This window comes from Neisseria sp. HMSC15G01, from assembly GCF_001808255.1.
GTDB lineage: Bacteria > Pseudomonadota > Gammaproteobacteria > Burkholderiales > Neisseriaceae > Neisseria > Neisseria subflava_A.
Map to the genome: position 1 here is coordinate 35,791 of NZ_KV792697.1, position 57,671 is coordinate 93,461.

Sequence of the window (57,671 nt, forward strand, 5' to 3'; positions counted from 1 at the left end):
AATCTTCATGACATCTGTCCCAATCCATATGAAGGTAAACTTCCGTATCAAAATTAATATAGAACAACGGTAATCTTGAAGAAATCTGATTGATTTTTAAGAAATCACTTTGTTGGCCAGAATCCGAAATAGGATCATCATACGACAACTTGTTCTCGACAACGGAATATAATCTTGCTGCCTCATTTAAATTAAAGCCCTGTAACATCAGCGCCTTCAATTCGTCTTTTTCCAGTACGACGACCGAATCTGATTGAAGATAGTTTTCAAAATTGTCCTTAGTTAACTGCCAGATGCCGTTTCGGTAATAATAACTATTCATTTCATCCTGATACTGTTCTAACGTAATATTACCGTTTTTAAAATCCAAATCTAAGTCTAATTTCATGTTTAATATGAAATTAGCCTTATAATCAATCAAATAATATATCTTTTTCTTATAGACAAAAATGGATATACACTGAATGTACTCAAAGATGTTATCCAATAATTCAGATTTAAATTTCTCAATCTTTTCCATATTTGACAAATTCCTTAATAACTTTATCACCAGCAAGCATTAGTCCGCATGAAAGCTGCAGGTAGGGTGTGCGCGGTACGCACGTACGCGTGCTTTAAGTGTAAATACAGAAGCAGTATAAAAAGGTCGTCTGAAAAATTTTCAGACGACCTTTTAGGTTAATTTTCCGAATAGCCTTTCTAAGGCAGTACAACCACATTTCAATCTTTTCCTGCACAGAAAAAAAAATACAGCAGCTGTATCATCTCGTTAACTCGGGGGTCGGCAATATAATATTGCCGCTCTCGGTGGTTTACTTCAAACGATACCAAACCGGCTTCACGCAGTAGCGCTAATTGGCTGGACATTGCCGCTTGCGGCAGTCCGGATGATTCAGCCAACTCGGTTACATTGTACGGCCTTTCATGTAGTTTGCACAATACGGCGAGACGGTTGGGATTAGCCAGAAGTTTGAGAAAAGCGGAGGCTTCTTCGTAGGGAGGTTGATTGTCGGCAGTGGTCATTTTTCACGCTTGTCGGCAAATGAGGAGGTCGAATTATCAGTCATAATGTCCTTGACAGTAACTTTCAGACGGCCTTTGTTTAAGGGTTCCATGGCATTTTGGCCAGTAGGCGTGCCATGCCGCAGAATCCGGTTAGTCCGGCCGTTAACAGGCCTGCGCCGACCATCACGTCTATCAGATAAAACCAAGGCGATACCAGCCAACCTGCCAGCACGCCCAACAGAATCAAACTGCCCGCTATGGTTTGCACCTGCCGCATGATATCCGGTGCGGCACGGTCGGCAACAATTGAAAGCCCTGCAGCTTTCCATGCCTGTAAGCCGCCTTCTAGAATATAGCATTCTCGACCTTGGCCAAGCACTGACAATATTGTTTCTGCCCCTGCTGTACGTTTATCGCTCAGACAATAAAAAATCAGGCATGGGGCTGTATCATCGGGCAGTTTGTCTCGATACTGTTCAGGCGGAAGGGATAATGCGCCGCCAATATGCCCGCCCCGATATTCGGCTTGGCTTCGGATGTCCACTGCCAACGCGCCCTCACGGATTTTTGCCATTGCTTCGGAAGGCATAATTCGCGGGAGTTGTCCGACCGTAGTCATGTTTTGCCTTCGTTATTTTTTGTTGATACGGCAGGTGTTGATGCCCAATAAGCTGTACAGCGCACAGTTGCCAATCAGTGCTGTACCCAGGGGGATGATGCCCAGCCAACCCCACCAGCCAATTTGTCCGGTAGCGGCTGCAGCAATCAGCGCAACACCGATAACAATACGGATTACGCGATCTAAAGTACCCAAGTTTCGTTTCATTTTATTGCTCCTTGTTTAAGAATGGATTGTCTATAAATAAACATATATAACAAAAATCATATATGAGAAATATTATAGCTTTAAAGATGACTTTGTCAAATGGTTTACAGTAAAAGTGTAATGAATATTTGCATTGTATTTTTAAACGCACAAATAGAATCAATCTCCAACGGCATGGTTAAATGTAAAAATACAGCCTGATATTTTCAGACGGCACTGAAGATGATCTATATAATATTTTATTTATATTGGAAGAATGAGTAGTCAGTTTTCAGAAGGAATCAAATCATGACCGATTCGGAAAAGAAGTTCAATGGAGACGATTTGAAGACTGGATAATCCGTTGTGTAACTAGCAAGGGAGAGAAAACACTTTAAAATCAAATTATTTACGAATTATAAAAGGCCGTCTGAAAATTGAATTTCAGACGGCCTTTAATTTCTTTATAACGTCGTTCGTATCATCAGAAACGATAGTTCACGCCCAAGGCAAACTCGCGGCCGCGTTCGTAGAAGGGCACGCGTCCGTTGCCGTCGGGGAAGCGTTGGCTGTGCGAACGGTATTGTTTGTTGCCGATGTTGTTGACGGCGAAGTTGACGTTCAGGTTGTCTTTTTTCAGCGGCTGCCAGTTGGCGTAGATGTCGTGTACGCCGTAACCGGCTTTCTTGCCGTGTATCGTGCCTTGTCCGCGGGCGACGTCGGTGTATTTCACGCTTTGGGCGTAGCGGCCGCGCCAGCCGATTTCAAGTTTGGGGTTTTCAAACTGGTAAGACAGACCGGTCAGCCATTGGCGGCCGGTGTTCCAGAAGGTGAACGAGCTTTCGTGGTCTTCCGCTTGAATCGGGCTTTCGCCGTAGTACATTTCGCCGTTCAGACGCGGTTTGACGTAGGACACTCCGGCACGCGCGATTAGACCGCCCCAGCGGTAGGATGCGTCAAGTTCGTAGCCGTAGGTTTTGAGCGTGCCGCCGTTGTAAATCTTGCCGCGTTCGGTGATGGAGGCGGTGTTGTTGTTGATTTTTGCCCAACGATAGACGATGAGGTCTTTGATGCGTTGGTGGAACACGCTACCGCTGACGTTGAAGTTGTCGTTGCGCCATTTGAAGCCAATTTCAGCACGGCGGGCGGTTTCGGCTTTGAGGTTGCTGTCCAAATCGGCGGCAGCGCCTGCACGTTCGTTAGCCAACAGGGCTTCGTTCAGACGCGGCGCACGGCTTGCCTGATTGAGGTTTGCCAAGAGGGAGAAGTTGTCATTGATGTCCCAAATCGCGCTGATGCTGGGGTTGAGTTGACCGTGCGACGCGCTTTGTTTGCTGGCGGCGTTGTATTTGAAATGGTCGTAACGCAGGCCGGTGGTCAAGGTAACGGGGTGCAGGTTCCAAATGCCTTCCGCGTACACGCCGTATTCGGCTTTTTTCTCTTTGTCGCGGTCATACAGGCCGAGAATCTTCAGCCACGCGCCTTTGTCGGACGGCTCGGAGGTTTCGTAGCGGTAGTTGACGCCGTATTTCACCATGTGTCCGTCGCCGAAGGAGCTGGCGAGGTTCAGATTCGCGCCGGTCGCTTTGATTTTGCTTAGCTCAAGCTGACCGATGGGAACGCCGCCTTGCGCCGTGCCCGGAAGCTTGGGCTTTTGGAGAAGGAGCGCCTTTAGGCGGTTTGGTGTCATCGGTGTTGATTTGGAAGACGTTGGCATCGATTTTGTCGATAAAGCCGACGTTACGGCCACGGTATTCCAGATTGTAGGTCTGCTCTTTTTGATAAGTGCCGTCCACGCCGATGTAGCTGTCAACGTTTTGGAACTCGGCTTTGTCGGTGCGGTTGCCTTTTTGGTATTCCTGACGGTAGGTCAGGCGGATGCCGTGGTCGTCGTTGAAGTCGTAGCCGATTTTGGCGAGGTAGCTGTGCTGTTTCAGACGACTGCCGAGGTTGACATTGCCGTTGCCGTCTTTGTAGTCACGGTTGTTGAGGAAGTTGCCTGCAAACAGGGCATCGAAGCCGTTTTGATAGCCGTAAACCGCTGCGCTGCCGGTTGAGCCTTTATTGCTGCTCAAGCCTGCGCCCAGTTTGAAACCGAAAGGTTTGCCGTCGGTCAGCAGGTCTTTTGCGTCAACCGTTGTTACGCGGATGGTACCGCCGACCGCACCCAAACCCGCGCTTGCCGCGCCTGTGCCTTTTTCGACGTTGATGCTTTTCACCAAAGCAGGATCAAGCTGGAAGCGGCTTTGGTGGTGGAAGATTTTTGTGGATTGGCTGGTGTTGTCGACTTCTAGGTTAATTTTGTCTTCACCAACGCCGCGGATGCTGTAAAACTGCGCCACGCCGTTGCCGCCGCCGACATCCATACCGATTTGATCTTTCATGACTTGTTTTAAATCGGTCGAAATTTCGCGATCGAGCTGGTTGCGGGTTACACGAGTCGGTACGGCAGTACCGGTGACCTTAATTTCATTCAGCTCGGCAGTTTCTGCGGGTTGCAAATTTTCGGCATGAGCGAAGCTTGTTGATAATGCGAGTGTAATGATACTAAGGCGGAATACAGGAGAGGAGACCTTATTCATGATTTTTCCTAAGTAAAAAATTGACTGTTTATTCTAATTGTTATAATAATGATTATCAAATTCTTAATAGATATTAATAAATATATTCTGTTTTATTCCAGTCTCAAATTAATAGGATTTTTATAGAAATCAATTAGTTTATATTTTAGTTAAATTTAGTAAAGATTCTTTGGTTGGGAAATGGGTTGAGTCTTACTTTTTCCGAGAGGGAGAGAAGGGATAGCTTGAATATCTGTCAATAAAGAATTTTATCTATCAGCGTTTTATTTAAAAGGCCGTCTGAAAAGTACTTTTCAGACGGCCTAAATATTTATTTTTTACAGCAAAGGGCTCATTAGACGGACGGCATTTTCCACGAAGCCGCGGAGTTTGGAGCGTTGTTGCCATGATTTGATGGCAATGTAGCTGCTGTTTTTAAGGTAGCTGCGCTGTAGGTGGCAGATTTGTTTAGTGGTATCGCGATCGTAGATAGCAAGGCTGATTTCTAGGTTGAGGAAGAAGCTGCGCATGTCCATATTGACCGTGCCGAAGAGGGAGTAGTCTTCGTCAATGGTCATGGTTTTGGCATGCAGAAGACCGCCTTCAAACATGGCGATTTTGACACCGGCTTCCAGCAACATAGGGTAGTAGGCGCGTGAGGCATAGCGCACCATCAGTGAATCGACTTTGGCAGGCAGTATCAGGGTCACTTTGACGCCGCGTTTGGCGGCAACGGTTAACGCCATGAGAAGCGGCTCGTCAGGGACAAAGTAGGGGGTGGTAATCGTGATTTGTTTGGTGGCGGCATAGATGGCGCTGATGATGGTTTCGTAAATAACGAAGCTGCCTTGCTCGGGGGCGGATGGAATGATTTGGGCAACAATATCGCCTTGTTGCATTTTTTCAGGAAGGATTTGGGGCAGCAGACTCTGGGCTTGATTGAGGTATGTTTGTACGTTTTGGAGGTTTTCATCGGTTTCGACGGCGAGGTCTGCGAAGAAGACGGCAGATAGTTCCAAAACCATAGGCCCTGTACAGCGCATCATGACATCTACCCATTCTCCGACGCCGGAGTTTTGTTTGAAATAGCGGGGGTCGACAAGGTTGAAGCTGCCTGTGTAACCGATTTTGCTGTCGATAACGAGGATTTTGCGGTGGTTGCGCAGATCGGTGCGCGTGAATAGTGTACGCCAGATGCCGACAGGTAATGAGGTATGTACTTCAACGCCTGCTTGGCGCAGTATTTCTACCCAATCGCTTTCAAAAAAGCTCCTGCTGCCGACGGCATCGGCCAGAATGGCGCAGTCAACGCCTCGATCTGCGGCAGCAAGAATTTCATTTAAAATTTCTTCGATGCGGCCTTTGGGCTCGATAATGTAAAAGGCCAGCAGGCAGGAATGGGTTGCGGCGCGTATGTCTGCGAGCATGCTGTCGATGATGGCATCGGTGGTTGGGAGCAGGCTCATGGCGTTGCCTTTGGTGGCACCCAGCCCCGTTCCTTTTTCGGCAACTTTACTGATGCCGTGGTAACGTGATTTGACTTGGTCGGCAATGTCGAGATAGATATCGGCTAGATGGGTGGCGGCAAAGTTGCGGTAGAAGCGGTTCATTTCGCCGGTACGTTTGGCGCGGGCCGTGCCGAGACGCGGCTCGCCGATAAGGATGTAGGCGATGGTTCCGAACACGGGGAAAAGGAAGAGGATAATTAGCCAGGCAAAGGTTGAGCCGATATTTTTTTGTTTGTACAACACGCGCAGCATGCAGACGAGTGCGGCGCAGGTGTGGGCGAAGATAAAAATTTCGGTCCAGGTGATGTCTTTTAAAAAATTCATATTCGGTAGAGGGAGTGGATGTGTTTTTAAGTTTGAAGGTGTCAGCTGATAAGCTTCAGATATTAAGTATATAGAAAAACCGTCTAAAAACAAATTTACACGATAATCGTGTTTTTTGTTTTCAGACGGCCTTTGAGTTGCTTTAATTAACGGTGATACTGACGGGACAATTCGTGTACGGTATCGACCAAAATTTTAGCGTGTTCCGGATTGGCGTGTTGGTTGATACCGTGGCCGAGGTTGAATACATGGCCGCTGCCGTTGCCGTAGTCGGCGAGGATGCGTGCGACCTCGGTGCGGATAGATTCTGGTGTGCCGAAGAGGGCAAACGGGTCGAAGTTGCCTTGCAGGGCAACTTGTTCGCCGACGCGACGGCGTGCTTCGCCGATGTTGCAGGTCCAGTCCAGGCCCAATGCGTCTGCGCCGATTTCTGCCATGCTTTCCAGCCATAAGCCGCCGCCTTTGGCAAATACGATAACAGGCACGCGGCGGCCTTCGCTTTCGCGTTTGAGTCCGGCAACGATTTGTCGGATGTACTTCAGGCTGAATTCTTTAAATGCGGCATCGCTCAACACGCCGCCCCAAGTATCGAAAATTTGTACGGCTTGTGCGCCGGCATCGATTTGGGCATTGAGATAAGCGGTAACGGCTTGGGCGTTGGTGTCGAGGATTTTATGCAGTAAATCAGGGCGCGAATACATCATTGTTTTGATGGTGCGGAATTCTTTGCTGCTGCCGCCTTCGACCATGTAGCAGGCGAGTGTGAACGGGCTGCCGGAGAAGCCGATGAGTGGCACGCGGCCGCCCAGTGCTTTACGGATGGAAGTTACTGCGTCAAAGACGTATTGCAGTTTTTCCATATCGGGAACTTGCAGTTTGGCAATGTCGGCTTCGTGTTGCAAGGCACGTTCAAATTTCGGGCCTTCGCCTTCGGCAAAATACAGACCCAAACCCATGGCGTCGGGTACGGTCAGAATGTCGGAAAACAGAATCGCTGCGTCCAGATCAAAACGTTCTAAAGGCTGGATGGTAACTTCGGTTGCCAGCTCGGTGTTTTTACACAAATCGAGAAAGCTGCCTGCGCGTGCGCGTGTGGCTTTGTATTCAGGCAGATAGCGTCCGGCTTGGCGCATCATCCAGATGGGCGTGTATTCGACAGGCTGTTTGAGCAGGGCGCGGAGGAAAGTGTCGTTTTTCAGAGCAGTCATGATAAATAGGCTTTCTGATTTGGTGTGTTGGACAAAGTTCAGACGGCCTTAGATATGTATTGAGGCCGTCTGAAATGATTAAATGATTGGTTCTGTTGTAGATTTCATATTATCGCTTAATGCGAAATCAGCACATTAATTTGGTTGGGGAAGGGCTGCCGGATGTTCTTCTTCGGCCACGCTTTCCAAAACCAGATTGCGTTGTTCTTGCGCTTTTTGCGGCTGATCGGTTTCATCAAACACGCGAGCCAAGACCAAATGCGCAGATACGCTGGGTTGCAGGGCAATGCTGGCTTCGAGGTAGCCTTGGGCTTTGCCCCAAAGTTTGCGTCCGTAAGCCAGTTGGCCAAGATACATCAACAGTGGTGCATTGTCCGGTTGTTCCTGCAACCAAGAATCTGCCAAATCAATGGCTTTTTGCTGGTCGCGCTCGCTTAGGAAACGAACGGATTCGACAAATGCTTTCAAAAGCTCGGGCTGGCGGTTTTGCGGATAATGGTTTTTTACCCATTTGACCGCTTCGGCATACAAGCCCAAGCGCTCGTATTTTTCGGCAATCGCGACGCACAATTCGCCAGACTTCACACTTTCGGGAATCTGTTTCAAACAGGCTTTCAGACGGCCTGCATCGGTTACTTCGCTCAAGAGGCGGCGATATGCCCAGTTCTGATACTGTTCTGCTTCGTAATCGTTGATAGCGCCGGCTTTGACCAGTTTTTCCGCTTTTGCCAAGACATCTGAAGCATCGCCGTGATCAAAGGCATAACGCAATTGCAGGCGCACCAAGCGGCTTAAGTTGCCGTTGATTTTGGCTGCGGCTTCAAGATTTTGTGCGGCAGTCGGATAATCGCGGCAGCCCAGTGCGGATTCAGCCAGCAAAAGATGACGGGAAAGCTGTTGTTTTTGCGGAAGGTGTTCGATTTCGTGCAGGTAGCGGTCGCGCAGTTCGAAGTTTTCCATTTGGTCGGCCGCGTGCGCGCCCAACATCAAAGCCAGGGTACGGTTGTCGCCTGCTTCTTTGTTTTGCAAGACTTTGGCGGCTTCTTGTTCGGCTTTTTCAAAACGGCCTTCAAAATATGCCAAACCTGCGCTGTTCAAAGAGGCGGAAGCCTGACGGCCTTTGCGGGCAATGCCGAAGCGTTGCATACGCGCTGGAATATTTAAGAGGCCGAACACGAATTTAATCAGGAAATACAAGACGAATACGCTCAACAGCAGGCCTAAAACAAAGGCATGCAGATTGATACGCAGCATGGTTTGCTCAACCACGACATACACGTTACCTGTATAAATGCCGGAAGCCAACGCTAAACCAACGGCGGCGGCAAACAGAATGACAATCCAAACGACGGTTTTCATGCTTGCTCTCCTTTAATTTTGGCAGCAGGCTTGGTTTGGTTTTGTGGTTTGGCAGCTTCGGCGGCCGGTTCTTTTTTGTTTTCAGACGGCAAAGCAGGTGCTTCCAGAGATTGAGGGGCAGAAGCGGCAGCCGGTGCGGCAGTCGTGGCTTGTTCGGTAGCTGCAGCCGGAGCGGAAGCGGTTTTCTCGGCAGCTTGGGTTTGCGTAGCTTCTTCGGTCGTCATTTGTGTACGCGAACCTTCTTGATAAGCACGAACGGCGCTCAAGCTGGCTTTCAGGCTGTCGTCTGAAATCATGCGGACATCAAGGGCTTTGAGTTCGGCCAACTCTTTCAACCATGACTGGGTAGCAGGGGATTTGCTGTCGAAGTATTGCTTCACGGTTGCTTCAACGTTGTTCAAATCGCTTTGGTACACTTCGCCATTGTGTTGCAACAGGGCAATGCGCGCATCCAAAAGGCGTAGGCGCAGGTTTTCACGGATGAAGTAGGTTTGTTCGGGCGAAATCAACATGGCGTCGTTGCTGTCCAGATGACGGACTTCAACCAAGCCTTTGAGGGCATTGAGGGATTTCTCCCATGTGTTTTCCCACCAGGTTCCTGAATTGGTGGCTTCGACAGGCGCGGCACCTGGTTTCAATACGCCGTCCAAGACTAAAGGCAGGCCGGAAATACCGGTTTCCAAACGGTCGATACGCAAGGCTGTAGCGGAAATATCGACATAAGGACGGTTTTTCAGTGCGGCCAAATCATTGCTGATGGCTTGTTTGACGGGGATAAGTTCAGGCTGTTCAAAACGGCTTAAGCGACTGTCGATGTGTTCCAATACGCTGACCGCGCCTTGTAGGTTGCCTGACAGCATCAATTGTTGCGAAGCAGTGTTCAGCATGGATTCGGCTTCGTCAACCAGCCAGTTGATACGGCCTTTGAGTAACTCTTGATAAGCTTTCTGCGTTTGCAGGATTTGATCACTATTGTTTTTTTGACCGTTGTTCAGGCGGTCTAACTCGGTCTGAATAGCGGTTTGGCGGTTGAGGTTGTCTTTTAAAAGGCTGGAGTTTTCAGATTCGCCTAACGCAGCTTTGTCGATTTTTTGGTTGAATTCGAGCTCTTGGTTTTTTAAAACATTTTGACCCTGTACAAACAGGAATCCGCTCGCGCCTAGGCCAAGCAGTGCCAAGACGATCGCACCTGCGGCCAAGGCTTTGCCGCCAGATTGTTTGATGATAACAGGGGCGTTGTTTTGTGGGAGATTGTTGGACTCGGGCATGCTCGCCTCCACTCGCTGAGGTTGGGTAGGTTTGATTTGTTCAGACGGCCTGGTGTTTTCAGAACGTTCAGGCGCCGTAGTTGCCGTATTGGCAACTTGTTGGGTATCTTTATTGTCTTCGACTGGGTTCACTGCTTGGCTCCTTTGTGGTATGGATGAAAGTGCAGCGGATAAAGAAGTGACGGTTTCTACATGTTTGGCACCGACGATGCGAAGCGCATCGGCAATGCGAGGATGGTGGGTAAAGTATAGCAAGGATTCGAAGAATCGGGAAAATTGCGGCGGAATCTGATGGAAAAATTCGCGCGCGAGCTCGCCGGATGTAACGTAGGCGGCGGCGATGTCTTCAGTTTTAAAGTTCTGCCAATCGATGGCGTGTGGCCGTCTGAAATAGATTTCAGCGATGTTGATTTGGAAACCCAGTTCGGTCAGTTTGTCTGCTAGAAAATCACGGCCTCCATGGCCTCGAATGATTAGAACTCGGGCGTTGGGTGGCAGGGTTTTCCAAATAGGCATTCTCAAGACGGCTTCGCTGTCGTTACCATCTTCGGGAGAGAAGGCGGGATAGGGGGAGAATTGTGCCAAAGTATGTTGGCTGGTTTGGCCGACGGTAATGTGTACTTTAGGGCCGTCTGAAAAGGTCAGACACGGTACTGCAGTTTCAATAGCGGTCGGGCTGACCCAAAACACCACATCGGCTTGCTTGAATTGTTCGGGAAGTTTTTTTAGCGCCGAATGATCCAACTCTATTTCAATCGGACTCAATACCTGAGCCTGCCAACCGGCTGCATGGCAGGTTTGGATATCTTGCTGTGGACGGTTGGACGGACGGATGATGAGTAGAGTAGGCATAATGTGGGATAAATTATTAAGGTTTAGGCCGTCTGAAAGAAGGGTTTCAGACGGCCTGTTGCTGACGTACGTTATTGATCGACGAATGCGCGCTCAATCAGGTAGTCGCCGCGAACGCCGGTTTTCGGAGAAACGGTCAGGCCGAATTCGTCCAAGACGCTGCAGGTGTCTTTCAACATGGCAGGGCTGCCGCACAGCATGGCGCGGTCGTCTTGCGGATTGATTTTAGGCAGGCCGATGTCTTCGAAGAGTTTGCCGCTGCGCATCAAATCGGTCAGACGGCCTTGGTGTACATATTCTTCGCGTGAAACGATTGGATAGTAAATCAGTTTTTCTTTAACCAAGTCGCCCAGGTATTCGTGTTCGGGCAATTCTTTGGTGAAGCGGTCGTAGTATGCCAAGTCTTTTTTGTAGCGTACGCCGTGAACCAAGATGATTTTTTCGAATTGCTCGTAAATTTCAGGGTCTTTGGTAATGCTCAAGAAAGGGGCGATGCCGGTACCGGTGCTCAAGAGGTAGAGGTGTTTACTCGGATTCAGGTCGCCGGCAACCAATGTACCGGTCGGTTTTTTACTGATAAGGACATCGTCGCCGACTTTAAGGTGTTGTAGGCGGCTGGTCAATGGGCCGTCTTGTACTTTGATACTGAAAAATTCCAGATGCTCTTCCCAGTTGGCGGAAGCCACGCTGTATGCGCGCATCAGTGGTTTGCCGTCTACCATCAGGCCGACCATGACGAATTGGCCGTTTTCAAAGCGCAAAGATTCGTCACGGGTGCAGGTGAAAGTGAAGTAAGCGTCGGTCCAGTGGTGTACGGACAAGACTTTCTGGGTGTTGAATGCTGCCATTGATATTTCCTGTCGGATAAGGCCGTCTGAAAAGGATAGGTCGGGGCGGCCAAGGTTAATAAAAAGAATGGAATATGGTGTTCAGCTACTTGCTTGCCGGTTTGGCTGATTTTTCGCTGAGGCTGTGCAGGTCGGAATAGCGTCCGCCTGCGTTGATCAATTCATGATGAGTGCCTTGTTCGACTACATTGCCTTCGTGCATGACAACAATATTGTCGGCTTTTTCGATGGTCGAAAGTCGGTGGGCAATCACCAATGTGGTACGGTTTTGCATCAGATTTTCCAATGCGGTTTGCACCAAACGTTCAGATTCATTATCCAATGCGCTGGTGGCTTCGTCCAAAATCAAAATCGGTGCATTTTTCAAAAGTGCACGCGCAATGGCGAGGCGTTGACGTTGGCCGCCGGACAGTTTTAAACCGTTTTCGCCGACTTCAGTGTGCAAGCCTTGCGGCATTTTTTGGATAAATTCCCAAGCATTCGCGGCTTTTGCAGCATTGATAATTTCTTCTTCGCTGAATTTATCAGCTTGAGCATAGGCAATGTTTTCAGCAATCGTACCATTAAACAGGACAACATTTTGGCTGACGAATGCCATGCGGCTGCGCAGGTTTTCGAGCGTATATTCATTGATGTTGACGCCGCCAATCAAAACCTTGCCTTCATCCGGATTAAGGAAGCGCGGCAACATATTGGCCAGGGTGGTTTTACCGCAGCCTGATGCGCCGACCAATGCGGTCACTTTGCCTTGCGGTACAAGCAGGTTAATGTGGTTCAAGCTGTTGCGTTCGGCTTCAGGATAGCGGTGTACAACATTGCAAAATTCGATATCGCCAGGGTTTGGGCTGAGAATTTGTTTGCCTTCGTTGCTTTCTTCAGGTTGATCCAAAAAGGTGAAGACACTTTCTGCCGCCGCCAAACCGCGTTGCAGGGATTGCATCACACCGGTCATGCGTTTGATGGGGTCAAACATCATGATCATGCTCGACAAAAACGACATAAAATCGCCTGCACTGAAGCCGGAAAGCCCTGCTTGGCGGGCGGCTGCGTAAATAATCGCAGCCAGAGCAACCGAGGCCATTAATTGCGTAATGCCGGTACCCGCAGAGCTGGCGGAAACCTGTTTGAGCAGGTTGCGGCGCACATCGTCGGCAATACGGTTGAAGCGGCGGTTTTCATAATCTTGACCGCCGTAGATTTTTACAACGCGTTCACCATTAATGCTTTCGCCCAAGACCTGCATCAGCTGGCCAAGATAAATTTGGTTGTTGGCAGACAGTTTGCGCAAGCGTTTGCTGACTGTTTGGATACATACAGCAACAACCGGCAAGATGATAAAAGTAATCAGGGTCAAACGCCAGTTCAGATAAGTTAGCAAGCCCAATAGGCCGACTACGCTCACGCCGTCTTTAGCAATCACGGTAATGACGTTAAACCCTGCATCGGTAATTTGATTGACGTCGTTCAAGATACGAGACATCAAACGGCCGCCGGTATTGCTGCTGAAATACGAAGTCGGCAGGTGCATCATTTTGTTGAACATTTCACCGCGCAAGCGCTGCACCAAGTGGCTGGACAGATAAGTCGTGCAATATTCGTTAATGAAGTTGAACAGGCCGCGAATGAAAAACAGCGCCACAATTGCCAGCGGCAACCATGACATGCTTTTCATGTTTTTATCGACAAAACCTTCATTAATCAAAGGTTTGAGCAAGTAACCGAAAGCCGGCATCGTACCGGCGACAATCAGCATGGCCACTACGGAGACGATAAACATCTTCCAATAGCTTTTTAAATATCCAAGCAAACGCTTGTACAGCTCCCAGTTGGATGTGGCTTGTGTTGTCTGCATATCAATCCAGATTTAGAGCAAACATGCAATTCTAAACGAAAATATCTGTCATTACAATGTTTGCAATTGAAAGTCAAAAGGAGTTGGTATTGTTTTAACGCCTTGATTTTATATGATAACGACTGTAATGCGGTTGGATTGGCAATAACGCTGCCTACTTCATAAACACCAGTCGCGGCCGTCTGAAAAAGTTTCAGACGGCCTCTTCAGTCGTCAAAGACAGCCGGTTAAGCCAAAGCTTCCTTAATGATGTCTTTCACTGTTGTTGCGTTATTAGGGACAACACGGACACGTTGCGGCAGGTTTTCCAAGCCTTCCAGTGCGGCTGGGCGGGGGATGGAAACTTCGCCGACCGCTTCATGGATGGTGGCTTCAAATTTGGCAGCCAATGCGGTTTCGAGGCAGACAATGGTTTCGCCGGCTTCGCGTACTTCACGCGCTACTTTGATGCCATCGGCTGTATGCGGATCAATCAATTCACGGTCCTGCTCGTAAACCTGTTTGATGGCGGCAAGGCGGTTGGCATGGGTCGATTTGCCGGAAACAAAGCCATATTGTTGATGTACTTTGTTTAAGGCAAATTCCAAATTGAAACCTTTGCCGGAACCTACTTCAGCCCATAAGGTTTTGATTTCGTCCGCATCGCGGCCCATCAGGTCAAACACAAAACGCTCGAAGTTGGAGGCTTTGGAAATATCCATAGACGGGCTGGATGTGACGTGGGTGTGTTCACTGTTGCGAGGGCGGTATGCGCCGGTTTTGAAAAACTCGTCCAATACGTCGTTTTCATTGGTGGCGACAATCAAGCGGTGGATGGGCAGGCCCATTTGACGAGCGATATGGCCGGCGCAGACATTGCCGAAGTTGCCGCTTGGTACGCAGAAGCTGACTTTTTCGTCATTGCTCGAAGTGGCGTTGAAATAACCGGCAAAGTAGTACACGACTTGGGCGACAATGCGTCCCCAGTTGATGGAGTTGACTGTGCCGATGTGGTATTTGGCTTTGAATTCGGCATCGTTTTGTACGGCTTTGACGATGTCTTGGCAGTCGTCAAACATGCCTTCAACAGCGATGTTGTGGATGTTGGCATCTTGCAAGCTGAACATTTGCGCGCGTTGGAATGCGCTCATTTTGCCTTCCGGAGACAGCATGAAGACATTGACGCCTTTTTTACCGCGCAGGGCATATTCGGCGGCAGAGCCGGTGTCGCCACTGGTGGCGCCTAAGATATTGAGTTCTTTGCCTTCTTTGTTCAATACATATTCAAACGCATTGCCCAAGAATTGCATGGCCATGTCTTTGAATGCCAAAGTCGGGCCGTTGGAGAGGGCTTGAATTTTGATGCCGTCTGAAAGTGTACGAACCGGAGTAATGGCTTTTGTGCCGAATACTTCTTCGGTGTAGGTACGGTTGATAATGTCACGTAAATCATCAGCAGGAATGTCGGTGGCAAACAGGCTCATGACTTCAAACGCCAGCTCAGGATAGCTGAGTGTGCGCCATTGGTCTAAAGTGGCACGGTCGATTTGAGGGTATTGCTCAGGTAGCATCAAACCGCCGTCAGGAGCCAAACCCATCAATAAAACTTCGCTGAATTGCTTGCGTGCGGTTGCACCGCGGGTGCTGATATATTTCATGATTTCTTCTCTATAAAAACAAAAATATTGCCGGTCAAAACAGAAAATCCGCCTGCGAACCATCCCGCAAGCCGCCCTATCTCGACCTTAATCCACTATAAACTTTCAGACAACCCCGATACACAGAGTTCGTCTGAAAAACATTATCTATACAGACGCTTGAAACAAGCATTGACGGTTTTCACCGTTACCGACGCAATCGCCCGATCGCGCGAAGAAGGATTCAAAACATCCATCAACTCTTGCGCGGACACCTGATTCGGCGCCTCCTCGCTCGCGCAGCCGCAGATTTTGTCTTCCCACTCGCGCTGCTTGTCCGCGCTCATCGTCAGCGCAATCAAACGCCACTCATTGCGCTTGTTCAACTCCGAACGGCACTGATGATCGACCGCCATTTTCACCACGCTGCCGCCAATACCCGTACCACCGCCCAAACCGCCGAACGCCGAGTCTGAATCATAAGCGCAACCGCCCAACAACGCCGCCACAGAAGCAACGGCAACAATCTTTTTCATATTCATAGCCATCCCTTGCCGCAAGGTCGTCTGAAACGCCCCGCAAAGTCTTTAAACAAGTGCATATTATACCGTAAGCGGTGTGAGATGGGGGATTGTGAAAGTCGGGTATAATCCGTCTTTTTTGGGAAAAAAGAGGATTGATCAATGGTTAAACCGGTTAAATCAAAAAACAAATCAAAAGCTAACTTAAACAAAAACACGCAAAACCCTAAAGAAAATCAAGAAAAAACGGCTGACAAAGGCATTCAAGAGCAGTCAGAGCACACCGCTGAAAATAAGCAGCCTGAATCAAAAGACAATGTACAGAATAAAAATAAACTTACACGCTTATGTAAATTTTTTAAAAAATTATGGAATGGAGATGTTCAAGAAAAAAATAAAAACTCAAAGAAAGCGGAAGAAAATGCTGCTAAAAATAATGCTGCTACACAACAGGAGGAAATTAAACAAGCTGAGACAGTTGAGCAACCAGAAGAGCAAAGAAAACTCTCTGATTATTTGGAAATCATCAGTAAATTATTAGGGTTCTCAGCAATATTAGGAACATTTATTGGTGGATTTTTTATATATGATTATCTTAAAATCATAGATCAATTAAGCATTTTTCCTGAAGTAATTACTAATCCACCTGCTTTAATAGCTACTGCTACTATTTTTGGAGGCATAGTATTATTTTTATATTTCAAATTTTTCGTGGCATTTTTATTAGGAATAAACGCTAAATCAGGGCAAGGATGGAATACTTCAAAGCCGATTGTATCTTTTTCAATTTTTTACATATTTTCCTGTGTATTAGATTATCATTTTTTATATCCTCTTATATCAGATACACTTACATTTATATCATTTTTATTTTTTATATTTACAACATGTTCCACAGCTTGCATGTTAGGATTTGATAAAGATTACAAAAGAAATATAAAGATTTTTATATTCTTATTTTTAACTCATGCATACGTAATTTTTCTTCATTTAATCCCAAGCAATAAACTATCACTAAACTCAGTCCATTTTGCTCGTTTTGCCGAAACCCCTGAGAATTCCTCATGGTACTTATTACATAATAATTTTCAACAAAACAATGGCTTCCAAGAAACCAGCGGAATTGACAGAAATGACTTGTTCAAGTTAAAACAAAAATTCAAATGCTCTGCACTTTCAGAAAAAGAAAAAGTAAAAAAAGGCATTTCCTGTTCTTCAATCCCCGAACAGCGTAACAACGCCCTATACGGCTATATGGCTTGGAACTTAGGCGACACTAAGGTCTTCTGCCCGCCGACTGCTGAAAACAACAAAGGAAAAAAGGAAGCCGCAAAATTAGCAACAGAATGTATCGTTATCAGTGGGAAATTCCTGCAAATTTTGAATAAAAACTATATTGATATTATGCCCAAAGAGCGTTAATCCGCTTTCATATGACCTGCTATAATCCACGTCGTCTGAAAACCCTCTTTCACGGAAACCGCCATGGCCGACCTCTTTACCCGCCAACCTGATGCGCCGCTTGCCGAACGCCTGCGCCCGCATTCTTTAGACGATGTCATCGGGCAGCAGCACTTAATCGGCGAAGGTAAACCTTTGCGCGTGGCGGTGGAAGGCGGGAAGCCGCATTCTATGTTGCTGTGGGGGCCGCCGGGCGTGGGCAAGACGACGTTGGCGCGGATTTTGGCGCAGAGTTTCAATGCCCAGTTTCTGCCGGTTTCCGCCGTATTTTCAGGTGTAAAAGACATACGAGAGGCAATTGAGAAAGCTGAAATTGCCTTGCAGCAAGGGCGCGCGACAATTTTGTTTGTTGACGAGGTACACCGCTTCAACAAAGCGCAACAGGACGCATTTTTGCCTTATGTCGAAAGCGGTTTATTAACCTTTATCGGCGCTACCACGGAAAACCCGTCATTTGAAGTCAATCCGGCATTGCTCAGCAGGGCGCAGGTGTATGTTTTGCAATCCTTGTCTTCAGACGACCTGAAGAAGCTGATTGCCAAAGTATTGGCTTTGCCCGAATACCAAGGTTTTACGATTGAAGCAGATGCGCAGGAGCTGCTCGTCAATACTGCCGACGGCGATGCGCGCAGATTGTTGAACTTGATCGAGCAGCTTTTACGCGCTGCTAATACACGCCGTCTGAAAACCTTAACCGCCGAATTCCTTGCTGATAGTTTGGGCGCGCAAATCCGCCGTTTCGACAAAGGCGGTGAGAGTTTCTACAACCAAATCTCCGCCCTGCACAAATCCGTGCGCGGTTCGCATCCTAACGCGGCATTGTATTGGTTCTGCCGTATGCTCGACGGCGGTACTGACCCGCGCTATCTTGCCCGCCGCATTGTCCGCATGGCATGGGAAGATATCGGCTTGGCCGATCCGCGTGCTTTAACGATTGCCAATGATGCTGCCGCTACTTATGAGCGCTTAGGCTCGCCAGAAGGGGAACTCGCTTTAGCTCAAGCCGTGTTGTATCTCGCCGCAGCCGCTAAATCCAATGCAGGCTATAAGGCATACAACCAAATGCGCCGCTTCGTCAAAGAAAACGCCAGCGACGAAGTACCCGTCCACCTGCGCAACGCCCCGACCAAGTTGATGAAAGAATTGGGCTACGGACGCGAATACCGCTATGCCCATGATGAACCCAATGCCTACGCTGCTGGAGAAAGCTATATGCCCGACGGCTTGGACGAACCGGACTTCTACCAACCCGTCCCGCGCGGGCTGGAAATCAAAATCGGCGAAAAGCTGAAATGGTTGAAATCCTTGGATGAAGATGCGCTGGATGATTAAAACAGTAAATGTGTCTCAAGTTTCAGACGGCCTTTGGCCATTTTGAGCGTAATAAATTGTTTAATATTGGCATTATATCTTTAATTTCGCTATAATTTTGTCATCCTATTTTCTTGCCGAATAATCGAATACATAAAAAATTGCGGCTGCTGAACCCGATTTCCGAAACAAAATTAGAAAGCAGATAATGGACAATTTAGATCAAAGTCGTAGCCGTGCATGGCGACGACATCAAGAGCAACGCCCCAGTCATCGTGTACATGGCAAAAATCCTTTGAAATATAAACCTGAAAAAAAGTGGGATTTGATGTATCTCCGCAGCAATAAAATCAAACGTGCACAAAAACTGGGTTTTATTTATCCGTTCAGACAGCATGAATTTGATGCTGAATGGTTTGACTAACTCAAAAGATACATTTTCGATTCAATCGAGATGGTTTTCACAAGGCGGATACTTTCCGCCTTTTTTAATTTTTATGAATGCACTTTTTATTTGTAGTCGTAACCAATGGCGCAGTCCTACCGCTGAAACCGTATTTCGACGTTATCCAAATGTACAGGCACGTTCTGCAGGGACCAGCCCCAATGCGCGGCATACTGTTTCCATAGACGGCATCGCATGGGCGGATAAGATTTTCGTGATGGAACAAAAACATAAGAGCCGTCTGTTGGCACAGTTTCCCCGTGCTTTGCAATATAAGGAAATGATTGTTTTAGATATTCCTGATGATTACAGATACATGGATGAAGAGTTGATAGAAATATTGAAGGAAAGTGTCGTGCCTTATCTGTATAAATAATGAGGTTTTCCGTAAGATTATCTGAAAAAATATGATTGACTTTTAAGTGAAATTTATTTCAATACCATCATTTGCTTCACGCATCACTGACAAATAAAACGCAAATCTAAAATCAAATTGAATTTTTCAGACGGCCTTTGCTGTTTGAATATTTTTAACCTATACCATACACACACATTTCCATGAATATTTTTGAAGCCTTACTATTATTGTGCCTGCTGATTGTCATTAGCGCGTTTGTGTCCTGTTCCGAACTCGCGCTTGCCTCGGCACGTAAAATCAAATTGCAGGTCATGGCGAAAGACGGCGGCGATACGCGCGCGCTTGACGTAATCAATATGCAGCAGCAGCCAGGCAGTTTTATTACTGTCGTCCAAATCGGATTGAACGCCGTCGCCATTCTTGCCGGTATCGTCGGCGAGGCGGCAATACGTCCGTATTTTGGCAAACTTTTGGAGAACGCAGGCAGTTGGGGCAGCACAGCTGCCTCTTTGCTGACCTTCTCGCTGGTTACAGGTAGCTTTATTTTAATTGCCGACCTGATGCCCAAGCGTATGGCAATGACCCATCCCGAAGCGGTGGCGGTACGCATCGTCCGTCCGATGATGTTTTTGATTTTTATCTTAAAGCCCCTTGTCTGGATTTTTGACGGGTTGGCAAACGCAATATTCAAACTCTTCAAAATCTCAACCGTCCGTCAGGAGCAGCTGACTTCGGAAGATATTTATGCCGTTGTTGATGCAGGCGCGCAGGCTGGTGTATTGAAAGAACAAGAACACTATCTGATTGAAAACATTTTCGATATGCAGGAGCGCACGGTGACTTCCACCATGAGCACGCGCGAATATATCGCCTATTTTGACAAACATGACGACAGCGATACCGTGTTGGAAATAATGTCGGAAAAACCACACAATAAATTCTTGGTGTGCGACGGCGATTTGGAACGCGTCATCGGCTACATCGAATCGCACACGCTATTGACCCTGTTTTTAAAAGAAAAAGACGTCCGCCTGACCGACAAACGCGTGTTGCGCAAAGTCTTGTTCATTCCCGACACGCTGTCGCTTTACGATGTCTTGGAAACCTTCAAAACTTCCGGCGAAGACTTTGCCGTCGTAGTGAACGAATACGCGCTGGTGGTCGGCGTGGTAACGCTGAAAGACGTGATGAGCATCGTCATGGGCGAGCTGGTTAATACCGAAGAAGAGCCGCAAATCATCCGTCGCACCGAAGACACCTGGCTGGTGGACGGCGCGACCCCGCTCGCCGATGTCATGCGTGCGCTGGATATTGAAGAGTTTCCCGATTCGGAAAACTACGAAACCATCGCTGGCTTTATGATGTATTCCCTGCGCAAAATCCCGAAACGCACGGATTTTCTGGTTTATGCCGGTTATAAGTTTGAAATCATCGACACCGAAAATCTAAAAGTTGACCAACTCTTGGTTTCCAAACAAGAAAATGTGGTGGGGAAAATGTAACCAGTCGCTGGGAATATTTGAAAAGAAAATTAAAAAATGAATAAAAAGGAAAAATATTATGACGACAACCGAACCTCAAAAATACGCCCGCAGCCTGCATGCGCCCATCAGCCTCGGCACAACCTCTGACGACCGCTTTATGCCGCGTGGCTTCCTTTCATATTTTGCCGAGCTGCCGAAGTTGGTTTTAACCGAAAAATTAGATGGACAAAACAACTGCTTTGCCGCACACGGCCTCTATGCCCGTAGTCATACTGCACCTACCCAGCATCCGTGGGATAAACCTTTGCTGCAACGATGGCAGCAAATCAAAGATGATTTAGGCGACCTCGAACTTTTTGGCGAGAATATGTACGGCATTCATTCGATTGCCTATTCTCAATTGGAAAGCTATTTTTATCTATTCGCCGTCCGTCGTGGCGGACATTGGCTTTCATGGGAAGAGGTTAAATTTTATGCGCAGCTGTTTGATTTTCCGACTGTGCCAGAAATTCCCATTATGCAGCCTCTTGCCGACTTTACCCAAAAATACGCCAATGAAGATATTGCTTTAGCGCAATGGCTGGCCGCTAATTTGGGAGAGTCGTGGACGGAGAGCGTACAAACTGCCGGCAAACTTGGCGGCTACGATCCGAATACAGGAGCAGCATGCAGCGAAGGTTTTGTTATCCGTAACGCCGCTGATTTTGCCACCAACAACGGCAACCTATCTGTTCAATCCAATGAATTCGACAACCTTTTCAAATTGGTACGAGCCAAGCACGTTAAAACCGATGTTCATTGGACGAAAACTTGGAAGCCTGCCCGTCTTATCGACTACGACAAATACCATTGGCAAAGCTGGCAGTTTCAGACGGCCTAAAGTCCAATTATCCAATAATAAGAAAGACAACCATGTGGACATTCCCATATTACATACCCGGCCAACTTCCTGATTGGCAAGCTTTAGAACGTCGTTTCAGCTGGTTTGCCGATATGAAAAACGTTCCCCAAGATCCTGAATGGCATGCCGAAGGCGATGTATTTACGCATACCAAAATGGTGTGCGAAGCCCTGCTGCAACTGCCCGAATTCCAAGCACTCGGCGAGCAGGAGCAACACATCTTGTTTGCCGCCGCCATGCTGCACGACGTAGAAAAACGCAGTACGACCAAGCGTGAAATTGAAAACGGTAAAGAGCGTATCGTTTCGCCGCATCACGCAAAAAAAGGCGAACATACCGCCCGTACTTTGCTGTATACCGAACTTGCCGCTCCGTTTGCCGTAAGAGAAGCCATCGCCAAACTTGTGCGTTTGCACGGATTACCCTTATGGGCAATTAACAAGCCTGATCCTGAGCGAGCCGTCATAGCGGCCAGTTTGCAGGTTAACACTGCGTATCTTGCTATGCTTGCTAAAGCCGATGTTTTAGGCCGTATATGTTGCGACCAACAGGATATTTTGCTGCGCATTGATTTGTTTCGTGAACTCTGTGAAGAAAATGCTTGTTGGGGTAAGGCACGTACTTTCGCCAGCGACTACGGACGCTATCTCTATCTTAACGGCCGTAGCGAAATGCCGGATTATCAGCCATTTGATGATCAGACCTTTGATGTGTACGCCATGTGCGCCATAGCAGGTAGCGGTAAAGACAGTTACATCAGGCAACATCTTGCTCATCTGCCTATGCTGTCGCTGGATGAGATTCGCCGTGAGCGAAAACTCAATCCCGCGGATTCCAAACATACTGCCGAAGCAGTGCGTTTGGGTAAAGAGCAGGCAAAAGAATACCTGCGTACCCGTACGTCGTTTGTCTTTAATGCGACCAATCTTAACCGTGACCTGCGCAGCAAATGGCTGCCGATGTTTGCCGATTACGGCGCACGCGTGCATCTCATTTATTTGGAAGTGCCTTATACGCGATTGCTATCGCAAAACCGTAACCGCGAACATTCTGTGCCGAATGATGTGTTGCACCGCATGATAGAAAAGCTGGAAATCCCTGATTACAGTGAAGCGCATACAGTGGATTTTGTGGTCTCTTCTTAAAATGTAAAGATTTTTTGTAAGTAGGCCGTCTGAAACAATCCAATGTTTCAGACGGCCTTTTTATGAAATCAAAAATTGCTAGAGCTAAGACAGAGGTCTTTATTCGCAATTTAAGCCTTTTGTTTTTTCAGTGAATGTATCCATGGCAATTTGGCACATGCGTTCACGTTGGCCTACGTCGGCGGCAGGCAGGATTTGGCGCAGGTATTTTGTGTTGTCACGTTGGAACGATGCTTTATCGCCTGCTTTTTGGTAACACGCATCCGCACGGGTAAAGTATTGCTGGCAGATTTTCGGCAATTCTTCAAAGGACAAGGGTTTGCTTTTGTGCATGCCGTGCGCGGAGACGGAGAGGGAGGAAAGGGTACACAACGCGATGATTAAGGTTTGGGAAATGTTTTTCATGGTAAGCCTATTTATTGAAGTGGTGTTTAAATCAATTGTTCGCCCCAATGCAGCTTTTGGCGCAGGGTTTTAAAGTATTGGTAATCGGTGGGATGGAGGACGCGCAAGGGGTTGTGATAGCGGCGGATGATGATGCGGTCGAAGTTTTGTACGTCGATATGGGATTGTCCGTCAAAATGTGCGCGTGCGTCGCCGCTTTTGGTAATGAGGATTTCGATCACGCTGGTGTCGGAGATGGCAATCGGGCGGTTGGTCATGGATTGCGGGCAGATGGGCACGAGTGTGAAGGCGTGCAGGCCGGCCTGCATGATGGGGCCGCCGGCGGCAAGCGCGTAGGCGGTTGAACCTGTCGGTGTGGAAATAATCAGGCCGTCAGAACGTTGGGTATAGACAAATTCTTGATTGATAAAGACTTCAAATTCAATCATTTGGCCTGCGCCGCCACGAGACAGTACGGTGTCGTTGAGGGCGAGGGCACGTTCAATCGTTTCGCCGTCACGAATGATACTGGCTTCGATGAGGATGCGTTCTTCGGGCAGATATTTGCCTTCCAGTACGGGGCGGATGCCTTCAACCATGGTGTCGCGCGAGATTTGGGTAAGAAAGCCCAAATGGCCTTGATTGATGCCGATGATGGGGACGGCGCGTGGGGCGACTTCGCGGGCGGCGGAGAGGAAGGTGCCGTCGCCACCGAGCACAACGACGAGGTCGCAGTATTTGCCCAGTTGGGCTTTGTTGACGGTTTCGCAGTAGGCGGAATCTTGGATATAGACGCAGTGTTCTTCTACGCTCAATTCATCCAGATAGATGGTGAAGCCGTTTTCGCGTAGAAAAGAAACCAATGTGTGGACGGTATCTTGAATCTCGGGCGTATTGGGACGCGTAACGATACCGATGTTTTTAAATGGGCTTTTCATGTAATAGGCCGTCTGAAATTAAGTATTTAATCTATCCAGATATCGCGCTCGAGGCGGTCGAGGCGTTCGTTTAGGCGGGCAACGTCGTCGCGCAGTTTGTCCACTTCTTCCAGCCATGCGGCAAGCGTGGCTTGGTCGATAACAGGGGATTCGGGTTCGCGTGAAAAGTCGCTGATTTGTTCGGCAATGCTTTTGCCGATTTTTTTCATGGTGCGGCCGATGTCGCCGGCGCGCGAACTAATGCTTTCTGCGGCCACATGACCGAATATCCGCGCCAAATCTTCGCTTGGATAATAGCGCAGTCCACCCAAAATAGGAAGGACGGACATGCCCAATACCAAGTCGCCTTCGAGGCTGATGTCGCCCACGCCGGGCTGGCCGCCCTGGAGGATTTTTTGGATGGCGCTGTTGTGGAATGTGATGTTGGTGTCGGCGGTGTCGTTTGCGGTTTCTAGAAAACCTTGTTCGCTGATGCGGCCGGTCAGTCTGAAACCGGTCAGGCTGATGCAGATGATGCTGCCTGCAAATTCAGACAGCTCGCGCTGTTGCTCCGGATTTTGCTGTATCAGGTGGTTGATAATGGGAAATAGGGCGGACATGGTTTACTCTAAATGCCGTCTGAAACGGATTAATGGGTTGAGTCGCAATTTTACAGGCTTAGCCCGTCTGCGCAAACGGTATTTACAATTTTGCCGTTGCTTTCATCATCAACGATGAAATCAGGAGTGGGCAGGCCGAGTTTGGCCGCTTCGGCAGTATAAAATTCGGCCCGGCTTGGGTGACGGGGTTCGACAATATTGCGGATACGTTTGCCGTCTGCTTGGCAGACCGTCTGAAAAAGGATTTGGACGGCCAAGTCTTTATGAAGGATATTGACGGGTTGGTTGCCGCCTTGAATGCGTGTTTTTTGAACCAGCTTGGTAACAGGATGACGGTCGGCAGAATAAAGTCCGCCCAGTCGCAATATGTCGATATGGGGGACGGCGCTTTCCAGCAAGGCTTGCTCAACCGCGAGGATTTGACGGGCGGATTCGGTTTGCGGATCGGGCGGCGTGGTTTCATCGCATACGCGTGCTTGGTTGCCATATACGCTGGTGCTGCCGGTAAAGATGATGTGTTGTACCTTGCATCGCTCGGCAAGCTGAATCCATTTTTTCAGAGTCTCGGCGTAATGGTTTAATGACGAAGGCGGAAGCAGGCAAAACCATGTCGGCTTGTTGATGTGGTTTTGCCACAAGGCCGAACTGTGAAAAAGATCGTTTTGATTCAAATCGATGATGTCGAGCTCAATCGGCAGATTGATGTCGTCGGAGGTCAGGTTGCGTTTGACGGCGGCTACCTGACTGCCTTGCTCATAAAATTTTTGTGCCAGCGGCAGGCCGAGATAGCCTAGGCCGAGAATGGAAATATCGGGAAGGTGCATAAATAAAGCATCCGAAAATTAACAGGCCGTCTGAAAATAGCTTTAACTTAGTTAAAGCCACGTTTTCAGACGGCCTTTGTATGGAAAAATTAATGGTTGCTGCCGATTTTTTGGTCGAATTCGGCACGGTGTTCCGGCAGGAGGTAAGGGCGCAACAGGCTGAGTGTGCGGCTGATGCCCCGTACTTTGGAATCTTCGGTCAACTTGGCGCGGCCGCGCAGGGAGCTGTCGAAGTCGAACCAGTATTTCGTCACCATCCACATATTGACGGCAAGGTCGTTCATGGCGGTTTGGTCTGCGCTGATGATGTTCAGGCCGTTGAGCTGGGTCAGCAGGTTGACCAACAGCGGGGACACTTTGGCTTGGGTAAAGGTATTGTGTTCGCCCAATAATTCGGCACTGCGGGCAAGCAGGGTGTTCACATCGCTGAAAAGGAAACGGTATTCCCACATCACATCATAAATACCGGCCATGTAGTTGATGGAGTCTTCCACATTAGACGGCAACACAGCTTCGTTAAGATAGGCAAGCAGGGCCTCGCTGTAACGTTTGAACAATTGGACGATGATTTCGTCTTTGTTGCGGAAATGGTAGTAGAGGTTGCCCGGGCTGATGCCCAAATGGGCGGCAATGTGATTGGTGCTGATATTGCGCTCGCCTTCTTCGTTGAACAAGGCGAGGCTGGCATTGATGATTCGTGTGTAAGTGTTGACTTTAGCAATGCGCGGCATGGGATACACTCCTTTGTTTTATAGGCTGTATGAAGTCGGCAGCCAGTTGGGTTCTGCGTGTAATTCTACCTGAAATTGAGTAAATACTGTATTACAAACATATTGTGCCAGCTGGTGGACATCTTGCGCGGATGCGTTGTTTTTATTCACCAAAACCAAAGCCTGCCTGTCATGCACGGCCGCACCGCCGATCTGATGGCCTTTCAGACGGCATTGGTCAATCAGCCAGCCGGCCGCGAGTTTGACCGAACCGTCAGGCTGCGGATAGCGTGGCATATTTGGGTATTGCTGCAACAAATCGGCCACTTTTTCAGCGCTGACAACTGGGTTTTTAAAGAAACTTCCGACATTGCCAAGTACGTTAGGATTAGGCAGTTTACTGTTGCGGATTGCACACACTGCATCGGAAACATCTTTGGCGGTTGCTTCCCGGCCTTGGCTCAGTTCGGCAACCGCTGCCGCCAAATCGCCATAGCCCAAGTTCGGCACAAAATGCTCTTTCAACGCAAATACAACCGAAACAATCACATAACGGCCTTTGCCTTCCTGTTTGAACAGGCTTTCACGATAAGCAAAATCGCAATCGGCATTGGAAAGCTCGACAAAAGTTTCCGTATTCAAATCAAAGCAGCGGACGCTATGGATAACATCTTTGACTTCAACGCCGTATGCGCCGATGTTTTGCACGGGAGACGCGCCGACCGTACCCGGAATCAGGCTGAGGTTTTCCAGCCCGCTCAAACCCAGTCCAACCGTATGCAAAACAAAATCATGCCAAATTTCCCCGGCCTGCGCTTCGATATAAACCAGGCCGTCTGAACGCTCAATTTCGCGTATTCCCTTGTTTTCCATATGCACAACCAGACCGGCGTAGTCTTCCATCAAAAGGATATTGCTGCCGCCGCCGAGCCATAAAACAGTATCTCGGTTGAACTCGGGCAGCCGGACGATGTCGCGCAACTCGTCGGCGTGTTCGAGTGCGATAAAGGCTTGAGCTTGGGCTTTCAGGCCGAAAGTGTTGTAAGGGGTAAGGTCGGTTTGGTATTGGATGGGTTGCATGATGATTTGTGATTTTGTGGATTCAGGTCGTCTGAAAACTTACTATTTAACAATTACGATAGGTAATGGGGTTTTGGGGCGCTTTATAATTTTCTTGGGAAGAATAGGTCAGCTTATTCACGATTTCTTCATAAATGTCGGAGCCTTCTGGTAACGACTTGCCTTCAAACATCCAACGGCCTTGAATAATATCGTCGGCAGAAATCCATCTTTCGATTTCATACACTGCCAATGTCCAGCCGCGATAGACTGCAACTGCATATTTTGCTTTTTCACGTCGGCTTCCGATTTTCCAATATTTCCGTGTGCGTTCGTAAATTTCCTTATCCCTATTGGCTTCAGGAATATTCCCAGATCTAATGCCTTTTTTTAGTTTCTCATATTCGTTATTAATCGTAATTAAAACAATGGGTTTATCAGTTTTTAATTCTTGAGCATCATACTTTCGTTTTAATTCCGACAAACTCATTAATCCTACTTCTGAAGAATGCGCACCCCCTTGAATATTAGTCAGCGGCTGCTGGCTCGGCTTGACTAGGGAGAGTAGGTCTATTGCCATTGCTTCATATTCAAAAGCCTGTTTGTCTGTTTGGATGTTGTGCCGCAGAATGTAATACACGGGCTGGTTTCCGCTTTTATGTATTTCCCTAATCAAAGCAATTTTATCACTTGGCTTTTCTGTTTCTTGTAATGAACCTAGGGCATGATGGAAAACGCGATTGCCCACGCCTTTACCTACATAGAAAATATTGCCGTCTCTAGGGTCAATCAAGCAATAAACATAGTAAGCAAGTTTTTCTATAATGGAAGTTGAAAACATTTTTTTCCTTAAGAGTGAATAAGCCGTAAATGAAATATCAATGGAGGCCGTCTGAAAGAAATTTCAGACGGCCTTATGCGATTTGACCCTCTCTTTACTGCAAAGCTCCAGGCACCATACCAATGCAATGGCGGCAATCGTCAGCGAAACGGTCAGCGCGGTCCAGAAGCCGTAAATGCCCATATCGGCATGATAGGCAAGCAGGTAGCCGGGCAACAGGCCGCAACCCCAGAAAGCCACGGCATGGATGAACATCGGCATTTTGGTCACTTTATAGCCGCGCAGCGCATATGAAGCGATACATTGGGTGGCGTCTGCCAGTTGGAATAGGGAGGCGAAAAATAAAACGGTCGCGGCAATGCCTAATACTGCCGCATCGTTGGTGTACATACTGGCCAACTGAAAGCGAAAGATGACCAAGAGCAGCGCGGTGCAGGTGGCAAGCACCCAGCCCGACACCAGCGAAACGCCTGAAATATAACGCGCCCGCAAAAAATCGCGCCGTCCGAGCGAAAAGCCAACGCGTACCGTGCTTGCCGAGCCGACGCTTTGCGGAACCATATACAAGATGCCCGACAGGCTGATGACGACTTGTTGCGCGGCGACATAATCCTCGCCGAATGGCGCCACCAAAAAGACGATAAACGAAAACGCGCTGGCTTCTAGAAAATAAGACAAGCCGATAGGTGCGCCGATTTTCCAAATCTGTTTGAAAGCCGCCAAATCGGGTTTGCCGATTTTTGCCGTCAAGCCAAACGGACGGAAGAATTTTTCTTTGGCAATATAAAGCCACAAAGCCAATGCGCTGAACCAAAATACCGCCGCCGTTGCCACGCCGCAACCTGCGCCGCCCAAAGCAGGCATACCGAATTTGCCGTAAACGAACACATAGTTCAGCGGCACATTCAACACAAATGCCGCAAAGCTGACCAACATAATCACGCGCGGACGGTTCAAGCTTGAGGCATAGGCGTGCAGGGCACGGTGTATCATGGCGGCCGGCATTGCCAAGCTGGTAAAGAACATATATTGCGCCATCGTGTCTTCGACATAATCGTTCAATGTCAGCCAATGACGGAAAGGCATAATCATCGCCCACATTAGCAGCATGCCGAATACGCCCAAACACAAGCCAAACCAAATGCCCTGCATTCCTGTTTTGCCGACTTCTTCGGTTTTGCCTGCGCCGTACAGCTGGGCAATCATCGGGTTCAATGCCGCCATCACGCCCATAAAGGTAATGTAAATCGTGGAAAACGCGCTGCTGCCCAAAGCCACCGCGGCCAAATCTTCCTTACCTGCGCCACCGGCCATCACCGTATCGACAAAACCAATACCCACTTGCGCCACTTGCGCCAACAGCATAGGCAGGGCGAGGGCGGTAAGCAGGCGAGTTTCTTTTAAGAAAACAGGAAAGGCAAAGCGGTTGAGGTTCAGTAGCATAGTGTGTGTGGATTGAGGAAAAAGGCCGTCTGAAAACGGAAATTTAAAATTATAAAGGGTAATGTTTGTACGCAGACAAAGATTGGTTTAATCGTTAAAATTTTCAGACGGCCTTAAATGTCGGATGTCTTTTGACGGCTTCCAACCAGCTGTCCGGCGTTTGAAACTGCATCAGGCCGTCTGAAAGCGAAACCGTGGCTTGGGTCGTCGAAGCGCGGGTCAGCTTTTCATTGGTTTCGGCATCGTAAATGGTGTAATCGATACGCAGGCAGCTTTCGATCTCGACAATGTCCATATCAACGCGGATTTTTTGGCCGAAACGGGCAGGGCGGATGTATTTGAGGTTCATCTGCACAATCGGCCAGCTGTACCCTTGCCGTCCCATTTCGTTGTAGTCATAACCGATGGAAGACAGAAAAGCGCAACGTGCGGTTTCAAGGTATTTGACATAGTTTCCGTGCCACACGATGTGCATGGCATCTACATCAAAAAAAGGAACTTCGGTTTCAAAGCTGTGTTGGCAGTAGATGTGTTTTTTCATGGTTTAAAAGAGAGAGTGTGATGGTTTCAGACGGCGTCTTCGCCCCAAAAATCATAAAAATTGAACCATTGTAACGGATTTTGCGCACATTCTTGCGCCAAAATGTCGGCAAAACCCTGCATCGCATCTTTGACGGCGGCTTCGCGGTTGCCGCGTTTCCAGCTGGAAGTATCGGTAAAGCGGCGCAGTTTCAAATGATGGCGGCCGTTTTGTTTGACGCAAAACAGCGTGTTTACTTGCGTTTTTAAAAGCGAAGCCAATAGCCATGCGCCTTGCGGCATAGGGGCGGTGTGGCCTAAGAAATTAATGTCGGCGGTTTTCTCGCCGCGGACAGGTACTCGGTCAGCTGCGATGGCAATCCATTCGCCGTCTTCGATACGGCGGTTTAATTCCATCATCAGGGTGGTATCCAAATCGGTTACCTGAATCAGGCGGATATGTTCTGCGCCGGCTTTTTGCAATGCCTCGTTAAATGCCTGCGCGTGTTTGCTGTGTACCAATACATTGAGTCTGAAATCTTTGTGGTGCGACACCAGCGCACGGCAAACTTCGGTATTGCCCAAGTGTGAGCAGGCAAAAATCTGGCCGCGTTCGTTACGTTTGACTTGCGAATAGATGTCGTCCGGATCTTCAATCACCAAATCTTCATAACGGATTTTGCGTTGCCACACGGCAAAACGGTCGCAAACTGCTTCGCCAAATGCGACGAATTGTTTGAATACGCTGTGTTTCGGCAGGACGATATGGGGAAAGGCCGTCTGAAGACGGGTTTGATAGCGTAAGACATGTCGGCGCGGTTTGGGCGCAGTTGCATAAAAATACAGCACCACAAACCAAATGCACGGCTTCATCAAAAAGGCTGGCAGATGACGCACCATCAGCGTGGTCAGGGCGAGAAACAGGCGGTTGCCGCGTTCGGGCTGCGCCGCCCAATGGGTTTGTTTATTGTCGGTCATGGTTTCAGACGGCCTTTCCGAAAACTTTGCCCAATCGGTGTTTTAACATACCGAAAAACAGCCGTGTGTGCATTTTGCTGATGCGGACATTGTCGGCAAAGGCATCGAAGTGGGACACGCCGTCGGCGGCGTATTGGACGGGCGTTTTAATCCAAACCGGTTTGACGTCGTGCCAGTACAGGCGGATAAGGATTTCCGTGTCGAAGTCCATACGGTCGCCTACGGTTTCTTCGCGGACGACGGATAGCGCGGGTGCAAGCGGATAAAGGCGGAAGCCGCACATGCCGTCTTTGATGTCGCATGACCAAGTGTGCAGCATATTCCAGAAATCGGTAATTTTGCGTCCGTAAAGCCGTGCTTTGGGCGCGTCGTCGCCGTATTGCGGCCAACCGCAAACAACGGCTTCGGGATTTTGTTCCGCAGCGGCAAGGAGTTTGGGTGTGTCGTTTAAGCAGTGTTGGCCGTCTGCATCAACCTGCAAGACGTGGGTATAACCATGCTCTTCGGCGTATTCCAAGCCGGTTTTGACTGCTGCGCCTTTGCCGCCGTTAATGGGGCGGTAAAGGACATCGATGCCGTCTGAAACCAAAGCCTGCAATACAGGTTTGCATTCTTCGCGTGAACCGTCGTCCACAATTAAAACGCTTAAACCAAAGCTGCGCATGGTTTCGGCAACGTGGCTGATGGTGGTCGGGTGGTTGTAATGTGGAATGAGGGCCAGGGTTTTCATCAATATTCTTTAGGCGACGTTAACACAATGCAGAGTATAACAAATAAACATGCCATAGCGTTTGAAAAGGCCGTCTGAAACGGCGCTGACAAAATCATTTGATTTCGTTTTTCACTGTTTCAGACGGCCTTTTATATGCCATTAATTCAGCATTGTACATGACCGACATCGAGGCATAAATCATGGAATTCGTTGAGCGTGCTGCGGTGTCCGATGCTGATGATGATGCTGTCGGGTAGTTTTTGCTTTAAGGCACGGTAGAGCATGGCTTCGGTCGGTTCGTCCAAGGCGGCGGTGGCTTCGTCGAGCAGGATGACTTTGGGCTGCGAGAGCAGGGCGCGGACGAAGGCGACGCGTTGTAGTTCACCCGGGGAGAGTTTGTGTTGCCAGTCATCAGATTTGTCTAATTTATCAACCAGATAACCTAATCGGCAGGTGTTCATGGCTTCGATCAGTTCCGGATGTTGTTTGTCGATGTCGGGGTAACAAATCGCATCGCGCAGGCTGCCTTGTGCCGTGTATGGGCGTTGCGGCAGGAAGAGGATGTCTTGATGCGGCGGATGGCTGACTTTACCGCTGCTGCCGAAAGGCCAAAGCCCTGCCAGCGCGCGCAGCAACGAAGTTTTGCCGCAACCGCTCGGGCCGCGTATCAGTAGGGAATTGCCGCTTTTGAGGTTGATGTTGATGCCGTCTAATAAAACTTCGCCGTTGTGGCGGTATAGGGCAACGTTTTCCAAGATCAGGCCGTCTGAAACTTCGGTAAGGTCGGGTTGTCGTGCGGTGTGTTTTTCTTCCGTACTCAGCAAAAAGCCGTACAGACGTTCCAGTCGGGCGCGGTAGGCGGTGAATTTGTTGTAGAACATTCGAAAGAAAGACAGCGCGTTTTGCAGTCGTGCGAAGGCTTGGACGGTCTGCTGGATGTCGCCGATTTTGATTTGTCCGGCAAACAGGCGCGGGGCTTGTAAAATAATGGGGAAGAGTTTGATGCCGTTGGTGAACATATCGTTAAAGCCGCTCAGGCAGACGCTTTGTCGCGCAATGCGCCAACGGTTGCGGATAATGGCTTTAAAACGGTCGGAAAGCTGGTCGTGTTCGTGTTTTTCGCCGCTGTAAAACGCCACGCTTTCGGCGTGGTCGCGCACGCGGATGAGGGAATAACGGTAGTCGCCGTTGAGCTTTTCGTTTTCATAGTTGTAACGAATCAAAGGGTTGCCTATCCACATGGCGATAAAGGTCGCCAAAATCACAAACATATAGACAAACCAAACGATGCCGTGCGGAATGTCGAAGCCGAACACGTTCAGGATGCCCGCCAAGCCCCACAAAACAACGGCAAATTCCAGCGAGGTAACGACCGAATTGACCATGCCGCGCACAAATTCTATGGTCGAGGCGATGAAATCCTGCGCATCTTGTTGGATACGCTGGTCGATATTGTCCGGCGCATGACGGCGCATTTGCAGGAGGTAGTAGTTTTTGTCGGCAAGCCAGCGCGAAGTCAAAACTTCATTGAGCCGCTCCGACCATTTAATCGACAAACCTTGATCGAGAAAGTCGTTGACGACGTTGTTAAACGCCCGTATCAACACCACGCCTGCATTCATCGCTGCAAACATCCAAAACGCGGAGGCATTCAAATCTTGCATCGAGTCGTAAAGCCCTTTGGACATAAAGGTACTCAACACATTCAGCCGTACTTCGGTTAACAGCAGCGTAATCATCGCCGTAATCAGCAGCAAAACTTTGACGGTACTTTTCGGCGTCAAACACAGCCGCAGGATATAGCTAAACTCGCGCCCGAAGCGTGTGTTGCGTGCAAAAAACAGAATGACCGCTGAGGCTGCAGCGACCATCAATAAGGTCTGCAACAGCCAAGACGGCGTGGAATAAAGCTCGATTTGCCATTTTTGCATGGGGTGTTCTCTGAAAGGATGTAAAGGCCGTCTGAAAGGACGGCAAATTTATTTGACTATGGTAACTGTAATAATAGTTTTCTGAACTGTTGTATTTTTTGTATTTACAAACGGTTCTTATTTGTTTTTGTGGAAAGCAGAAATCTTATCAAATATAATCGCAAAACCAAATTACTTTGTAATTTTTTACTCGATATAAGAATTATTAATATTTCAAACCAGAAGGTATTTTATGAACAGCAAATTAGCCCTGATGCCGCTTTTGATTATGAGCGCATTTTCTTATGCCGCCGATGAAGCGACACCCGAAGCCCCTGTGCAACAGCAGTTGCAGGAAGTCAATGTCCGCGCCGACGCCAAACGCGTCAAAGCCGCCCGTTCTTACTCCATCGCCAGCGACGGCGACTTGCGCGACCGCGTGAACTTGGGCGTATTGGGCAAAGCCAACGCCTTTACCGCGCCGATTACCGTCGTCAACTACGACGAACAAGCCCTCAACAATACTGAAGCGCGTACTTTGGTGGATGCCGTAGCGAAAAAAGACGCTTCCGTTTGGCAGTTCGGCGGCGAAAGCAACACATTGACCGGCCTGTATTTCCGCGGTTATCAGCTTGATGCGCGCCAATTCAGCGTCAACGGTTTGGCAGGCATGTACGGCACGCAAGGTACGGCCAGCGTGCAAGTCGGTTCTGCGCAACTGATTAAAGGCGCGTCCACTGCCGTAAACGGCATGGACCCTGAAGGCGCGGTATCCGGTTCCGTCAATATCGAAACTAAAAAAGCCGCTGACGAAGGTAACCGCAAAATCGGTTTGGGCTGGTTCAGCAACAACCGCGCCCAAGGTACGTTCGACTTGGGCCAACGCTTCGGCGAAAACAAAGAATTCGGCGTGCGCGCCAACGGCAAACTGCGCCACGGCGACACCCCGCGCGACGGTTACAGCGAGGACAACAAAGAATTTGCTTTGAATACCGACTACCGCGGCGAAAAACTGCGCGTGGCGTTCGATTCCATCTACGCAAAACGCAAAACCAACGGCGGCCGCGCGCGTATGCAGGACATTCAAAACGCCAACGGCCGCTTGTTTGACGCACCTGAAGGCAAAGTGAATTTGGCGCCGAGCTGGCAGGCTCAAAACACGCGCGGTCAGACCAATATGCTGACTTTTGAATGGGATGCGTTTGAAAATGCCCAAATTACAGGCGGTATTGGTTATAACAATGCGCGCTATTATGGCAATTTCGCCTCTCCTACCGTTACAAGCAGCGGTTTGACCTACAATTCAGGTCGCGCGCGTTTGACCGACCAGCGTTTTAAAACGCTCAGTATGAATCTGACTGCACGCGGCGAATTTGAAACCGGTCCGGTAAGCCACAACTGGAGTACCGCATTTGACCGCATCGACCGCAAACGCACTACTTATCAAGGCGCACGTCAAACAAGAAGCAGCGTTATCGATCCGAGCATCGACATTCCTACTCAATTGGCAAAATTGGATTCCAACTTAGGCAGCGCGTGGAACCCAACCCCTTCATTGGATACCGTGATCAAAGTAAACAGTTTGGCGGTATCTGACACGCTTGGTTTTGCCGACAACAAATACCGCCTCACTTTAGGCGGGCGTTTCCAAGCCGTCGAGCAGAAAAACAAATTAAACGGCCGCAAAGCAGATGCGAGCCGTTTCAGCCCGATGTTGATGGCAGCATGGGTTCCGCAGCCCGATTTGGTGGTTTACGGAAACTATATGGAAGATTTGGAGCCGTCCGACATTCGTACTGATGACGACGGTCATGTAACGATGGCAGATCCGCGCGTCAGCCGCCAATTTGAAGTCGGCGTACGCAAAAACTGGGGCGACTTTGTCACCACTTTAAACGCGTTCCAAATCAAACGCCCGGGCTACTGGCGCGGCAACACGACTTCAGGAACTGATTTCGCAGCGCGCAAAAATGCAGGCTTGGCTTATAGCGGTTCGGAGCAAGGCATAGAACGCAGCCGCGGTATCGAGTTCAATACCTATGCCAACTTGTTGAACAAAACCCTGCGTCCGACTTTCGGTCTGATGTATCTGCAATCAACCGTAAAAGATTATCCGAATTTCGCCGACAATTTAGTTAACGGCGTACAAGTCGCCAACCCGCGCGTGATTGCCAAAGCAGGCGTGGAATGGGACACCCCGTTTGCCAAAGGCTTGACCCTGAACGGCAACGTTTCGTACTTCGGCAAGTCTTACCAAGACACGCAAAAACAATACGCCTTCCCGTCCTACACTTTGGTTGACATAGGCGCGCGCTACAAAACCAAGCTCGGCAAAAATACGTTGACCGTCAGCAGCTCGGTAGAAAACCTGTTCAACAAAAACTACTGGCAGGTACAGCGCGGCCAATACGACCGCAGCTTCGCCGTTGTCGGCATGCCGCGTACTTATTGGCTAAAAGCGGAATTGGATTTCTAATCTGATTTCGGTTTGACCGTAATAGCAGGCCGTCTGAAAGGGAATGATAAAGAGCAAGAATTTGGTTTTTATCCCTTTTCAGACGGCCTGATTTGATTGCCTTATGTTTTTTGCTTGAAAAATCTTACATGTTTTTTATGGATTTCACGCGAAACAAGGTTAATATTCCATTTTCACAATACATCATTCGAGAAGACATATGAAAAAATCCATCAAACTGACCCTGTGCGCCCTTGCACTCTCACTTTCCGTACAAGCACAAGCAGTTACCCATGCAGTGATTGAAACCAATATGGGCAACATCCAACTGGAGCTGGATGAAGTCAAAGCGCCGAAAACTGTGGCAAACTTTGTCAATTATGCCAAAAAAGGTTTTTACGACAACACGATTTTCCACCGCGTTATCGACAATTTTATGATTCAAGGCGGCGGATTTACCGAGAAAATGGTTCAAAAATCCACCGATAAAGCCATCAACAACGAAGCAGACAACGGCCTGAAAAATAACGTCGGCACCATCGCCATGGCGCGCACCGGCGATCCGAATTCCGCAACCAGCCAGTTCTTTATCAATACGGCCGACAACGACTTTTTGAATTTCAAAAGCAAAACCCCTCAAGGCTACGGCTATGCCGTTTTCGGTAAAGTTACTTCCGGCATGGACGTTGTCCGTAAAATCAGCAAAGTGAAAACAGCGGCACGCGGCTATCATCAAGACGTTCCAACCGAAGCCGTGATTATCCGCAAAGTCAGCATCAAATAATTTTGATTGTTTGAATCCAAACAACAGGCCGTCTGAAACATTCAGACGGCCTGAATTTATTTATTTGATAATAAGCGGCAATTTGGGCGATAATTCAGCATCTACAATTTAAGGAGTCGATTATGCAAACCCGCCTGCCTTTTTTCGGCGTTGTCCGTGTCAGCGGCGAAGACAGAGCTTCATTTCTTCATGGTCAATTATCCAACGATATTAATAATTTAGCTATCGGTCAGGCATGTTATGCCACATACAATACGCCTAAAGGCCGTGTATTGGCGAATATGCTGGTCGTCAATCGCGGAGAAGATTTACTGTTGGTCATGGCTCAAGATTTGACCGAAGCCATCGTCAAACGCCTGAGAATGTTTGTCTTGCGTGCAAAAGTCGTCTTCGAGCTGATGCCCGATTTGGCAGTAAGCGGCGAGTTAGCAGACAATGCAGAACCTCATCCTGCTGCCGAACCGCAACTGTCTTTCCCAGCCCAAATTCAAGCAAACGCCGTAGAAATTGCCTTGCCGCACACAGGCCGTCTGAAAATTTCAGCAGCCGAAAACGCAGCCGAATATCAATCAGAAGCCGAAAACGCATGGAACCTGCACGAAATACGCAGCGGCTATCCGTGGATTTGCGCCGCAACCAAAGAAGCGGCCGTTGCCCAAATGCTCAACCAACACATCATCGGCGCCGTCCATTTCCGTAAAGGCTGCTACCCCGGCCAAGAAATCATCGCCCGCGCCCAATATCGAGGCCAAGTCAAACGCGGTCTGGCCGTATTAAGCGGCGATTCTTTGGAAGCTGCCGGTATTACCGTCAAAGTTGGCGAAGAAGAGGCAGGCGTTATTCTTAATACTGCACTCACAGAGCAAGGCAGCCTCAGCCTCGCCGTTATCAAGTTTTCCGCAGCAGAAGCAGCATTGACCGATGCAGACGGTAATGCTTTGAAACAGGAAAAACTGTTTTTTACGGTAGAGAAAGATTGATTGTCAGATGATTGAATAAAAAGCTTAAATATTAGCTTGAAATGAAAACAGAAAGGCCGTCTGAAATTCAGACGGCCTTTGATATTGAGTTTTGTTGGTACATGACCCAAGCTGCGTTTGCTGCTGACTGGATTACGGCATGGTTTGGAATCATTCGGTAGCAACAAAAACCGCGTGCGTGCGTACCGCACACACCCTACACCTTAATCTTAAGGTTTGCGTCGCCCGCAGTGGTAGGGTGTGTGGCGTAGCCACGCACGCGGTTGGCAGGGGTGCGGGCTACGGCTTGCTATTTGTTAGATTTCCTTCGATTGCAGTCCCGGCACAACATCTGGCAGTTCTCTTCAACCGTTTTCCCACCTTCACACCACGGTGTAATGTGATCGCCTTCCATTTCCGACAATTCAAATTTCTGTTCACAGTGTGGGCAAATGCCTTCTTGTCTTTCGTAAACCTTCTGTTTGATGCTGTCTGAAAAGGCACGGATGTTTAGATACTTTTCATCGTGCGTTAGGACATATTGGTAAATCCCTTTTTTGTTTTCCACGTCGTCGTCGGCAATCAGTTTGGCAATCTCCGCTTCTAATACATCTTTATCCAAATCGGTATCTTTGAAACGGTTATATAGGAATCCCCAAGGCTGCCCTTTCATCAGTTTGATGCGTTTATTGGAAAATTTTAGGTTTACCCATTCAATCACATTTTTGAAATACAGCCATAAATCATCAGCATTCTTATCATGTTGGTGAACCGCCATATATTTGCAGACTGCTTCGTCTCCGTCTTGGTTGGCAATCCACCCGATAGCGGTTTCCAAATAGTCTTGGCGGATGGCTGTACCGTTCAAATAGTCTTTTCCGATTTGGTAGGCGGCACAGTTGGTTTTGCTGAAATGACGTTTGGCATCCGTTACCCAGTTGCCCGAATACACGGCGTTGCGTAATTCTTGGTCGGTCAGTTTCTCACCCGCAATATTGATGGTTTTGAACCAGTCCAGCTTTTCGCTGTCCGTCCCTTCGCACTGGTAAACGGTCAGTTCGTAATTTAAAATCTTCTCCTGTTCGTCTGCCTGCAAATTATGGAAGTAGCGCATCATATAGGCAAAATCGCCGTTCACATATTGGCAGATGGAAACAGTGCGCTGTTGCCCGTCCACGATTTCAAACGTGCCGTCATTGCGCACCGCCCAATACATCACATTAAGTGGAAATCCTTTCAATACGGTATCAATTACGGCATCGCGCTGTTTGTCTTTATAGACAAACTCGCGCTGATAGGGCGGGCGAACGTCCAGTTTTCCTCCATAAGCGCGCACGCCGTCTTCGTTGTTGTCGGTGTAGCCCGCCGCTTTTTTGGTTTCGCTGTCGTAGCCCGTCAGTTCGCGGATAGTGAGAGTGGTCATTTGGATTTTCATGATTATTTTCTCCTAATCATTATGCGTTTATACATCCCTTTCCCTTTTACAACAGGGGCATCATACCGGTCATGAACCTTCTTGATATATTCCAACAATCCGTCGCCCCCTCTATCGCTAGTTCCAATTATTTCAAACTGCTCGGGATTGTATTTATCCAAAAACGTAATCGGCACACCCATTACGCCATCGTAATCGCAGGGAATATCGGCAACTTTGGATACTTCGATGGCATCGTAGTTGTCGTATTGCGGATAATCGGCGGGGTTGTAGGTTCGGTACAGAATCAGTTCTTCATGGCGTTTGGCTATATCCAAGTTGGTAAACCAACAGATATTTCCCATACTTCGCCATTTTTGTCCCGTTTCATCCTGCCAATAGCGTGTTGCTTTTGGCTTATAATAATCAGGTACTTGGAATGCCATATCACCATTATGGTTGCCAAGCCATATTTTATTTTCTTTTAGCAAGGGAAAAATCTCTTTATAGGTAATGGCATTCTGATTGCCGATAATGATGAATTTCTTGCTATATTCAACCAACTGCGCCACATATTCCCGAAATAGCGAAAACGGTGGATTGGTTACGACGATATCAGCCTGTTTTAACAGTTCGATACATTCCTCACTGCGGAAGTCGCCATCGCCTTTCAGCGGTTTGACTGCTATTTCTTCGGGGGTGGGAATGCCGTTGCCGTCTTTGTCCCCTGTATATTCCAGCCAAACCGCCTGTTCGCTGTCGTTTTGGCTGAACAGGTCGCTGTTTTGGTTTTTGTAGCAGGTGGCAATCAGCTTTTTCAGGCCGAGATGCTCGAAATTGTAAGAAAAATAATGGAAGAAATTGCTGACGCGCGGGTCGTCGCAGTTGCAATAAACAGTTTTGTTTTTGAAATGGTGTTTGTAGTGCCGCAGCTCTTTTTCGATGTCGGAAAGCTGGGTGTAGAACTCATCGTTTTTGGCTTTGTTTGCCGCGTGAAGGGATTTGTTGCCTGCCATATCAAACCCCTTTAAGAGTACAAGAAAGGTTTGATATTGTATTGATTTTTAAGTTATAATTGCTGTGCTGTGCTGTGCTGTGCTGTGCTGTGCTGCGCTGCTATATCTGTGTCTGCTGTTCATATGATGTTTCCTTGTCTTAATTTATTCAAACAGGCTGCCTGAAAACCCACTTTCAGGCAGCCTGAACTTTCCTACATTACAGCTTCTCTTTAACCCAACCTTCCACGCTTACCAGCATTTCAGGCAATTTGTCGGCATCTGTACCGCCGGCTTGCGCTAAGTCAGGACGGCCGCCGCCTTTGCCGCCGACTTGTTCGGCTGCAAATTTAACCAGATCGCCTGCTTTGACTTTGCCAGTCAACGGTTTGGATACGCCGGCGCACAGGGAGACTTTGCTATCGTTGACTGCGGCGAGCAATACGATGGCTTGTTCTGATTTGCCGGTCAAGTCAGTCACGATTTCGCGCAGGGTTGCGGCATCGGCTTCGATTTGGGCAGCAACGAGTTTGGCTGGACCTAGGTCTTTTGCGTTGTCCAAGAGTTTGGCACCTGCGTGGACGGCGAGTTCAGCTTTGGCGCGTGCCAATTCTTTTTCCAATGCTTTGGCGTGTGCTGCGCCTGCTTGGATTTTCGCCAGTACGTCTTTTTCGGTTTGGGCTTTGGTTTCGGCAATAATGTCTTTAACCAAACGCTCTTGATCTTGCGCCCATTTGAGTGCGTTCAGGCCGGTGATGGCTTCGATACGGCGCACGCCTGCGGCAATACCGCCTTCACTGATGATTTTGAAGAGGCCGATGTCGCCGGTGCGTGAAACGTGTGTACCGCCGCACAATTCGGTAGAGAAACCGCCCATTTGCAGTACGCGCACTTCGTCGCCGTATTTTTCGCCGAAGAGCATCATGGCGCCGGTTTTTTGGGCATCTTCCATGCTCATAATGGCTGCGTTGACGGCAACGTTGGCCAAAATGGCTTCGTTGACGCGGCGTTCTACTTCGGCGATTTCTTCGGCAGTTACCGCTTGAGGATGGGAAATGTCGAAACGGGTGGATTCGGCGGTAACCAAAGAGCCTTTTTGTTCAACGTGTTCGCCCAATACATCGCGCAGGGCTTTGTGCATCAAGTGGGTGGCGCTGTGGTTGCGCATATTGGCATTGCGGATTTCGTCATCCACTTTGGCGGTAACGCTGTCGCCGACTTTCAGACGGCCTGAAGTTTGTACGCCGAATTGACCGAATACGGCCGCTTTGATTTTTTGGGTATCGCGTACTTCGAAGCGGTTTTCGCCTGCGAAGATATAGCCGACGTCGCCGACTTGGCCGCCGGATTCTGCATAGAACGGGGTAAAGTCGATAACGATGGCGCCTTCGTCGCCTTCGTTCAATTCGTTGACTTGTTCGCCGTCTTTGTAGAGGGCGAGGACTTTGGATTCGGTTTGGCGTTCGCTATAACCTTTAAACTCGGTGTCCTGACCTTCGTAAGGCAGTTGGGCGTTGGCTTTGAAGCTTTGTGCGGCGCGTGCGCGTGCGCGTTGGGCTTCCATCTCACGCTCGAAGCCTGCTTCGTCCAAGTCGATGCCCAGTTCGCGCGCCATGTCGGCGGTTAGGTCGTAGGGGAAACCGTAGGTGTCGTAGAGTTTGAAGATGTGTTCGCCGCCGATAACGAGTTTGCTGTTGGCGATGTTGTCCATCAAGTAGGTGTTCAAGGCTTCGGCAAACGGTTTTTCCGCGTCGGGAATATGGGCGGTTTCCAAAGCAGCCTGCAAATCGATATACATGCCTTCGTTCAGGCTGCCTGAAACTCGAGGACGGATAACGATTTGCTTTTTGCCCGGAGTAACACGGGAAGCGGCGGTAAATTCCACACCATCTGCAGTTTTCAATGTCAGTGGTTTGCCCACACCGTCTTGCGGCAGCAGGCTTTCCAGTTTCAGGAATTTCATGCCGTTGAGCACTTGGTTGAACAAGCCCATGCCTTTTTCCAGCGTTTCGCCGAAGCGGCTTTCTTCCGCGCGCAAGGCTTCCATAATCTGTGTCTGTTTCTCTTTCAACTCAGGATACGCATCACCCATTACTTTGACTAAATCGGGCACAAGTTTGTAGAAAAACGCCTGTTTCTGACCGAGTTTGTAACCGTGGCGTACAGCGCGGCGGATAATGCGGCGCAATACGTAGCCGCGGCCTTCGTTGGAAGGCAATACGCCGTCTGCAATCAGGAAGGAGCAGGAGCGGATGTGGTCGGCGATGACTTTCAGGCTGGGTTCTTCCATGCTGAATGGCGCGCCGGTTTCGCGGGCAACGGCTTTGAGCAGGTCTTGGAACAAGTCGATTTCGTAGTTGCTGTGAACATGCTGCATGACGGCGGCCATACGCTCCAAGCCCATGCCGGTATCGACGGAAGGCTTAGGCAGCGGATTCATATTGCCTTGTTCGTCGCGGTTGAACTGCATGAATACGCAGTTCCAAATTTCGATCCAGCGGTCGCCGTCTTCTTCAGGGCTGCCCGGAATGCCGCCCCAGATTTCTTCGCCGTGGTCGTAGAAAATTTCGGAGCAAGGGCCGCAAGGGCCGGTGTCGCCCATTTGCCAGAAGTTGTCGGATGCGTATTTCGCGCCTTTGTTGTCGCCGATACGGACGATGCGCTCGGCAGGCATGCCGATTTCGTTCAACCAAATGTTGTAGGCTTCGTCGTCTTCTGCGTAAACGGTCGCCAAGAGTTTTTCTTTAGGGATATTCAACCATTCGGGAGAAGTCAGGAATTCCCAAGCGAAGTGGATCGCGTCGCGTTTGAAGTAGTCGCCGAAGGAGAAGTTACCCATCATTTCAAAGAAGGTGTGGTGGCGGGCGGTGTAGCCGACGTTTTCCAAGTCGTTGTGTTTGCCGCCTGCGCGTACGCATTTTTGCGCGGTAGTGGCGCGGTTGTAGGGGCGTTTGTCAAAGCCGAGGAATACGTCTTTAAATTGGTTCATGCCTGCGTTGGTAAACAGCAGGGTCGGGTCGTCGTGTGGCACGAGCGAGGAAGAGCGGACGATGGTGTGGCCTTTAGATTCGAAAAATTTCAGGAATTTTTGGCGTAGTTCGGTGGTTTTCATAATGTCTCGATAAAATTTTGTACAAAGATTTCAGACGGCCCGGACGGCGCGTTGAGATTAAAAACGAATGGGCGTTATCTTACCGCAAAACCATATTTCAAGCTATCGGCAGAAAGGTTTTAAGTTGATTGCAATCTGTCTTTCAGACGGCCTTAAGCGGGACGATATCTTTTAACAATGAAGCCTATCCGCTCGGGCTTGCCTGCTTTATAATGCCTCTCTATTTTCAACCGGATACGCAAGGAATGATAATGACCAAACATCTGCCCCTTATCGTACTGACTGCGCTGGCACTGGCCGGCTGCGGCGGCTCGGACAAAACTTCTGCCGACAAGGCGGCTCAAACCGATAATCAAAAGGTATTGAGCATTTACAACTGGTCGGAATATGTTGATCCCGAGACGGTTGCCGCGTTTGAGAAAAAACACGGTATCGCAGTAACTTACGATGTATATGACAGCGATGAAACGCTGGAGAGCAAGGTGTTGACCGGCAAGTCGGGTTACGACATCGTAGGTCCTTCCAATGCGTTTGTCGGTAGGCAGATTAAGGCAGGTGCGTATCAGAAAATCGACAAATCCCTGATTCCCAACTATAAAAACTTGAATCCTCAGTTGATGAAACTGATGGAAGGCGTTGATCCGAACCACGAATATGCCGTTCCGTTTTATTGGGGTACTAACACCTTCGCTATCAATACCGAGCGTGTGAAAAAGGCTTTGGGCACGGATCAGCTGCCGGACAATCAATGGGATTTGGTGTTTAACCCCGAATACACGTCCAAACTCAAGCAATGCGGCATCAGCTATTTGGACAGCGCAGCGGAGATTTATCCTATGGTATTGAACTATATGGGTAAAAATCCAAACAGCAGCGAAACGGCGGATATTAAGGCGGCTACAGAAGTCTTGAAGAAAAACCGTCCGTACATCAAGCGTTTTACCTCGTCCGGTTTTATCGATGATTTGGCGCGCGGCGATACTTGCGTAACGATTGGCTTCGGCGGCGATTTGAATATTGCCAAACGCCGTGCCGAAGAAGCAGGCGGCAAAGAAAAAATCCGTGTGATGATGCCGAAAGAGGGCGTGGGAATTTGGGTAGACTCGTTTGTGATTCCGAAAGATGCTAAACATGTGGCCAATGCCCATGCGTATATCAATGATTTCTTAGATCCTGAAGTTGCGGCGAAAAACGGCAATTTTGTTACTTATGCGCCATCCAGCAAACCGGCTCAGGAGCTGATGGATGAAGAGTTTAGAAACGACAATACGATTTTCCCAACCGAGGAGGATTTGAAAAACAGCTTTATCATGGTACCTATCCAGCCGGCGGCATTGAAATTTATGGTCCGTCAATGGCAAAGCGTGAAAGCAGGGACATAAGCTGATTTAAACGTATTAAGGCCGTCTGAATGGTGTAACCGAAATCCTTGATTTCGTTTTACGGCTGTTCAGACGGCCTTTGGTTTGTATTAGCTTGGCTTGGGTAAGGTTTAAAAACAAAGGGCGTGTATATCAATCACGCCCTTTGTGTTTGTTTCAGACGGTCTTAGAATTTCACGCCTTTATGCAGTGCAACGATGCCTGCGCTCATGTTGTGGTAATCCACGCTGTCAAAGCCTGCATCCAGCATCATTTGCTTTAAGGTTTCTTGGTCGGGGTGCATACGGATAGACTCGGCGAGGTATTGGTAGCTGTCGGCATCTTTGGCAATCAGTTTGCCCATAATCGGCAATAGTTTGAAAGAGTAGAGGTCGTACACGCCTTCCAAAGGTTTGTACACTTTGGAGAATTCCAACACCAGCAGGGTGCCGCCCGGTTTCAATACTCGGTACATTTCTTTCAGCGCGGCATCTTTGTGCGTCATGTTGCGCAGGCCGAACGCGACGGAAACCAGATTGAAATAGTTGTCGGGGAATGGCAATTTTTCAGCGTCTGCCAACGATACGGGCAGAATCATGCCTTCGTTGAGCAGGCGGTCGCGGCCGACCGTCAGCATGGAGGAATTGATGTCTGTCAGCCAAACTTCGCCTTCTTTGCCCACGCGTTTTGCCCAGCCTCGGGACAAATCGCCTGTGCCGCCGGCGATGTCCAATACTTTGTCGCCTTTTTTCAGGCGGGCGGTATTGATGGTGAAATGTTTCCAAACACGGTGCAGACCGCCGGACATTACGTCATTCATAATGTCGTAGTTTTTTGCCACGGAGTGGAAGACTTCGGCAACTTTGCCTGCTTTTTCGTCTTCGTCAACGGTAGAGAAGCCGAAATGGGTTTTGTGGTCGCTCATAGTGTCTGCCTTCTTAAAATAATACGGATTCAGATATCGAATACGTCGAAATCGCCAACCACTTTCGACGCGGGAAATATAGTTTGTGCCTGCCGCTCCAGCATCAGGCGTTGTTCTTCTTCGGTATAACGTGCGCTGATGTGGATCAGGTAAAGTTGTTTCACATTGGCTTGCAAGGCCAGCTTGGCGGCATCGGATACGGTCGAATGGAATACTCGTTCCGCTGTCTCTTCATTGCCTGTCGCAAAGGTTGCTTTATGCACCAAAACGTCTGCGTTTTGTGCGGCGCGTACTGCTTGCGGACGGGCTTGGGTATCGCCGAAAATGGCCACTACCCGTCCTTTTTTGGGCGGGGAGAGGAATGCTTTGCCGTCAATGATTCTGCCATCGTTGAATGTTACGGTCTCGCCTTTTTTCAGACGACCTTTCCGCCGCAACCACCACTACCGCAGGAATGCGTGTGTTTGGGTTTTAAGTCTTCGGCACTTGGTGTTCTGGACGCGCCGGCTTTTTCGAGGCGGTCGAGATAGTCTTGCCAGAGCGCGTCTTGATTGTGCGCCAGTCGGTAGAGATAGTCCCAATCGTAAAGGCCGCTGTCGTGGCCGTCTGAAAAAGTAATTTTCAATGCGTATTGGCCGACGGGGTCTAAATCGGTAATGCTGACTTCGGCTTTGCCTGTTTGCAATACATCTTGACCGGCACCGTGTCCACGCACTTCCGCGCTGGGCGAGTACACGCGCAGGTATTCGGCAGGAAGGCTCTTGGCACCGTCAGCATAGACCAAAGTCAGTACGCGCCGCTCTTGCTGGAGGCGGATTTCTTGTGGAATTTTATCGGCTTGGGTCATGTCATGCTCCGTTCTTTTTACGCAAATAGGCAACACGTACAGAAAAAATACCGCCAAGTACGGCAAACAGCACGATTGCGTAGAGTGAAAACCGTATCAGGCTCACTTGGGTGTCCGCCGTCAGCCCCAAAGGCAACAACATCACGGCAACGAACAGTAAAAACGCGGCCAACATGGCGGCAATGCTGGCAAAGGCATAGCGAGTATTGGCTGCTGTTTGCGGATGTTTGGTCATATTGGATAGCTTGCCCTAGGGTAGTGAGGCGGTATTTTATCAGCTTTTTGGTGCTTCATGCCGTCTGAAAACGGCTTTATTTCCATAAATAAAGTGTAATGGCGCGCCTGTCTTCGCCTTCGGGCATTAAGCGGATGCTGCTGCCTTTGCTTCCGTTGACACGGATAATGATGCCGCCGGCCTGCCGCTCGATAATGTCGAGTTGGGTGTCGCGGTTCATGCGGTAGTTGTAGCGTTCGCATTGTTTCAAGCACCAAAAATCTTGCCAATGGATAAAATATTTTTGTCCGGATTCGATGGCCAGCGTTTCGCCGCCTTTGACGATGAAGTAAGGGTAATCGGGTTTTTGCGTGCTGAATGTCCATTCGGCCGTTTTGTCTTTTCCGTTTTGACGGTATTCGAACGCGGCACGGTAGTTGGTGTCGTATTCCAATGGCTGCAAAGGAAACAGCGCAAATTGACGTTCGGTCAGGAGGCGGTTTGGGTCATTATCTTTATCTAATATTTTGACGTCTCTGATTTCTTTTGTGTCCTGATACAGTTTGAACGAACGCATTTTGACCGGAGGCGATTGTTCTGAGAACGCGATGCTGACCGGATTGCCGGTCATTTCATAATGAGGCATAGGGTCGGGACGTTCGCCATGGAAAACCGGTAAAGCGAAGTTGCCTTGCGGATAGGTGATGTAAGGCCGGAATTTGCGGTTGGAGATTTCATCCGCATAAACAATGGAATGGCCATGACAGGCATCTTGATAAAACGAGCGGCTGAGGTCGGAGAGGGGGCGGTTTTTTTGGCAGAGGCTGTTGAATCTGCTGTCGCCCTGATTGATGCTCAGCGCGATTTGTTTGCCTTGCGATTCAAATGCGGCTCCGGCCTCGTCGATATTTTGATCGAGTAAGGAGAGACGGTGGTAAATCGCCGTCATCAGATTATCCAGCTGATGTTGGGCAGGTAGATGGCTGTTGATTTTTTCGTTTGGCGGATGCTGGCCGGTGCTGACGTTTTCGTGCACGCCTTTATAGGCATAACCGGCTTTGCGCGTGCGGTCTGATGGGCGTGGGCCTGTATAAAAGGGATTGTGTGTATTGTGTTCGTCATGTCCGTCGTCAGGGTTTTGCAGCAGATAGCGGGCATGATTGCGCGCGGCACGTTCGAGTGTGGCTGAGTGCGCCAGTGCGGGCAGATTGGCTGAGGCGCGGAGGAAGTTTAAATACGCCAAAGCGTCAAAATCGGCAACGGCAGAACGATTTTGTGGCGGTTGGGCATAGATGAGCTGGTCTTCGGAATAGCGATGGGTTTCGTAGTATTGGAATATGCCGAGGGTGACGGCAAAACCACCCAGCCAGTAAAGAATGTGTTTCATTATATGTACTGCGTTCAGACGGCCTTGAGCTACGGCTCTTTCCCCCTTGAAACTCATGCCGTTAAATGATTATTTTGATAGCGGCTTGACTTGGAATGCTTCAGGATGGGATTTGAAATATTCGACAGCGATAAATCCGCCGCCAATAATAATCAAGAGGGCAATGGCCATGCCAATCATCGCTAAAATGAATTTGTCCATATTTGTCCGTTTGAATGAAGGCCGTCTGAAACACTTGAAAGCGTTCAGACGGCCTTAAGTCAGGTTAATTAACGTTCGATTTGCGATACGTCGCGTACTGCGCCTTTGTCGGCGGAAGTCGCCATCGCGCCGTAGGCACGCAGGGCTGCGGAGACGTGGCGGTCGCGGTTTTCCGGTTTCCACGCTTTACTGCCGCGTGCTTCCATTTCGGCACGGCGTGCGGCAAGCTCTTCATCGGAAATGACAAGGTGGATGCTGCGGTTTGGAATATCGATTTCGATGGTGTCGCCTTCGTGTACCAAACCGATGGCGCCGCCTTCTGCCGCTTCAGGCGAAGCGTGGCCGATGGACAGACCGGAAGTACCGCCGGAGAAGCGACCGTCGGTCAGGAGGGCACAGGCTTTGCCCAAACCTTTGGATTTCAGGTAAGAAGTCGGGTACAGCATTTCTTGCATGCCCGGGCCGCCTTTAGGGCCTTCGTAGCGGATGATGACGATATCGCCTGCCACGATTTGGTTGCCCAAAATGCCTTCTACTGCATCTTCTTGGCTTTCAAATACGCGGGCGCGGCCGGTAAATTTGAGGATGCTCTCGTCCACGCCTGCGGTTTTCACTACGCAACCGCGCTCGGCAATGTTGCCGAACAATACTGCCAAGCCGCCGTCTTGCGAGTAGGCATGTTCGACATCGCGGATACAGCCTTTTTCGCGGTCGAGGTCTAGGGTTTTCCACATACGGTTTTGCGAGAACGCCTGAGTAGTGCGCACGCCGCCGGGAGCCGCTTTGAAACGCTCGATGGCATGGGTGTTTTCAGGGTTGGTCACGTCCCATTTTTCAATCGCATCTTTCAGTGTCGGCGCGTGGATGGTGTACACGTCGGTGTGCAGTTTGCCTGCTTTGTCCAATTCTTTCAGGATAGCGAAGATGCCGCCTGCGCGATGCACGTCTTCCATGTAGTAGTCGTGGTTGTTTGGCGCGGTTTTGCAGATGCAAGGTACAACGCGGCTCAGGCGGTCGATGTCTGCCATTTTGAAATCGACACCGGCTTCGTTGGCAACGGCCAACAGGTGCAAAATGGTATTGGTAGAGCCGCCCATGGCAATGTCCATGGTCATGGCGTTTTCAAACGCTTTTTTGGTGGCAATGCTGCGCGGCAACACGGTTTCGTCGTCTTGTTCGTAGTAGCGTTTGGTGATTTCGACAATCATGCGGCCGGCTTCGAGGAACAATTCTTTGCGGCCTGCGTGGGTCGCCAAGTATGAACCATTGCCCGGCAGGGAAAGGCCGAGTGCTTCGGTCAGGCAGTTCATGGAGTTAGCGGTAAACATGCCTGAGCAGGAGCCGCAAGTCGGGCAGGCGTTTTGTTCGACTTCTTCGACTTGCTTGTCGCTGATATTGTCGTCAGCCGATTCGATCATGGCGTCAATCAAGTCCAAACGGCGTTCGGGTTGAATGTTTGCAACTCCGATAACTTTACCGGCTTCCATAGGGCCGCCGGAAACGAAGATGGTCGGAATGTTCAGGCGCATGGCGGCAATCAGCATGCCCGGGGTAATTTTGTCGCAGTTGGAAATGCACACCAGCGCGTCGGCGCAGTGGGCATTCACCATGTATTCGATAGAGTCGGCAATCAGGTCGCGGCTGGGCAGGGAGTAGAGCATACCGCTGTGGCCCATGGCGATACCGTCGTCAATGGCAATGGTGTTGAATTCTTTGGCAATGCCGCCGGCTTTTTCGATTTCACGGGCAACCAGTTGGCCCATATTGTGCAGGTGCACATGGCCTGGGACGAATTGGGTGAAGGAGTTGGCAATGGCGATAATCGGTTTGCCGAAGTCGGTTTCCATTACGCCGGTCGCACGCCACAATGCGCGCGCACCTGCCATATTGCGGCCGTGGGTAGAGGTTTTGGAGCGGTATTCAGGCATTTTTGTTCCTTTGTTTTATGCTGAGGCCGTCTGAAATAGGCTGGTTGGTTGGCGGCCCGTTGTAGAAATAACTGGCTATTTTATACCAATTACGAGCGATGAAGCACGCTATTTTGTAATAAAACTAAACTGTATTTGCTTCACCTGAATTTGCTGCTCATTCTTTCAGACGGCCTGAAGTTTTCTTGGATGAAACGCTGTCTTTCCCAGTTGCAAAAGATGTTGGTGTCAAAAAGTGATATGATAGGGAACTTCTCACATTTCTAAGGATAAGACGATGAAAAAAATCATGTTTGCATTGTGTTCGGCCATATTGGCTTCTGCTGCGTCTGCCGCTGTTTATAAAGTGGACGAATTCCATGCCAATGCCCGCTTTGCCATCGACCATTTCAACACCAGCACCAACGTCGGCGGTATTTATGGTTTGACCGGTAATTTGGAATTTGACCGTGCCAAACGCCAAGGCTCAATCGATATCGTATTGCCTTTGTCCAAACTGCAAACCGGTTCAGATCGCTTTACTCAACATTTGAAATCTGCCGATATTTTCAATGCAGACAAATACCCTGAAATCCGTTTTGTATCCACCAAATTCAATTTCAACGGCAAAAAACTGCTTTCCGTTGACGGCAATCTGACCATGAACGGCAAAACTGCGCCGGTGAAACTCAAAGCTGACAAATTCAACTGCTACCAAAGCCCGATGGCAAAAGCAGAAGTGTGTGGCGGCGACTTCAGCACCACCATCGACCGTACCAAATGGGGCTTGGATTATTTGGTGAGTGCCGGTATGAGCAAAAAAGTTAACATCAATATCCAAATCGAAGCAGTGAAACAATAATCCTGCTTGATTTCAAAATAAAGGCCGTCTGAACAGGTAAGGCAGAAATCGTTGATTTCGTTTATCCCTGTTCAGACGGCCTTATGATTAAAGACGTTTAGGATTCTTTATTTTTATCGGCTTTGGCTGCCCAATAAGTTGCCAGGAGTGAGCCGGAGATATTGTGCCACACGCTGAACAACGCGCTGGGAACGGCAACAACCGGCGCGGCGGCAAAGTGTGCGGCGGCAAGCGCGGCGCCTAAGCCTGAGTTTTGCATACCGACTTCGATGGCCAGCGTTTTTTGTGCATCATAAGGCAGGCCGGTCCATTTGGCGGCAAAGAAGCCGAGCAGATAACCGATGCCGTTGTGGAGTACGACAACCGCGAAAATCAGCAGGCCGCTTTCAATAATCTTGCCTTTGCTGGCGCCGACTACCGCGCCGATAATCAGCACGATGGCGGCAACGGAAACCAGCGGCAGCGCGTCGGTCAGTTTTTCAGTTTTGTTGCCCAAGACTTTATGGACAATCAAGCCCAAAACGATGGGGAACAAAACCATTTTGACGATGGACATCAACATACTGCCCGCTTGGATTTCCAGCATTTCACCGGCAAGTATCAGGAAGATAGCAGGGGTCAGCAATGGGGAAATCAGAGTAGAAACCGATGTAACGGCAACCGACAAAGCCACATTTCCGCGCGCCAGATAAGTCATTACATTGGAAGCCGTACCGCCCGGGCAGCAGCCGACCAAAATCACACCAACCGCGATTTCGGCAGGCAGGTCCAACAGTTTCGCCAGCAGATAGGCAGTTGCAGGCATGATGGCAAATTGGGCAATCACGCCGATAATGACGGCTTTGGGGTGTTTGAACAAAATGTCAAAGTCGGAAGGTTTGAGGGTCAAGCCCATGCCGAACATGATGATGCCCAGAAGCCAAGGAATGTAAGGGCCGACCCATTTGAAGGTATCGGGTGAGAAAAAAGCGATACCGGCAAAGAGCGCAGCCCAAAGGGAAAATGTTTTTCCAATAAAGTTGCTGATTTTATTGAAGATACTCATGATAATATGTTGTGAAGTTGTTTTTAAGGGAAATCAAGGATACACGCCTTAACCTTAATTTGCAAAATGACTTAAAAATAAACCAGGCCGTCTGAAAATAGAGATTGATTTTCAGACGGCCTGCAATTTGTATTTATGATATAGACGGCATTATTCTTTTGATAAAATATTGCGCAGCCATCGGGCGGCAGGTGCGATTTCTCCGGCGAGCATACCGGTTTCGATTTTGCCGCTGTGTTTGATAACATCGGCTGCCGCTCCGTGCAGCCATACGCCGGCGCAGGCGGCTTGGAATGTCGGAATGCCTTGTGCCAGTAGGCTGCCGATAATGCCGCTCAAGACATCGCCGCTGCCGGCGGTGGCCAAACCGGCATTGCCGCTGGTGTTGGTATAGGTCATGCCGTCAGTTGCGGCAACTAATGTATGATGGCCTTTCAATACGACAGTCGCGCCATATTTTTGGCTGATTTCGGTTACGGCTTTTTGCCTGTCGGCTTGAACTGATTGGGTATCGGTGCCGAGTAAGCGGGCGGCTTCGGCCGGATGAGGTGTCAAGATGATATGTTTGTACAATTTGAGGCGTTCGGCCAATTCGGGAGAACGGGCAAGCAGTGTTAAAGCATCGGCATCGAGCAATAAAGGCCGGTCGTGGTGTGTAGACAGTATTTGGGGCAGCAGATGCTCTGATAATCCGTCCAAACCAAAGCCGCAACCGATTACGCGTGCGCTGACATCGTTGCGCTCCATCAATTGGGTCGCAGTAGCGAGCATAATTTCAGGGCGTTCGGGAATAATGGCAAAAGGCAGCATGGCTTGGTTGAAGCCTGCCCAAACCTTGCCGCATCCTTGATACATGGCGGCTGTAGCTGCCAAAACCACTGCACCGCTCATTCCCGTTGCGCCGCCGATAATGGCAAGCGTGCCGTATGTGCCTTTGTGCGATTCTTGTGCGCGGGGGTGGAATACGTCGGGAAATGCTAAGGCCGTCTGAAAAGCTTGAAGCGATTCGGGAAGCGTGTAGATGGGCTGCATGGCGTAACCTTCCAAGATAAGAAATTTAATTTTAAATCAGAAAGTAAAAGGTAATGAAGCAAAAAATAAAAGTTTGGGATGCACCTACGCGCCTGTTCCATTGGCTCTTGGTGTTATTGATGGGATTCATGTGGTACAGCGCAACCCAAGGCGGCGATATGCTGATATGGCACTTGCGCGGCGGCTTGTTGATGCTAGCGTTGGTGGCTTTTCGTTTGTGCTGGGGGATTTGGGGTAGCGATACGGCAAAATTCAGCCAATTTGTGCGCCCGTTTTCCGAAATCCGCCGCTACACGCAAGGCCGAATGTCTGAAGACGAATTGGTCGGCCACAATCCTTTGGGCGCGCTGATGGTCATCGCTTTATTGGCCGCCTTGGTTTTTCAGACGGCTACAGGTTTATTTGCCGCCGATGAAAATACGTTTACCAATTCCGGCTTTTTAAATCATTTGGTCAGCGAACACGCCGGTACGCTGGCGCGAAAAATCCATGTCAATTTCTTTAATGTTTTAGCTGTTTTGGCGGGTGTACATATCGCGGCTGTTTTGCTGTATCGCTTTGTGAAAAAACAGGATTTGATTACGCCAATGATGAGCGGCTTTAAAACCATCGATGCCAAGCAGCCTAAGTTGGCCGGAGTGGGACAACTGCTTGCCGCTTTGTCGGTGGCGATTGCGTTAGTGTGCGCAGTATGGATGTTGCGCGGTTGATGTTTTAAGGCTGATACCTAAAAACAAACCGACCCCGATAGCCGAAATGGTTGTTGGGGTCGGTTTATTTTTAGGGTTTAAAAGATGATGTTCAGACGGCCTTAACGCAGCGCAAGATGCTGTGGCCGCGGCCGATGCCGTCTGAAACTTCCGCTACTTTCAATCCGGCTTTTTCGACGCAACGGATTAGGTCTTCAGAGTGGAAGATTTTGCTGTTGCCGTTGGCCATGGCAGTGAAATACAGGCTGGTCATGGTCAGGCAGTAGGCGGCGGTTTCGTAGCGTTGTCTGTCCCAGAAAGGCTCCATGATGTAGAGGCTGGTGTTTTCGCTCATAGATGCAGCGGCGCGTTGAAGAATGCTGGTAGCTTGTTCCTCGGTGAAACAGTCTAGGAATTGGCTCATCCAGATCGCGTCAAAACCGGTTGGGAACGGAATTTCAGGATCAAGCAGGTTGGCCGGATGGGCGTGGATACGGTCCGCACCGTTTTTGCCTTTGGTCGCTTCGCGCATCAAGCCGATTTGTTGCGGCAGATCCATGATGGTTACTTCGACTTCGGCATTGTGGTTGACGCATTGTTCCGCCCAGCGGCCGGTATTGCCGCCGACATCGAGCAGTTTTTTAACCGGTTTGGCGAACACGGTGTTGAGTGCTTCTGCGAAGGAGTTGTCGGAATAATAATGGTCGAATGCAAACCATTTTTCCTGCGCGATGCTTGGCAATGAAGACAAGCCTTCGTAAATGGTCGGCCAGTCGCCGAATACTTTCAGGCCTTCGGGCTTGCCGGTTTGCAGGGTTTTTTCCAAATCAAACATGCCTTGGTAGCAGATTTCTTGCGTGAAATCCATGTTGACGCGGGCCATTTTGTCTTTGAGGACAAACCAACCGGCCTTGCTGATGAAATAGCGGTTGTCGCGAGTCAAGACAGTGCCGATAGACAGCGAGGCTTCCAGCAGGACTTGTGCCGCGTAGTTGCTGATTTTCGCTTTTTCGGCGATGTCAGCTTGAGTGAGGCCGTCTGGATGGTCGTTCAGCAAATCCAGAATGCCAAATTTCACCATCAGGCGAGAAACTTGGAACACAATCGGTGCAAAAGCGATTTCTTGAGCCAGACGTTGAGCCTCGCCTGCGGACTGGTGTTCGTGGGAATAGCGTTGTTCTAGGGCAGGGAAGAGTTGCATATTGTTGGTTTTCCACTAAAAAGTTAATAGGTATATTCAGACGGCCTCAAACACAATCCGTCCTGATGCACACGGATGCTCTCCGTTGTTGATTTTAAAGCTCAGTTTGTTTTTACCTTCATCAAATTTCAGCTCTACCGACACTTCATCGTGAGGACGGATAAACTGCTGATATTTTAGATTTTCGATGCGGATGACGCGCTGTTTGCCCCATGGCTGGGGCGCGATTAGGTTGCGCACCCATTGCAGCTCGACCACGCCGGGAACCAGCGGGAAGGTGGCAAAATGGCCGCCGAAATAAACCAAATCCAAAGGCACGCGGCCGATAAAAGTTTCGGTATTGGTTTTATCGTCAGATGATGTTTTCGACCAAACGGGAGAAGTTTGGGCAACGGTAAAGGCCATCTGAAAATCTGCCGCGGCGATTTTGGCTTGGGCATTGCGCGGCAGGCTGTCAGTAAAACGCCAGTAACGCGGCAGGGCGATGGTGTCCTGCGTGGCGGCCAGATGGCGTTTGAGCGTATCTGCGACCGCAGCGTGGCCTTTCTCACGCAAGGCGGCGATACCGTCTGCGTTCAATGCCGCCCATATGGCAATGCGTTGGTGTTGCGGATGACGGCCGCAGTGGGCGTCGGCAATCCAAGGGTGTTGTAAAAGTTCGTGTTCGATTTGGGTCAGCGACACGCGTTTGTCCTCAAATTTAATAATGCGGTCTTGGCGACCGAGTAACAGAAAACCGTCATCTTGCGGCTCGATCAAATCGGCGGTTTGGCGGCGTTCGGGCGACCAAGGCGAAGAAGCCCAAAGTGCGCCTTCTTCGTTTTGCCCGATTTCCACGCCTTCGAAAGGCTGCCATTCTTGGCGTTCGCAACGTGAGGCAATCACGCCGGTTTCGGTACTGCCATAAACTTCAAACGGGCGGACGGCAGCCTGTTGCAGCAAATCCGCCGTGGCAGAAGGAAGCGCGCCGCCGGCCGAGACAATGCCTGCAATTTTATGGCCGATACTTTGCCAGTTGCGGTTTTCGCCCAAGCGGTTGAGTACGGCCGGGCTGGCAATCCAAACCACTTTATCGTGTGCGGCCGTGCTGGAAAGCAGGTTTTCCGGATAAACCGCCTGCTGTCGTTCCATAGTCCAACCCATTGTCAGCGCGAGTGCGAAGCGAAATGTGAAGCCGTAAAGATGTTGCGGAATCACGCTGCCGATCACGGTTTCACCGTGTTGTCCAAATGGCAGCGTATTTGCCAAAGTCAGGGCTTCTGCCTGCATCTGCGCGGCGGTTTTCACAATAATTTGCGCTTCACCGCTGGAACCTGATGTTTTCAGCCATGCTTCGGCATGGTCGGGAATCAGATGGTTTTCAGGATAGGTGCTCAGTCCTTCCGATTCTGTTTGAGTCAATACATCAGGCAAGTGCCAGATGTTCAGGCCGTCTGAAGACAGCTTTTTATCTGTTGAATCCGTTAAAAACGCTTCTGCCGTTTTTCCCCACTCCAAATTGTCTTGCGCCAAATTGGGCAGCAATAAAACCTTTCCGCCAGAATGCCACACTGCCAACACGGCACAGGCAAACAGCGCGGCATCGTCAAACCACAGCGCGGCCGTTTGCACGCCTGCCTGTTTCAGACGGCCTGACAGATGAAAAACCGCACGGTTGAAATCAGCACGCGTCCAATTCGGATGGGCAGCGATAAGGTCGTGTTGGGGCAGGTCGGGGGATAGAATTTGGGTTAGGTGCATGATGGTTCTAAGGTTTTATAATTTTGATGTATTTGCCTTGGTATCTTCTTTGAATTGGGCCAAGCATTCATCGTATTGTTTGTTTGTCGTTTGGCGTACCAATTCGTAATCATTTGCCTGCCACTCTTCCAATGAATGGCTTTCACTTCTTTTGAAGCAATGGAGTAACCGATCGGTTTTGCCGTTTTGTCCGTCTACAAAAGGCTGATAATTGATGAAATATTTTTAATGGTTTAAACCTTCAAAACTAATTTCCGATAAATCCACTCTCCGGCAAATAATATTCCCATTAACACATACGACACGATGCCTGTATAAGCCGCCCACCAATCGTAATATTGCAAGCTTGCCAAAATGGCGGCGGTTGCGCCGTTGAAGATAAAGAACGCGCACCAGATTTTCGTAACGCGTCGAGTGTGGCGCACACCTTCGGGCGGCAGGTCGGGGTGTTGCAGTCGGGCGAGGCGTTCGATAACGGTTTGTTTGGCAAACAGGCTGCCGCCGAAAATGGCAAGCATCAGCGCATTGACGGCGACTGGATACCAATACATCGAGTCAGGCCGTCTGAAAGCCAGTACCGCCGCAAAAAAAGCAGCAAGGATAATCGCCGTAATGCGTTGGGCTGTGGTTTGCGGCATGGCGGCGCGTATCAGCCATAACACACACATGGCCGCAGCAAGCCAGAAAAACGCACCGTTTTCCCTTCCGTAATACCATAGAAGCGGATAGGCGAGGCTGGCAAGGGTCAGTAGGAATTTTCCCAGTGTTTTCATAATGGTGTTCGGTTTCAGA

General features: G+C 49.2%; 52 protein-coding genes and 2 pseudogenes. 13 read left to right on the top strand and 41 right to left on the bottom strand.

What is annotated here, in order from left to right; genetic code table 11:
• The 14 genes and pseudogenes from HMPREF3139_RS09200 to HMPREF3139_RS09260 all read right to left on the bottom strand — a co-directional run.
• A partial coding sequence (locus HMPREF3139_RS09200; RefSeq protein WP_070461940.1) for a hypothetical protein occupies positions 1-520 on the bottom strand: 520 nt, incomplete at its 3' end.
• A 200-nt stretch (positions 521-720) separates the two neighbouring features.
• On the bottom strand, positions 721-1,023 hold the full coding sequence (locus HMPREF3139_RS09205; protein ID WP_070461695.1) for an ArsR/SmtB family transcription factor: 303 nt from the start codon (positions 1,021-1,023) through the stop codon (positions 721-723).
• A 79-nt stretch (positions 1,024-1,102) separates the two neighbouring features.
• Positions 1,103-1,624, bottom strand: a complete 522-nt coding sequence (locus HMPREF3139_RS09210; protein WP_070461697.1) for a rhodanese-like domain-containing protein — start codon at positions 1,622-1,624, stop codon at positions 1,103-1,105.
• A gap of 12 nt (positions 1,625-1,636) precedes the next feature.
• On the bottom strand, positions 1,637-1,831 hold the full coding sequence (locus HMPREF3139_RS09215) for a YgaP family membrane protein (RefSeq protein ID WP_003685761.1): 195 nt from the start codon (positions 1,829-1,831) through the stop codon (positions 1,637-1,639).
• A 463-nt stretch (positions 1,832-2,294) separates the two neighbouring features.
• Positions 2,295-4,392 (bottom strand): annotated as a pseudogene (locus HMPREF3139_RS11370) (TonB-dependent receptor).
• A 317-nt stretch (positions 4,393-4,709) separates the two neighbouring features.
• Positions 4,710-6,203 (bottom strand): cardiolipin synthase, encoded by a 1,494-nt coding sequence (gene cls, locus HMPREF3139_RS09225; protein ID WP_070461699.1) that lies wholly within the window; start codon positions 6,201-6,203, stop codon positions 4,710-4,712.
• Between the two features lie 146 nt (positions 6,204-6,349).
• Positions 6,350-7,411 (bottom strand): uroporphyrinogen decarboxylase, encoded by a 1,062-nt coding sequence (hemE, locus tag HMPREF3139_RS09230; protein WP_004519981.1) that lies wholly within the window; start codon positions 7,409-7,411, stop codon positions 6,350-6,352.
• Positions 7,412-7,546: 135 nt separating this feature from the next.
• Complete coding sequence (locus tag HMPREF3139_RS09235; protein ID WP_070461701.1) at positions 7,547-8,770, bottom strand: heme biosynthesis protein HemY; 1,224 nt, start codon at positions 8,768-8,770, stop codon at positions 7,547-7,549.
• Positions 8,767-10,038: a uroporphyrinogen-III C-methyltransferase gene (locus HMPREF3139_RS11320; RefSeq protein ID WP_234395981.1), complete on the bottom strand. Its 1,272-nt coding sequence runs from the start codon at positions 10,036-10,038 to the stop codon at positions 8,767-8,769. The genes HMPREF3139_RS09235 and HMPREF3139_RS11320 overlap by 4 nt, the downstream gene beginning before the upstream one ends.
• Positions 10,039-10,188: 150 nt before the next feature.
• Positions 10,189-10,890: pseudogene (locus HMPREF3139_RS11325) on the bottom strand (uroporphyrinogen-III synthase); the annotation flags it as partial.
• 71 nt (positions 10,891-10,961) lie between these two features.
• Positions 10,962-11,738: a ferredoxin--NADP reductase gene (locus HMPREF3139_RS09245; protein ID WP_070461704.1), complete on the bottom strand. Its 777-nt coding sequence runs from the start codon at positions 11,736-11,738 to the stop codon at positions 10,962-10,964.
• An 85-nt stretch (positions 11,739-11,823) separates the two neighbouring features.
• Positions 11,824-13,590 carry a lipid A export permease/ATP-binding protein MsbA gene (msbA, locus tag HMPREF3139_RS09250; RefSeq protein WP_070461706.1) on the bottom strand — a complete coding sequence of 589 codons (1,767 nt, stop codon included), beginning with the start codon at positions 13,588-13,590 and terminating at the stop codon, positions 11,824-11,826.
• A gap of 227 nt (positions 13,591-13,817) precedes the next feature.
• Positions 13,818-15,227, bottom strand: a complete 1,410-nt coding sequence (gene thrC / locus HMPREF3139_RS09255; RefSeq protein ID WP_070461708.1) for a threonine synthase — start codon at positions 15,225-15,227, stop codon at positions 13,818-13,820.
• A 143-nt stretch (positions 15,228-15,370) separates the two neighbouring features.
• Positions 15,371-15,742 (bottom strand): hypothetical protein, encoded by a 372-nt coding sequence (locus tag HMPREF3139_RS09260; protein WP_049229122.1) that lies wholly within the window; start codon positions 15,740-15,742, stop codon positions 15,371-15,373.
• A 147-nt stretch (positions 15,743-15,889) separates the two neighbouring features.
• Between HMPREF3139_RS09260 and HMPREF3139_RS09265 the strand changes: the two genes are divergently transcribed.
• From HMPREF3139_RS09265 to HMPREF3139_RS09295, 7 genes are all read left to right on the top strand, one after another.
• Positions 15,890-17,149: an MFS transporter gene (locus tag HMPREF3139_RS09265; protein WP_070461710.1), complete on the top strand. Its 1,260-nt coding sequence runs from the start codon at positions 15,890-15,892 to the stop codon at positions 17,147-17,149.
• Between the two features lie 63 nt (positions 17,150-17,212).
• Entirely contained in the window at positions 17,213-18,520 is a 1,308-nt protein-coding gene (locus tag HMPREF3139_RS09270) for a replication-associated recombination protein A (RefSeq protein ID WP_070461712.1), read from the top strand.
• A gap of 187 nt (positions 18,521-18,707) precedes the next feature.
• Entirely contained in the window at positions 18,708-18,923 is a 216-nt protein-coding gene (locus tag HMPREF3139_RS09275) for a hypothetical protein (RefSeq protein ID WP_004519973.1), read from the top strand.
• Positions 18,904-19,320 (top strand): low molecular weight protein tyrosine phosphatase family protein, encoded by a 417-nt coding sequence (locus HMPREF3139_RS09280; protein WP_234395576.1) that lies wholly within the window; start codon positions 18,904-18,906, stop codon positions 19,318-19,320. The genes HMPREF3139_RS09275 and HMPREF3139_RS09280 overlap by 20 nt, the downstream gene beginning before the upstream one ends.
• Before the next feature lie 182 nt (positions 19,321-19,502).
• Positions 19,503-20,804 (top strand): polyamine export protein PaeA, encoded by a 1,302-nt coding sequence (locus HMPREF3139_RS09285; protein ID WP_070461717.1) that lies wholly within the window; start codon positions 19,503-19,505, stop codon positions 20,802-20,804.
• A 55-nt stretch (positions 20,805-20,859) separates the two neighbouring features.
• Positions 20,860-21,666: an RNA ligase family protein gene (locus HMPREF3139_RS09290; RefSeq protein ID WP_083290078.1), complete on the top strand. Its 807-nt coding sequence runs from the start codon at positions 20,860-20,862 to the stop codon at positions 21,664-21,666.
• A gap of 32 nt (positions 21,667-21,698) precedes the next feature.
• The gene (locus tag HMPREF3139_RS09295) at positions 21,699-22,832 is read left to right on the top strand and encodes an AAA family ATPase (protein ID WP_070461722.1); all 1,134 of its coding nucleotides are present in this window, start codon (positions 21,699-21,701) and stop codon (positions 22,830-22,832) included.
• A gap of 99 nt (positions 22,833-22,931) precedes the next feature.
• Here the strand turns inward: HMPREF3139_RS09295 and HMPREF3139_RS09300 are convergent, their stop codons facing one another.
• From HMPREF3139_RS09300 to HMPREF3139_RS09355, 12 genes are all read right to left on the bottom strand, one after another.
• Positions 22,932-23,237, bottom strand: a complete 306-nt coding sequence (locus HMPREF3139_RS09300; protein ID WP_070461724.1) for a hypothetical protein — start codon at positions 23,235-23,237, stop codon at positions 22,932-22,934.
• A 26-nt stretch (positions 23,238-23,263) separates the two neighbouring features.
• Entirely contained in the window at positions 23,264-24,154 is an 891-nt protein-coding gene (locus HMPREF3139_RS09305) for an NAD(+) kinase (protein WP_039863638.1), read from the bottom strand.
• Positions 24,155-24,180: 26 nt separating this feature from the next.
• Entirely contained in the window at positions 24,181-24,753 is a 573-nt protein-coding gene (locus HMPREF3139_RS09310; RefSeq protein WP_036491154.1) for a ubiquinone biosynthesis accessory factor UbiJ, read from the bottom strand.
• A 50-nt stretch (positions 24,754-24,803) separates the two neighbouring features.
• Positions 24,804-25,577 carry an NAD-dependent epimerase/dehydratase family protein gene (locus HMPREF3139_RS09315; RefSeq protein ID WP_070461726.1) on the bottom strand — a complete coding sequence of 258 codons (774 nt, stop codon included), beginning with the start codon at positions 25,575-25,577 and terminating at the stop codon, positions 24,804-24,806.
• 89 nt (positions 25,578-25,666) lie between these two features.
• On the bottom strand, positions 25,667-26,308 hold the full coding sequence (locus tag HMPREF3139_RS09320; protein ID WP_036491149.1) for a TetR/AcrR family transcriptional regulator: 642 nt from the start codon (positions 26,306-26,308) through the stop codon (positions 25,667-25,669).
• Between the two features lie 18 nt (positions 26,309-26,326).
• A complete protein-coding gene (gene murB, locus HMPREF3139_RS09325; protein WP_070461728.1) occupies positions 26,327-27,367 on the bottom strand; it encodes a UDP-N-acetylmuramate dehydrogenase in 1,041 nt (346 codons plus the stop codon).
• Positions 27,368-27,413: 46 nt separating this feature from the next.
• Positions 27,414-28,187 (bottom strand): LEM-3-like GIY-YIG domain-containing protein, encoded by a 774-nt coding sequence (locus HMPREF3139_RS09330; protein WP_070461730.1) that lies wholly within the window; start codon positions 28,185-28,187, stop codon positions 27,414-27,416.
• 63 nt (positions 28,188-28,250) lie between these two features.
• Positions 28,251-29,630 (bottom strand): MATE family efflux transporter, encoded by a 1,380-nt coding sequence (locus tag HMPREF3139_RS09335; RefSeq protein WP_070461732.1) that lies wholly within the window; start codon positions 29,628-29,630, stop codon positions 28,251-28,253.
• Between the two features lie 103 nt (positions 29,631-29,733).
• Positions 29,734-30,171: an acyl-CoA thioesterase gene (locus tag HMPREF3139_RS09340; RefSeq protein ID WP_070461734.1), complete on the bottom strand. Its 438-nt coding sequence runs from the start codon at positions 30,169-30,171 to the stop codon at positions 29,734-29,736.
• A 26-nt stretch (positions 30,172-30,197) separates the two neighbouring features.
• A complete protein-coding gene (locus HMPREF3139_RS09345) occupies positions 30,198-31,127 on the bottom strand; it encodes an LpxL/LpxP family acyltransferase (protein WP_070461736.1) in 930 nt (309 codons plus the stop codon).
• A 4-nt stretch (positions 31,128-31,131) separates the two neighbouring features.
• Entirely contained in the window at positions 31,132-31,857 is a 726-nt protein-coding gene (locus tag HMPREF3139_RS09350) for a glycosyltransferase family 2 protein (RefSeq protein WP_070461737.1), read from the bottom strand.
• A 146-nt stretch (positions 31,858-32,003) separates the two neighbouring features.
• Positions 32,004-33,770: an ABC transporter ATP-binding protein/permease gene (locus HMPREF3139_RS09355; RefSeq protein ID WP_070461739.1), complete on the bottom strand. Its 1,767-nt coding sequence runs from the start codon at positions 33,768-33,770 to the stop codon at positions 32,004-32,006.
• A 232-nt stretch (positions 33,771-34,002) separates the two neighbouring features.
• Between HMPREF3139_RS09355 and HMPREF3139_RS09360 the strand changes: the two genes are divergently transcribed.
• From HMPREF3139_RS09360 to HMPREF3139_RS09370, 3 genes are all read left to right on the top strand, one after another.
• The gene (locus HMPREF3139_RS09360; RefSeq protein ID WP_070461740.1) at positions 34,003-36,225 is read left to right on the top strand and encodes a TonB-dependent receptor; all 2,223 of its coding nucleotides are present in this window, start codon (positions 34,003-34,005) and stop codon (positions 36,223-36,225) included.
• Between the two features lie 199 nt (positions 36,226-36,424).
• Positions 36,425-36,988 (top strand): peptidylprolyl isomerase, encoded by a 564-nt coding sequence (locus tag HMPREF3139_RS09365; protein WP_070461741.1) that lies wholly within the window; start codon positions 36,425-36,427, stop codon positions 36,986-36,988.
• A gap of 122 nt (positions 36,989-37,110) precedes the next feature.
• Positions 37,111-37,968 (top strand): CAF17-like 4Fe-4S cluster assembly/insertion protein YgfZ, encoded by an 858-nt coding sequence (locus tag HMPREF3139_RS09370; protein ID WP_070461742.1) that lies wholly within the window; start codon positions 37,111-37,113, stop codon positions 37,966-37,968.
• Between the two features lie 289 nt (positions 37,969-38,257).
• Here HMPREF3139_RS09370 and HMPREF3139_RS09375 read toward each other — a convergent pair whose 3' ends face one another.
• The 3 genes from HMPREF3139_RS09375 to alaS all read right to left on the bottom strand — a co-directional run bounded on the left by HMPREF3139_RS09375 (position 38,258) and on the right by alaS (position 43,468).
• Positions 38,258-39,370, bottom strand: a complete 1,113-nt coding sequence (locus HMPREF3139_RS09375) for a GmrSD restriction endonuclease domain-containing protein (RefSeq protein WP_234396200.1) — start codon at positions 39,368-39,370, stop codon at positions 38,258-38,260.
• A 14-nt stretch (positions 39,371-39,384) separates the two neighbouring features.
• A complete protein-coding gene (locus HMPREF3139_RS09380; protein ID WP_070461744.1) occupies positions 39,385-40,377 on the bottom strand; it encodes an adenine-specific methyltransferase EcoRI family protein in 993 nt (330 codons plus the stop codon).
• Between the two features lie 199 nt (positions 40,378-40,576).
• Positions 40,577-43,468, bottom strand: coding sequence for an alanine--tRNA ligase (alaS, locus tag HMPREF3139_RS09385; protein WP_070461745.1), 2,892 nt, complete (start codon positions 43,466-43,468; stop codon positions 40,577-40,579).
• A gap of 251 nt (positions 43,469-43,719) precedes the next feature.
• Between alaS and HMPREF3139_RS09390 the strand changes: the two genes are divergently transcribed.
• Positions 43,720-44,850 carry a polyamine ABC transporter substrate-binding protein gene (locus HMPREF3139_RS09390; RefSeq protein WP_070461746.1) on the top strand — a complete coding sequence of 377 codons (1,131 nt, stop codon included), beginning with the start codon at positions 43,720-43,722 and terminating at the stop codon, positions 44,848-44,850.
• Between the two features lie 166 nt (positions 44,851-45,016).
• Here the strand turns inward: HMPREF3139_RS09390 and ubiE are convergent, their stop codons facing one another.
• The 7 genes from ubiE to ilvD form a co-directional block, all read right to left on the bottom strand.
• Entirely contained in the window at positions 45,017-45,754 is a 738-nt protein-coding gene (ubiE, locus tag HMPREF3139_RS09395; protein ID WP_004519946.1) for a bifunctional demethylmenaquinone methyltransferase/2-methoxy-6-polyprenyl-1,4-benzoquinol methylase UbiE, read from the bottom strand.
• A 29-nt stretch (positions 45,755-45,783) separates the two neighbouring features.
• Positions 45,784-46,191, bottom strand: a complete 408-nt coding sequence (locus HMPREF3139_RS09400) for an MBL fold metallo-hydrolase (protein ID WP_283127021.1) — start codon at positions 46,189-46,191, stop codon at positions 45,784-45,786.
• Positions 46,170-46,601, bottom strand: coding sequence for a gamma-butyrobetaine hydroxylase family protein (locus HMPREF3139_RS09405; protein ID WP_070461748.1), 432 nt, complete (start codon positions 46,599-46,601; stop codon positions 46,170-46,172). Before HMPREF3139_RS09405 ends, HMPREF3139_RS09400 begins: the two co-directional genes overlap by 22 nt.
• A 1-nt stretch (position 46,602) precedes the next feature.
• On the bottom strand, positions 46,603-46,836 hold the full coding sequence (locus HMPREF3139_RS09410) for a hypothetical protein (protein ID WP_003679719.1): 234 nt from the start codon (positions 46,834-46,836) through the stop codon (positions 46,603-46,605).
• A 76-nt stretch (positions 46,837-46,912) separates the two neighbouring features.
• Positions 46,913-48,202: a CAP domain-containing protein gene (locus HMPREF3139_RS09415; protein ID WP_070461749.1), complete on the bottom strand. Its 1,290-nt coding sequence runs from the start codon at positions 48,200-48,202 to the stop codon at positions 46,913-46,915.
• A gap of 69 nt (positions 48,203-48,271) precedes the next feature.
• Positions 48,272-48,403 carry a hypothetical protein gene (locus tag HMPREF3139_RS11330; RefSeq protein WP_256388404.1) on the bottom strand — a complete coding sequence of 44 codons (132 nt, stop codon included), beginning with the start codon at positions 48,401-48,403 and terminating at the stop codon, positions 48,272-48,274.
• Between the two features lie 68 nt (positions 48,404-48,471).
• Entirely contained in the window at positions 48,472-50,331 is a 1,860-nt protein-coding gene (gene ilvD / locus HMPREF3139_RS09420; protein WP_070461750.1) for a dihydroxy-acid dehydratase, read from the bottom strand.
• A 277-nt stretch (positions 50,332-50,608) separates the two neighbouring features.
• On the opposite strand from ilvD, the gene HMPREF3139_RS09425 reads away from it, so the two are divergent.
• Positions 50,609-51,172, top strand: a complete 564-nt coding sequence (locus tag HMPREF3139_RS09425) for a YceI family protein (protein WP_070461751.1) — start codon at positions 50,609-50,611, stop codon at positions 51,170-51,172.
• A gap of 97 nt (positions 51,173-51,269) precedes the next feature.
• On the opposite strand, the gene HMPREF3139_RS09430 is transcribed toward HMPREF3139_RS09425, so the two are convergent.
• Both HMPREF3139_RS09430 and HMPREF3139_RS09435 read right to left on the bottom strand, forming a co-directional pair.
• Complete coding sequence (locus tag HMPREF3139_RS09430) at positions 51,270-52,217, bottom strand: bile acid:sodium symporter family protein (protein WP_070461752.1); 948 nt, start codon at positions 52,215-52,217, stop codon at positions 51,270-51,272.
• 150 nt (positions 52,218-52,367) lie between these two features.
• Positions 52,368-53,249: an NAD(P)H-hydrate dehydratase gene (locus tag HMPREF3139_RS09435; protein ID WP_070461753.1), complete on the bottom strand. Its 882-nt coding sequence runs from the start codon at positions 53,247-53,249 to the stop codon at positions 52,368-52,370.
• Between the two features lie 53 nt (positions 53,250-53,302).
• Here HMPREF3139_RS09435 and HMPREF3139_RS09440 point away from each other — a divergent pair, with 53 nt between their 5' ends.
• The gene (locus HMPREF3139_RS09440; protein ID WP_070461754.1) at positions 53,303-53,959 is read left to right on the top strand and encodes a cytochrome b/b6 domain-containing protein; all 657 of its coding nucleotides are present in this window, start codon (positions 53,303-53,305) and stop codon (positions 53,957-53,959) included.
• 91 nt (positions 53,960-54,050) lie between these two features.
• Here the strand turns inward: HMPREF3139_RS09440 and HMPREF3139_RS09445 are convergent, their stop codons facing one another.
• The 3 genes from HMPREF3139_RS09445 to HMPREF3139_RS09455 form a co-directional block, all read right to left on the bottom strand.
• The gene (locus tag HMPREF3139_RS09445; protein ID WP_070461755.1) at positions 54,051-55,139 is read right to left on the bottom strand and encodes a FlxJ family methyltransferase; all 1,089 of its coding nucleotides are present in this window, start codon (positions 55,137-55,139) and stop codon (positions 54,051-54,053) included.
• 36 nt (positions 55,140-55,175) lie between these two features.
• Complete coding sequence (locus HMPREF3139_RS09450; protein WP_070461756.1) at positions 55,176-56,879, bottom strand: ApeI family dehydratase; 1,704 nt, start codon at positions 56,877-56,879, stop codon at positions 55,176-55,178.
• A 233-nt stretch (positions 56,880-57,112) separates the two neighbouring features.
• Complete coding sequence (locus tag HMPREF3139_RS09455; RefSeq protein WP_070461757.1) at positions 57,113-57,652, bottom strand: COG4648 family protein; 540 nt, start codon at positions 57,650-57,652, stop codon at positions 57,113-57,115.
• Positions 57,653-57,671: the final 19 nt, after the last annotated feature.

Bases quoted from the DNA above. Each gene is read 5' to 3' on its own strand.
- HMPREF3139_RS09365 (WP_070461741.1), top strand. From the start codon at position 36,425: ATGAAAAAATCCATCAAACTGACCCTGTGCGCCCTTGCACTCTCACTT.
- HMPREF3139_RS11330 (WP_256388404.1), bottom strand. From the start codon at position 48,403: ATGGACAAATTCATTTTAGCGATGATTGGCATGGCCATTGCCCTCTTG.
- HMPREF3139_RS09330 (WP_070461730.1), bottom strand. From the start codon at position 28,187: ATGTTTTCAACTTCCATTATAGAAAAACTTGCTTACTATGTTTATTGC.
- HMPREF3139_RS09450 (WP_070461756.1), bottom strand. From the start codon at position 56,879: ATGCACCTAACCCAAATTCTATCCCCCGACCTGCCCCAACACGACCTT.
- cls (WP_070461699.1), bottom strand. From the start codon at position 6,203: ATGAATTTTTTAAAAGACATCACCTGGACCGAAATTTTTATCTTCGCC.
- HMPREF3139_RS09345 (WP_070461736.1), bottom strand. From the start codon at position 31,127: ATGACCGACAATAAACAAACCCATTGGGCGGCGCAGCCCGAACGCGGC.
- HMPREF3139_RS09235 (WP_070461701.1), bottom strand. From the start codon at position 8,770: ATGAAAACCGTCGTTTGGATTGTCATTCTGTTTGCCGCCGCCGTTGGT.
- HMPREF3139_RS09455 (WP_070461757.1), bottom strand. From the start codon at position 57,652: ATGAAAACACTGGGAAAATTCCTACTGACCCTTGCCAGCCTCGCCTAT.
- ubiE (WP_004519946.1), bottom strand. From the start codon at position 45,754: ATGAGCGACCACAAAACCCATTTCGGCTTCTCTACCGTTGACGAAGAC.
- HMPREF3139_RS09355 (WP_070461739.1), bottom strand. From the start codon at position 33,770: ATGCAAAAATGGCAAATCGAGCTTTATTCCACGCCGTCTTGGCTGTTG.
- HMPREF3139_RS09430 (WP_070461752.1), bottom strand. From the start codon at position 52,217: ATGAGTATCTTCAATAAAATCAGCAACTTTATTGGAAAAACATTTTCC.
- HMPREF3139_RS09350 (WP_070461737.1), bottom strand. From the start codon at position 31,857: ATGAAAACCCTGGCCCTCATTCCACATTACAACCACCCGACCACCATC.
- murB (WP_070461728.1), bottom strand. From the start codon at position 27,367: ATGCAACCCATCCAATACCAAACCGACCTTACCCCTTACAACACTTTC.
- HMPREF3139_RS09410 (WP_003679719.1), bottom strand. From the start codon at position 46,836: ATGACCAAACATCCGCAAACAGCAGCCAATACTCGCTATGCCTTTGCC.
- HMPREF3139_RS09210 (WP_070461697.1), bottom strand. From the start codon at position 1,624: ATGACTACGGTCGGACAACTCCCGCGAATTATGCCTTCCGAAGCAATG.
- HMPREF3139_RS09425 (WP_070461751.1), top strand. From the start codon at position 50,609: ATGAAAAAAATCATGTTTGCATTGTGTTCGGCCATATTGGCTTCTGCT.
- HMPREF3139_RS09435 (WP_070461753.1), bottom strand. From the start codon at position 53,249: ATGCAGCCCATCTACACGCTTCCCGAATCGCTTCAAGCTTTTCAGACG.
- HMPREF3139_RS09315 (WP_070461726.1), bottom strand. From the start codon at position 25,577: ATGCACCTTCCCGATATTTCCATTCTCGGCCTAGGCTATCTCGGCCTG.
- HMPREF3139_RS09245 (WP_070461704.1), bottom strand. From the start codon at position 11,738: ATGGCAGCATTCAACACCCAGAAAGTCTTGTCCGTACACCACTGGACC.
- HMPREF3139_RS09340 (WP_070461734.1), bottom strand. From the start codon at position 30,171: ATGAAAAAACACATCTACTGCCAACACAGCTTTGAAACCGAAGTTCCT.
- thrC (WP_070461708.1), bottom strand. From the start codon at position 15,227: ATGAAATATATCAGCACCCGCGGTGCAACCGCACGCAAGCAATTCAGC.
- HMPREF3139_RS11320 (WP_234395981.1), bottom strand. From the start codon at position 10,038: ATGCCCGAGTCCAACAATCTCCCACAAAACAACGCCCCTGTTATCATC.
- HMPREF3139_RS09275 (WP_004519973.1), top strand. From the start codon at position 18,708: ATGGACAATTTAGATCAAAGTCGTAGCCGTGCATGGCGACGACATCAA.
- HMPREF3139_RS09280 (WP_234395576.1), top strand. From the start codon at position 18,904: ATGCTGAATGGTTTGACTAACTCAAAAGATACATTTTCGATTCAATCG.
- HMPREF3139_RS09370 (WP_070461742.1), top strand. From the start codon at position 37,111: ATGCAAACCCGCCTGCCTTTTTTCGGCGTTGTCCGTGTCAGCGGCGAA.
- HMPREF3139_RS09295 (WP_070461722.1), top strand. From the start codon at position 21,699: ATGTGGACATTCCCATATTACATACCCGGCCAACTTCCTGATTGGCAA.
- HMPREF3139_RS09360 (WP_070461740.1), top strand. From the start codon at position 34,003: ATGAACAGCAAATTAGCCCTGATGCCGCTTTTGATTATGAGCGCATTT.
- ilvD (WP_070461750.1), bottom strand. From the start codon at position 50,331: ATGCCTGAATACCGCTCCAAAACCTCTACCCACGGCCGCAATATGGCA.
- HMPREF3139_RS09440 (WP_070461754.1), top strand. From the start codon at position 53,303: ATGAAGCAAAAAATAAAAGTTTGGGATGCACCTACGCGCCTGTTCCAT.
- HMPREF3139_RS09445 (WP_070461755.1), bottom strand. From the start codon at position 55,139: ATGCAACTCTTCCCTGCCCTAGAACAACGCTATTCCCACGAACACCAG.
- msbA (WP_070461706.1), bottom strand. From the start codon at position 13,590: ATGCAGACAACACAAGCCACATCCAACTGGGAGCTGTACAAGCGTTTG.
- HMPREF3139_RS09205 (WP_070461695.1), bottom strand. From the start codon at position 1,023: ATGACCACTGCCGACAATCAACCTCCCTACGAAGAAGCCTCCGCTTTT.
- HMPREF3139_RS09390 (WP_070461746.1), top strand. From the start codon at position 43,720: ATGACCAAACATCTGCCCCTTATCGTACTGACTGCGCTGGCACTGGCC.
- HMPREF3139_RS09380 (WP_070461744.1), bottom strand. From the start codon at position 40,377: ATGGCAGGCAACAAATCCCTTCACGCGGCAAACAAAGCCAAAAACGAT.
- HMPREF3139_RS09285 (WP_070461717.1), top strand. From the start codon at position 19,503: ATGAATATTTTTGAAGCCTTACTATTATTGTGCCTGCTGATTGTCATT.
- HMPREF3139_RS09320 (WP_036491149.1), bottom strand. From the start codon at position 26,308: ATGCCGCGCATTGCTAAAGTCAACACTTACACACGAATCATCAATGCC.
- HMPREF3139_RS09300 (WP_070461724.1), bottom strand. From the start codon at position 23,237: ATGAAAAACATTTCCCAAACCTTAATCATCGCGTTGTGTACCCTTTCC.
- HMPREF3139_RS09215 (WP_003685761.1), bottom strand. From the start codon at position 1,831: ATGAAACGAAACTTGGGTACTTTAGATCGCGTAATCCGTATTGTTATC.
- HMPREF3139_RS09415 (WP_070461749.1), bottom strand. From the start codon at position 48,202: ATGAAACACATTCTTTACTGGCTGGGTGGTTTTGCCGTCACCCTCGGC.
- HMPREF3139_RS09305 (WP_039863638.1), bottom strand. From the start codon at position 24,154: ATGAAAAGCCCATTTAAAAACATCGGTATCGTTACGCGTCCCAATACG.
- hemE (WP_004519981.1), bottom strand. From the start codon at position 7,411: ATGACTGCTCTGAAAAACGACACTTTCCTCCGCGCCCTGCTCAAACAG.
- HMPREF3139_RS09270 (WP_070461712.1), top strand. From the start codon at position 17,213: ATGGCCGACCTCTTTACCCGCCAACCTGATGCGCCGCTTGCCGAACGC.
- HMPREF3139_RS09310 (WP_036491154.1), bottom strand. From the start codon at position 24,753: ATGTCCGCCCTATTTCCCATTATCAACCACCTGATACAGCAAAATCCG.
- HMPREF3139_RS09265 (WP_070461710.1), top strand. From the start codon at position 15,890: ATGGTTAAACCGGTTAAATCAAAAAACAAATCAAAAGCTAACTTAAAC.
- HMPREF3139_RS09405 (WP_070461748.1), bottom strand. From the start codon at position 46,601: ATGACCCAAGCCGATAAAATTCCACAAGAAATCCGCCTCCAGCAAGAG.
- HMPREF3139_RS09375 (WP_234396200.1), bottom strand. From the start codon at position 39,370: ATGACCACTCTCACTATCCGCGAACTGACGGGCTACGACAGCGAAACC.
- HMPREF3139_RS09260 (WP_049229122.1), bottom strand. From the start codon at position 15,742: ATGAAAAAGATTGTTGCCGTTGCTTCTGTGGCGGCGTTGTTGGGCGGT.
- alaS (WP_070461745.1), bottom strand. From the start codon at position 43,468: ATGAAAACCACCGAACTACGCCAAAAATTCCTGAAATTTTTCGAATCT.
- HMPREF3139_RS09335 (WP_070461732.1), bottom strand. From the start codon at position 29,630: ATGCTACTGAACCTCAACCGCTTTGCCTTTCCTGTTTTCTTAAAAGAA.